We start from the raw sequence: 55,585 nt of genomic DNA on the forward strand, positions 1-55,585 counted from the left end.
CGTAACTTTAGCCGGATCGCCCGGCTGACCAGTTGGCGAAGGTGCATTCGACATGGTAGACATATCGTGACCGGGCATGCCATGCGCCGGTGCGCCATGCCCCCCGCCATGGTTGCCGGCAGCCAATGCGAGGGTCGGAAGGACACTTAAAGCCAAAATAGAAAGGGTCTTTTTCATCATGGGTATACTCCTAGAGTTTGTTTAAGTAGGCAGCCATTTCAAACCGCCCCAAGAAAAGGCAATATCGAAACCGAAAACCCAAACCATCCAAGAAACGGGCTTCCTGCTTCATCGCCCGAGTTAGTCACTTTAATGGCAACAGCATTGAGCAATCAATTGCACTTTAACGAAGTACAACTGCCGATCTACTGACGTGCAAATTACAATTTTGTAATATAGGCACGGCCGTTCTAACCGAGGGCTTATTTGAGTTACTACGAGCACCTCCATGGCGTCTGCCATCTCTGCCACAGGCAACTGTTCCATAACATATTTGTGCCATGCGCACGGTTTAGGCCGTCGGAGCTCAGTCAGGGCGTACAATCCATGTGCTGCTCTTGGGCGAAACTTTGCCACGTTGGTACACCTCCTGAGTAGACGAGACGAATGAACCAATCGAAAACTCCTGAACAGCCTTCTGACGCGCGCGCTGACCCATGGAAACTAGATCTGTAGGGCTTTCCAACACCTTCGTTAGAACGGAAGCTATCGCCTGCGGATCTCGGATTGGCACAATCCAGCCATCATGTCCATTTTCGACGTTCTCTGGTAAACCACCCGCATCACTTACGATTACAGGTATACCCATAGCCATCATTTCTCGGCATGCAAACGAAATAGTCTCTATCTCAGATGACACAACAAACCCGACGTCCAATGCTGCCAAGCATGAACGGACATCATCCAAAAGCCCGGTAAAAACCACACTATTGCGTAGGTTTAATGCCTCGACTCTGGCGCGCTGAGCATCTGATGGAAGAACGCCGGCAATCAAGATGACGATTTGGCTTCGTAGCACAGAAGGAAGAAGAGAGACGGCTTCAACCATATCCAGCCAATTCTTGTACGCCGCGGTTCCCGCATTGCTACCCACAACTAACCGCCCCGCCAAGTGAGTCGGAATCCAGCAGCGTTTCGCAGCCAATCGCTCCTCTCGCGAAGGGGGAACAAACCTGTCTAAGTCAACACCATTACGGATTACGTGCAGACGGCACCCGCTGAAGTATGAATCGACCAACTTTTTCCGCGTATGGTCGCAGACGCAAATGACATGATCCGTAGCAAGCTTTGCACGAGCTAGCGCTCCGACGCTTCGAGATAGGCGGTCACTATGTTGGGAATACACGAGCACTGGACGCCAAGTGCCAGATCCAATCAATGCGAACATACAGGCACGATGATCTGCCGCGCCGTTAACATGAATAATGTCAAATTGCTCACGCCGCAAGAATGCTCTCAGGCACCGAATGCCCAGCAGCGTTTTGAGCAATCCTCCTTTGAATTCGTGCTGCATAGTCCGAACGCCTGGCAGAACCGCAGCTGATTCGAAAAGGCGGCTCCCTCTGGGCGCCGCAATGACGATCTCGTGCTCACTGCCGAGCTCCCGCGCAAGCGAGAGAATGTAAGTAGTGTGTCCTCCGCCGTCACCTCGATGAAAGTTGGTATAGAGAATCTTCATAATGACAGCGGTGCGGTGAAACGAGATATCTTTTTCATATTCGAAATGGTCGCTATCGTTTAGAAATGGCTCAGGACAACACGAGATGTCTACTAGAGTTTGAAATGCTTCTGACCCGGGCTTTGGGATATCCACCTAGCCTTCTTTTGCAGCCACCTGTTTACTTCGACACCTTCGCGCATTCCCGTAGAACTGCAGACTCGTTGTTTATCAACGCCAGAAGACAACCTAAGCTTTGACCGAGCTACGGGTACTTAAGCGAAGCGGCAATCCAGCGTGCTGAGGAGATCAAAGCTTGTTTTCTTTGCGAAGCCACCGCTATGAGGATGGTGGGTTCTTCGCCTACAAGACGCGAATGATAAGCGTACAGACGTGACAAACGTCGAACTCGAGGATTACTTTTTTGCAATGCACATTAGAAGCGCGTCGACCCAGATAGGCAGCTTTGAAGACTGCGAACTTCCGATAGCGCAATAGCCTCCGCTCGCATGAGCATGGACCAATAGCGCCTCAGTTCGTATGCCTTCTTCGTAGGTTCAACGATGTGCAAACCACCCTGCTCTTTGAACGACATAGCAGAACAATCTACATGATCAAGCAAGACCAAAGGAAACGGCGCGGACCAATTTCAATGAACTATGTAGACCCGAACTCCAGCGTTATTTTTACTACCTGAATCTACGCTTGAAGTTGCTATCAACCGTCAACTCAGCTCTGAACGGCGACGTAATCGAGATGATCACGGCCACTGAATTTCAGCGAATTCCGTTCCCTGCCAACTATCATTACCGGAAGATGATTACGAGATTACATCTCCGTCAGGAAGCTCGAAATTCACTGCGCGTTAACGAAACACTGCTGTAATGCCGGCGACTTCCATTCGGAAGTTTGATCAGTTGACCCACAAAAGGTCTTGCAACTGATCAAGGCTAATTTCTGGAGTTTTCATGAAAAAGAGTTTGCTGGTAGCCGCCTTGTTATCCGGTTTTTCAGGTGCGGCGCAAGCCAATACATCCGTAACGCTATATGGTCTTTTGGATGGTGGTGTGGGCTATACAAAATTCAAAAGCGACACAGCCAGCGCATCCAAAACGGGTGGTTGGGATGGCGCTCAGTCGAGCAATCGCTGGGGCTTGCGGGGCAGCGAAGATCTGGGTGATGGCCTGAAGGCCATCTTCACGCTGGAAAACGGTTACAGCCTGATGAACGGTACCCAAGCCCAAGGCGGTCGTCTGTATGGCCGAGAAGCGGTGCTTGGTCTGAAATCCGATGCTTGGGGCACGATCACGCTGGGCCGCCAGGGCAACATCGCCTACCGCTGGCTGGCTGGTGTCGCCACGCCCTTCGGCAACAACTTCAATCAAGCTCGTACCGCCGGCACGTTCAGCGTGGCTGAGGTACGTTACGATAACCAGATTCAGTACCTGACTCCCAGCATTTCTGGCTTCCAGGCTGGTATCGGGTATTCGTTCAATGCGGATGGCGAGCAAGAGTTCAAGCAAGGGGACCATAACGAGCCGAATGTCCGCGCCGTGACTGCGGGTCTACGCTATTTGAATGGTCCCGTGGCTGCGGTTCTGACCTATGACCAGATAAACGACGCTAAGACCGCCACCGGCATCAAGGCCAAATCCTGGAACCTTGCAGGCAGTTATGACTTCGAGGTGGCCGAGGTACATCTGGGCTTCGGCATCACTGATGACGGCTGGTTCGGCACTCCTTCTCAACTGCGCGATTCGGAACTCGGTTTCGGCAGTATCCGCGCTTACAACAACGGCTTCCGTGCTAACTCTTACGGCGTAGGCCTAAGCGCCCCTGTCGGCGCGCGCGGTAAGCTGCTCGCCGGTTGGGGCATGGTCGACCCCCGCAACAGCGGTGCGGCCTACGCTGGCCGAGACCTCGAATCGCAGCACATTTTTGGTCTAGCCTACACCTATAAGCTCTCCGCGCGCACCAATCTTTATGCGCAAGGCGCCTATGGAAAAAATGTCGCCTTCGTTTCGGGTAACAAGACTCAGTCGATTGGCGTCGGCCTGCGTCACAGCTTCTAAGTTGGCATGATGTCCATCAGCGGTGCAGAAACTCCATGCACGCTGATGGGCGATTGTGCGTGCCTCGATAGCCGCTATGGTGTGCTGCTTTTCTTTCCGAAACGACGGCATGGCGGGGAAGAAGCCAGGCGTGATTGAAGTGGGGCTCAGACTGACCGAACGGTTTGGTAGGCTCCCAGCCGCTTTCCTAGTGGCGCTCACATCGACTGTTCCGACACTGCCCATCGGTGAGGTGAACCGCCCCGAGCGTAGTGGGAGACACCGTCAAGGCGAGACTTGCTGCAACAGCGTTCGAAAGGTTCAACTTACCCGAAGAATCGAGCATGATCAATCGTATACATCTAACGAAACCACTTAGACAAAGATCATGGTGCCTCAAGTTGGGTAACAAAAAAGTAATGCACGTGTTCGCAAACTGACCAGGCTGATTTCTTACAATTCAATCAGCGGCTTAACCTTCTTCACGCGCCATTGCACGGCCGCATGCGTTCGTAAATTTTAGGAGTAAACATATGACCAACTTGAAAAAGAACCTTTTCGCAGCAGTGCTGCTGGCGACATCGACGATGGCAGTCAGCGCACAGCCGCATACGTCCGCTGTCAGTGCAAGCGCGGCGGCGTCCTCAAGCATAGATAAGACGCGCGCGGAAGTGCGTGCAGATCTAGCATTGTGGAAGAAAGCGGGGCTCGATCAATTCCGGGTAGACTACGAGCCCTCCATTACCTTTAGCCGCGAATACAGATCTGCCTACGCTGAGTATGTTCGTATGCGTAATGGCCCAGAATATAACGCAGAGGTACAACGGGAGGTACAACGGCAATCGAAACGGTAATTCGATTTGACGAGGCTCTTCTCCATGAAGGAGTAGCAATAGTCACCGCGCATAGCTACACTTGTGCGCGGTATTCTTATCTAACACCTAGGCGGTCATTCCCATGTATGGCGCGGTTAATATCCGAACACGAATGCCAAAACTAATGTAGTGGTCGAGCCACTGTAAACCCCATAGTAACCAATCGATCGACCGTCCTACAAAACGTTTTTCCGCCATGCATTCGAGCTATCGCGGCAACGATCGCTAACCCCAGACCAAAATGATCTTGATCACTAGACACCCGCTCTGCCGGTAACCTGACGAACCGCTCAAAGCACCTTACCAGGTGCTCTTGTGCGACAGGCGTGCCAAGATTACAAACTGCGATCCGCACTTCTTCGCCTGCTGATTCCACGACAATCAGCACGTCGCTGAACGCGTCGGCGTGCCGGATCGCATTTGATAGTAGATTCGACACGGCGCGTTGAAAAAGCGTACGGCTAATCATTGCTGAGGCGTCGCCCACAAGCAGTAATTTCACATCAGCCTCTTCGGCCTGAGCCTCGTGATAATCCATAACCTCCTGGATTGTAATGGCAATACTGTTGGTCTGTTCTGTCTTAATTCTCGTGCCGCCATCGGCCCGTGCGAGGAGCAATATGTCGCTTATGACTCTTTCCATTCTGTGTAGATCTTCTAGATTAGAAGCGAGCATTTCGTTAAGCGAGTGCTCATAGCGTTTCGAACTTAATGCCAGCTCGGTTTCACCAATCAGCGTTGCCAACGGCGTCCTTAGCTCATGGGCCAGATTGGCATTAAATTCCTCCATCTGAGCATAGGCACCTTCGATACGTTCAAGCAACGCGTTGAACTGGACCATCAACGGTAGAATTTCTGCCGGAGCGGCCTTCGTCTCCAGTCGCTCGCCAAGCCGTTCCGGAGACAGTTTCGCGACCTGGCGACTCAATACATCGATCGGAGTCAGCGCCCTGCGAACCAACCACGCGGCACCTAACGATGCGAGTACTGCGCCTAAAATTGCGCCGATAAACAGAGCCAGTGCCAAGCGCTTGAGAAAACGGACGTCGGAAGTGATGTCCATGCTCAGTTGCGCTTGGAGCGGTCCCGTCGATAGTCCATACTCGGGTAGCATAAACGTAAGCTGCCGAAACATGCTTTCCTTGGCGTTTAATGGTCTTTTGCCAAACGTCTGGGTCACACTGCTACTTTGCAGAACCAGCGAGAGCTCTGGATGGCCATGGAAGAAATCCAAGAGCTGATGTTGCAACGATTCGAAGCTATCTTTAGATACATTTTCCGTAGTTAAATGCAGAATCGCCCTCTGCTTTTCCGCCAAAAGCTCGGTCTGACGGGTCGCGAAATTCGAACTAATAACAAGATAGACAGCTGTACAGATCAGTCCTACACTTACCAAGGTCTGTATCGCGAGCCAGCGCGAAAGTCGGCCTCGAATTGAGTTTGAGCAACTCAACATTCGGCATCCCGAGCCTCAATTACATAGCCCATGCCGCGCACGGTGTGTATGAGTTTGTTCTCGAACGGGCCATCCACCTTTGCGCGTAATCGCCGCACGGCCGCTTCAACTACGTTAGTATTATTGTTGAAATTAATATCCCATACCTGTTCCGCTAAAGTCTGCCGAGACAAGACTTGGCCACGCTTTCGCATGAACAACTGGAGCAAAGCGAACTCCTTCACAGTCAAGTTGATCGGCTGCTCGTTCCGATAGACGCGTCGGCGCAGAAGATCCAACTCTAGATCAGCTACGCGAACGATATTCGTGTGGGAGTCAGTCAAGTTTGCAGGATCGTTCCTACGAACCAACGCGAAGATCCGAGCCATGAGCTCGGTCAGCGAGAAGGGCTTGGGAAGGTAATCGTCAGCGCCATCCTCCAGCCCTCTTACCCGGTCTTCAACCCGGTCTCTTGCGCTAAGCATGAGCACTGGCACACGACTCTGCTTGCGCAGCTCGCGTAATAGTTGAAATCCATCCATACCCGGCAACATTACATCCAGAAGGATAAGATCGTATGGGGTTTCCCGTGCGAAATATAGACCTTCCCTGCCATCGCCAGCCACATCAACCACATAGCCATGTTCCGTCAATGCTCGACGTAAGTAGTCCGCAAGCTTTCTTTCATCTTCGACCACAAGAACTTTCATTGCGGGTGTGATTCCTCCATGGGATAAGGGCTGAGCGCACAGTGGCGCGTGAGGCGACACCGCATCTGCTGTCGTAACTAGCAGCTCGTTCCTAACGCACGGTATTCTCGCAACTGTATACGTTACGTTATTCAGCCTGTCATTAGACGAACACAATCATTACAAATTCGTAATCTCGGCCGCATATGTAGTTTGGCGTGTGAACTGCCACTAACAATGGGATGGTCGCTACCATCACATTTTTGACATATTTAGGCCTCGTCGCAATGCGTCACCGTTCAAGTGGTCTATATGAGACTATTTTATGCATGTGAGCGCTCGGAACTGGCAGTCATTTGGTCCACTACTCTTCCTCGCTTCAGCACCTCATACACCAAATACACGGGACGTTGCTTAGTTTCGTAATAAGTCTTGCCGATGTACTCGCCAAGCAGCCCAATTGACAGCAATTGGGCACCACCAAGAAATGTAATCATGGCAATGAGGGAAGGGTAACCTTGCACTGGGTCGCCGAAGACAAGCGTCTTGGCAACAATCCACAGGGCGAAAATAATGCCAAGAAATGCCGTCAGCAGGCCTCCAGCGACGACAAGGCGCAGCGGAGCGGTGGAGAAAGAAGTAATGCCCTGAAAGGCGAGGTTAAACAGGCTGGCGTAGTTCCATTTGGTAGTGCCCGCCACACGCGGCATCCGATCATACTCAATGACTGTCGTGGGCAAGCCTATCCAGGCAAACAAGCCTTTCATGTAGCGATTCCGCTCGTTCAACTGTTGCAGGGCATAGATAGCCTTGCGGCTTAACAAGCGAAAATCGCCGGTATCGGGTGGGATCTCCACATCGCTGACAGCATTGAGCACGCGGTAGAAGTGATGCGCGCTGCGGCGCTTGAACCAGGTTTCGCCTGCTCTTGAGCTGCGGCGCATACAAACGACGTCCGCGCCTTCGTTCCAGGCTTGCATCATTTTGGGGATTAATTCTGGAGGATCCTGCAAGTCGGCATCCATGATGACGACCGCGGCGCCGACGGCATGCGCTAGGCCCGCTGTCAGAGCCGCTTCCTTTCCAAAGTTTCTGCTTAGAAATACAGCCGTGACAGCCGAGTCATCATTGGCCAACCGTCTCATCACAGCGGGCGTACCGTCGCCACTACCATCGTCCACTAAGACCAGTTCATAAGTAACCCGTAGGCCGGTGAGCACAGCGGTCAACCGTTCGTACATAACCGTGATGACCTCCTGCTCGTTGTACAACGGAATCACTACCGACAACTCCGTCATGTCACCCTTATCTAACTCGGGGCTCATTATCTCGACCAACGCGCTCATGGAACACAACCCTTATGTAACGAATGACATTCATCACCGCAATTGCGGCGTTGATGTAGGAAACGAGCCTTGCATGGTTCTCGCCATATAGTTTCAATTCTAATTAAGCAAAACCGTCAGTTCAGTGACGGCTCAATTACTTTTTTGTAATCCATCTGGAACGTAAGCTTGCCGGTCCATTGGCAATGCCTTTGGAGTCTCGGATCGCCAACCCCATGATTCCCTATTCGAGCTGGAATTTACCGTTCTTACTCTAACGCTTTGCACACCACGGTTCAGTTCAAATCGTCCGGCATCCCTGGACTTTGCTGCCAAGTGATAGAATTAGCCGTCCTCTTTGGGGAGTAGCCTACTTTCGACTTGGCGCGAAAGAGTTGCGTCAACATTCTTGGCTCCAAAGCCATGGCGCAAGCGGCCGAAAGGCATGGTGAGACCATAGACTTTTCTAGTGCGCTGCCGAGCCGTACCGGAAAGTCCATGTGTCGCTCGGCTGGAACCACTCCCTCATGAATTTTGTTTCTATGATGATCCTGGCGTTGGCCATGTCTACCGACGCGTTTGCGGCCGCCGTGGGCAAAGGTACTGCCCTTCGCAATCCTCGCCTATCAGAAGCGCTAAGAACCGGAATTATTTTTGGTGTAATCGAGGCCATCACGCCGTTAGTCGGATGGGCTCTAGGTTCCATCGCAGCCGAGTTCGTTGCAGACTGGGATCACTGGATCGCTTTCACCCTCCTATCGATTTTGGGCGTGTTGATGATTCGCACCGGCCTTCGGGCTAAAGAAGCCGAATCCACTCCTGCGATCCGTCACTCGTTTTGGTTACTTGCCGCCACGGGGTTCGCCACCAGCATTGATGCGATGGCCGTGGGCGTCAGCCTAGCCTTTATCGATAACAATATCCTGATAACCGCTGCGGCCATTGGCTTGGCGTCGTTCGTAATGGTGACGCTCGGTGTCATGGTCGGCCGGTTGATCGGCAATGTGGCCGGCAAGTGGGCGGAGATTCTTGGCGGGTTGGCATTAATGGGCGTTGGTACGGTCATTCTGTATGAACACCTCACCATGTAAGAAGCAAATGAACTTGGGCGACGCTAAAGAGGGATACCCCAGCAGATTGCAGCGATCCGCGGCACGATACATGGCCTAATGATTAAGGTGCTGGAAGGCCAGATTCGGGAGCACATCGCTGCGGCGGGTTTGTCAGCGGCAGAACGCGAACAGGGGGTCAACCAGCTGGCTAAGGTGCTGCGATCCTACCTAAAGTAAAGCTCCAGGGTGACTTAACTGAGCGTCTGGCCCTCGACCTCACTGACCCGGCATGACCGAGTCTAAAGAGCGCAAGAACTTCTGGGGCGCCTGAAACCCGATAACCTGAAAGTCGATCTCCGCCCCTTGTCTGTCGAAAAAGATAATGCCTGGCGGGCCAAAGAGCCCAAAACGTTTAAGCAGTGCTTGATCCTCGGCATCGTTCGCGGTCACATCGGCTTTAAGCAACACGACGTCTCTCAGGCGCTTTCTCACCTGGGCATCGGTAAACGTGAAGCGCTCCATCTCCTTGCACGAGATGCACCAGTCTGCCCAGAAATCGAGCATGACATAGCGGCCTTCAGCCCCCTGCAATTGCGACTCAAGGTCGGCAAGGCTCGTGACTTTCTTGAACTGCAGCTCGGTCGAGCCGATATCCTGCATGGCTGCAGCACCTGGACCGCTTAAACTGCGTAGGGGCTGCAGCACATCGCGGCCTCCTGACAGCACGCCGATAAGCAGCGCCAAACCTGAACTGAGCGCAATAACCCCTACCCCTTTGCCCAAACGTACAAAGCCAGCCGAACCGTCTGGTAGCGGGTCCAATGCCTTCAAGTACATCGCAGAAATAATGAGCAAAGCGGCCCATAAGCTCATGTGGACGACAGAAGGTATCACCGGGGAAATCAGGTAGATGGCCACCGCCAGCATCGTGACACCAAAAAAGTGCTGCACTGATTTCATCCACGAGCCGGCCTTAGGCAGAAGCGCACCCGCTGTGGTGCCAAAGATCAGAAGCGGAACACCCATCCCTATGGCCAGCGAGAAAAGCGCCAAGCCACCCAGCACGACATCTCCTGTCTGCCCGATGTAAAGCAGTGCTCCGGCCAGAGGTGCCGCTACGCACGGCCCGACAATGACGGCGGATAGCACACCCATAACGGATACGCTCAAGACCTTGCCGCCGGCAGACCGGTTTGCGGCGCCCGCTAGGCGACTTTGGATGGAAGCGGGTATCTGAAGCTGATAAAAGCCGAACATGGACAGCGCAAGCAACACGAAGATGAGGGCAAAACTGCCCAACACCCACGGGTTTTGCAGGTACGCCGAGAGCATCGTCCCTGCTAATCCCGCGGCCACACCGGCGAGCGCATAAGTTATGGCCATGGCCATCACATAGACCAAAGAAAGTCCGAACGCGTGGCGGCGGCTTAACGAGCGCCCCTGCCCAATAATCATTCCCGACAGGATCGGAATCATGGGCAGCATGCAGGGGGTAAACGCGAGAACCAAGCCAAAACCAAAGAAGGTGGCTATAAGCGCCCACGCATTGTCCTGAGCGAACAGATCTCGTACGAGGCTTTTTTCCGAGACTTGGACCTTGGCAGTGCTTCGCGGGATGCCGCTACTCGCTTGAGCTTGCGCGACGTTAGCACCTTCTGAGGCGGCGCTGGTTTGGGCTGCCTCGACAAGCACTACCGACAGCGTTTTATTTATTGGTGGATAGCAGACTCCGGTCGGATCGTTACAACCCTGATAGGAGGCTTGCAGAATCAGCGGATCGGAAATGGATCCAGACAGCCGATTTAACGTAATTGGGATCTGGACAGATCCGTAATACACCTCGACATGCCCAAAAGTGGGGTCATCCTTAAGCTTACCTTGGGGTAGCGCGACGTTCTTGATCGCTGCGCTGGATGACGCCTGAAGAGCGAACGCAATCCTATCCCGATAAAGATAATAGCCGTCTGCTGCAGTGAGCGTAGCGACCAGCGTATCGGCGTCGCGTGCCCTCACCGAGACTTTGAACGCTTCGTCTGGTGGCAACAGCTCTTGGTCAGAGTTCTCGCCACCAAACCAACTTCGCATGGGGCCTAGAATCCCACTGTCCGAGGAAGCAGAAACCGACTCTGTAATACCGGTGGACTCGGCTGGCATTTCAGAAAATTGTGCGGAGCTAACGCCAGGTAACCACGCCAGTGCCAACACCAGCATGGCTATCAGAAAACGCATAGAGTTCACTTCAATTACTCATCATTCAGAACATTATGATGCCCATGAAAACGAAGGCGAAAATAGCGACCAACCCAATTACAGCTAGCGCCAGGAGAACTATTCGTGTGAGTCTGGTTCCCATGGCCTGCTCCAGTATCAAGGTGCTTTCTTGTGCTCTAGTGCACGTGGGTAGTCCCCAACATTAGCGACTTCCGGCATTGGCGCTTGGGCGGGTTCACTCGTCTTTGATTCGTTATCGCTGTGGCCCGACTGCATGCCTTTCATCATGAAAAACATCATCAACGGACAGATCAAGAAGAATAAGAACGGGCTTGCCGCAGTAATCCACTCACGAGCATCCGGCAACGCTGCATAGGCGACAGCAATCAACACGGCTAGCCCAAGACCGGCCTTGAGCATCGTCTTCATATCACATTTCATTGTTGGCTCCTTATACTTGCGTGGCGGATGAGTTATGCAGAAATCCAGCGACGAGCCTACTGTAATACTTCGCTGCTGTCAGGCAGATTGCGCGGACATTACATCTTCGTCATCTTTGAAAAGGAGCTCGAGGGAGGAAAAAATTTGTTGCTATATGTACAAAGCGGTCGCCCCGTTTCAGCAGCACTAGTGAACAAAAGACAAAGCGTTCCATATATACAGTGGGCGAAAAATCTGCCGGTTGACATTGTCTCTGTGGGAACGTCTACTCTGCTGATAAACGTGATGAGGACCAAGTTAAGCGGACAGCGCTACAGCGTTTGAGCGCCGTCCGGCCATTCTGGCCAGACTAGGCGCTGATCAAAAAGCACATCGTGCATCGGGCGTACTGTACGCCCAGTAGTTCATCTATGCCATCCGCCTACACGCTTCGGCACATTTGCGGCAAGCCTCGGCGCAGCGCTGGCAGTGATCCATTTGGTGCTTGGCGCACTCATCCGCGCAAGCTTGGCAAACATCGGCGCACAGGCGACAAAGGGCTTGGGCAAACTCACTGTCCCTGGCCATATAACTGGCCGCTAGGCGGCAAATTTGCGCGCAGTCCATGTCTAGCTTTATGCAGCGTGCCATCGCTTTGACGTCTTGTTCCCCCAGGCATGAAACAGCGCAGTGGTCGCATTCGGTAGCGCAAGCATAACAAGCGTCGATGCATGATTGAAACCTTTCATGAGGCATATTAATCTCCAAAGAACTTACGGTGTGATTATCAAGTGGCTCCGCTATGCGATGCCACTTGCCTAATCCAGCAACTTCAATGCCTTAAGCGCAATACTCTGCTCTATAATCTCGTTTTCTTCACGCAATCTGTGTTCTACATGCGCCTCGTATTACAATTTTTTAATGCTTGCGTTATGTTGACGTCAGTAGTACCACTGTAGTTCCGTAACACAATCAATACCCCATGGTTGGAGCCTGTGCAGGCATTGCGCGTGCCGAATGGTCCTACACCTTTCTGGAGCACGACCATGCACACATCCCTGAAGATGAGGAACATGAAATGAGCACTGTTGTCCTAGAATCGACGCTGACCTGCCCTGAATGTGGGTATGTCAAAACGGAAACTATGCCAACTAACGCCTGCCAATGGTTCTACGAGTGCGAGCAATGCCGGGCTGTTTTGAAGCCGCAACCCGGCGACTGCTGTGTTTATTGTTCGTACGGTTCCGTACCCTGTCCGCCAGTTCAAGAACACAGCAGACAGAAAGGCTGTTGTAGCTGATCGGAACCTCAAGAGGCGAAACACGGAAGACCACGCAACTACCCAATCGCCCCAAGCGCCGGAAACGTCCTCAGTAACCAAATAGCAAAACGCACCAACTGTCCACTTGCTACCGCAATGCCCATCAGTACCAGAATCGCGCCGGTGGTTATCTGAAGGTAGCGCCCCGTCCGGCGCAGCGAACCTAGCCGACGCATAAACGGCGTCATGAAGTACGCGGAAAGAAGGAACGGTACACCTAGCCCCAGTGCATAGACCCCCAAAAGCAGTACCCCCTGTCCCAAACTCTCGGAAGTGGCACCGAGTATCAAAATACCGCCGAGCACGGGACCAATACACGGCGTCCAACCGAAACCGAACGCCATGCCAAGCACGGTCGCCGACCAAGGCTTACCGCTACCGCTACGCGGCTCGAAGCGGTAGTAACGCTGCATCCATAGCGGGGCACGTATGACGCCCATAATCATCAGGCCGGCGATGACAATAACGCCTCCCGCGGCAATATTCAGTTCATAGCGATACGATAGAAACAAACGCCCAATTGCGGTGATGCTGGCCCCTAAAATCAGAAACACCATGGAGAAGCCAGCAACGAAACACGCACTAAGGCCCAATGCTCGCCAGCGAGCCACACGTGCTTCGATATGAGAGGTACTGGACTGAACCGAATCGCCCGCAATATAGGAGAGGTAACCTGGCACGAGCGGTAAAACACAGGGCGATAGGAAGGAAGCAATACCGGCGAAAAACGCCGTTAATAGCCCAATGACAGTTAATTCAAGCATCGCATCATCCCCAGTTGGTAGTCTGCTTTATTCTTATCTCGCATCACTTTGAGTCCCGAATAGAGGCGTGCAGCAGTGCGCCATCAATTAATGCTTCAACTTGCGGGCCATCCCAGGCAGCGGGCCCCATCGCCCTGCCGATTTCGCGCCCTTCTCGATCAATCAATAGCGTTGTTGGCACGCCCGGCGCACGCAGCGTGTCTGAAACCCTTGTCGTCGGGTCAACGTAATGCTTTAACGTTCGAATACCAAAATCCTGATAGAACGGTTTGATCAAATCAGGATCCCGATCAATCGACAGGGCAACGACTTCAAAGTCTGGACCGCCACGCTTGGCATTTAACCGGTCCAACGATGGCATCTCCTCCCGACACGGGGGGCACCAGGTCGCCCAGACATTAAGCAATATGACACGGCCTTCAAAATCGGCCAAAGTCACGGTCTTGCCCGTCGCATCCCGGAAGGAGAGCAAAGGCAGTTCACGTGGCGTATGCCAGCGCATGAATCGCTGCCCCCCTATGTCCACCGCAACATTAAGTACTCCACCTAGGAGATTTTTCGAGGCATTGTTACGTTGGTACAAAAACAAAACGGTCGCGATGGCGATCACGCTGATTAACGCCACTGCTGCCCAAGCAATTATCTTAAAAGAGTTCTTCATTGTTAACGTTCAGCATCCATCAGTTCTTGGGGGTTACCGTTTCGGCTTGTGCTCGACGAGCTCGCTCTATGCTGTCTGCGACAGCCCGCGCGGCGTCCGAGTCAGGCGGAAGCAGGTCGAATAACTGTTGCCAATAGTCAATCGCTGCCGGATAGTCTTGGCGCTCAAGCGCTGCGGCGCCCGCCAAAGTCAGGGCGAATGGTTCCCGGGGATTGAGCGATAGTGCGCGCTCCAGCAATTGCGTCGGCTCCCCTTTAAAGCCAGCTTGATTGCTTCTGGCGAGTGTTTCGGCAAATTCGGACAACGCCAAAGGATCCGACTGGATGACGGTCGCCGCTTTGGCAAAGGCGGCAGCCGCGTCTTCATATTTTTCAAAATAGCGATATGAGCGCGCCAGCATGAGCCAACCAGGCGCGTCATTAGGATTGCGCGCCAGCCTCGCAGCGAGCGAGTCCACCATCGCCTGCACATCGGCTTGTGTCATAGCGGGAGCACTTTGCGCCGGCGGTGGCGTAATCGCAGCGGGGTTCCCTATCGCCAGATAGGTAAGCGTTGCTGCCACGGGTAAGACGATGGCCAGCGCTATCGCGGCTGACTTGCTGCTCTGGCGCCGTTGCCCGGTATCCTGAGCGGGTGTTGCCTCATCAAGCACACGTCGTTGCAGTTCTTGTTGGGCCGCAGCGTGATCGTGCAAAGACAATATACCGTTAGCGCGATCCTGCTCCAGCTCAGCCAATTGGTCGCGCAGCACCGTCGCATTGACGGCGTGATGCTCGATGCTGCTATTCAGCTTGGGTCCACGCCACAGAGCAAGCCCGAGCCACAAGGTGACACCAGAAGCAAGTAATGAAGCAATCAGGATAAAAATCAAATTCATGGTTATGTTCCGTTGTCCGTGGTTTGCGCTAGCAGCGCCTGCGCCCTCTTGCGCTCATCGTCGCTTAACAATGCGTCAGCCACACTGCTTTTTCGGCGGCGCAATGTTGTCGCCAGAACGAGGAGCCCAAAGGCCAGCAGCAACATGGGGCCAAACCATAGCAACAGCGTGGTGGCTTTTAATGGCGTGCGATAGAGTACGAAATCACCATAACGATCAACCATATAGGCTCTGATCTCGGCATCGCTTTTGCCCACTTGAATCTGTTCGCGTATCTGCTGACGCAAATCCACGGCCAGGTCGGCGCGCGAGGCCGCGATTGATTCGTTCTGGCACACCAGGCAGCGCAGCTCGCCAGCAATATCCAACATGCGCTTTTCCGCCGCGCCGTTATCCGCCCACGATGGCAAGGCGATGACCGCGCACAATAATGTCAGCCACCAACGTTTCATTGCTCAAGCTCCCGTATCAGCGGTAGTATCGTGTCGCGTACAGCACTATCGGTTACTGCACCGATGTGCTTGTAACGAATGAAGCCGTCCTTATCGATAACAAAGGTCTCGGGCACGCCATAAACGCCATAGTCGATGCCCACACGCCCTTGCGTATCGGATACGGACAACACATATCCATTGCCATGGCGTTCCAACCACGAAATGGCTTCCCCGCGTATATCCTTGTAGTTAAGGCCGACAATGGGTACCCCATGTGTTTTAGCCAAAGCCGTAATCACGGGATGCTCTTCAAGGCAGGCATAACACCAGGAGGCCCACACATTCAGCAGCCATACTTTGCCTTTCATGGCTTCTGGTGAAAACGTATCTTCTGGCGACGCCAACTGGGGCAAGGTGAAGCTTGGCGCCGGCTTGTTAATAAAAGGCGAAGGGACTTCGCTGGGCTTCAGGGTCAAACCGAACGCCAGGAAGCCCACCAGTACGATAAAGCCGACCAACGGCCATACAAAGCGGCTCATGCTGTGGTCCCTCCTGCGGCAACCAAGACGGCCTTACGTTCGCGACGCTTCTTAAGTCGATAGCGACGATCACTGATAGCTAACAGCCCACCCAGCGCCATCAAGATGCAACCAATCCAGATCCAATCAACGAATGGTTTGTAGTAAACACGCACGCTCCAGGCGCCGTCGGCGAGGGGCTCACCCAGGGCAACGTACACGTGACGCAATCCGTTGGCGTCAATGGCTGCTTCTGTCATGGGCATTTCCGAGGAGATATAGCTACGTTTTTCGGGATGAAGTAAACGCAAGATCTGACCATCTCGGGACAGCTCGATGTCACCTATTTCTGCAATATAATTAGGTCCCTGTGCTTTATTGACGCCTAGAAACTTCAAGTCATAACCCCCTGTGCTCACCGTGCTGCCAGGCGTCATACGAACGTCCTGTTCAGTTTCATAGCCCATGACGAGCGTCACTCCCGCCACAAACACGGCAATACCTAAATGGGCCAGATGCATGCCTAGCCAGCTACGCGGTTGGGCTCGCAGCCCAGTGCGCGTAGCCCGCATACGGTCAACGATGCCCTTAACCACCGCAGTGGCAATCCACGTGGCCAGTGCCAAGCCCAAAGCCACCAGCGCCGACCAACGCCCCAGCATGAACGGTGCGCCAACACCGACCACAAGCGCCACTACAGCCGGGACATGCAGGTGTTTCATCAGAGCGCTTATCTTGGCCGACTTCCAGTTAGCCACCGGACCTACCGCCATGAGAAGCAGCGCCGGCACCATCAGCGGTATGAAAACGGCATTAAAGTATGGCGGCCCCACGGAAAGTTTGCCTAACCCGAGCGCATCAATGAAAAGCGGATAGAGCGTTCCGAGAATCACGGCACCCGCTGCTACGGCCAACAATACGTTGTTCACCAGCAAGAGGGATTCACGCGATATCAGCTCAAATCGCCCGCCCATGCCCACTTTGGGCGCGCGCAGTGCAAATAAAAACAAGGACGAGCCCACCACCACGGTAAAGAGCATCAAGATGAACACACCTCGGCGCGGATCGGTGGCGAAGGCGTGTACTGACGTCAGCACGCCAGACCGTACAAGAAAAGCCCCCAGTAATGAAAGCGAGAACGTACTGATGGCAAGCAGCACCGTCCAGTTCTTGAAGCTGGCACGCTTTTCAGTCACCGCCAGGGAGTGGATCAACGCTGTACCTACCAGCCAAGGAATAAACGAAGAGTTCTCTACCGGATCCCAGAACCACCAGCCGCCCCAACCCAGTTCGTAATAGGCCCACCAACTGCCCAAGGCGATACCCAGGGTCAGGAACAACCACGCTGCCGTCGCCCAGGGCCGGGACCAACGGGCCCACGTCGAGTCAAGCTGCCCCGCCAGCAGTGCGGCAATGGCAAATGCGAACGCTACAGAAAATCCGACATACCCCATGTACAGCAGGGGCGGATGAAATATCAATCCAATGTCTTGCAGTAGCGGATTCAAGTCCATACCCTCTATGGGCGCAGGTACCAGGCGCTCGAACGGGTTAGAGGTAAGCAGCACAAAGAGCAGGAATCCAGCGGTGACCAGGCCCAACACCCCCAATACACGTGCCACCATGACATCGGGCAGCTGCTTTGAGAACACACTTACTGCATACGCCCAGCCTGTTTGCATCAGTAGCCACAGCAAGAGCGATCCCTCGTGACCACCCCAGACGGCGGCTATACGGTAAAGCAATGGCAGTTGCGAGTTGGAGTTCTGGGCGACGTAAGCCACCGAAAAATCCTTAACAATGAAGGACCAACCCAGCGTCGCGAAGCTGACAATAATTAAAAGAAACTGCACGCGCGCGGCGGGTCGAGCAAAGGCGATCCAGACAGCATTGCCACGCGCCGCGCCAGCGAGGGCTAAACACCCTTGCGCAAGCGCCACGAATAGCGTCAGAATCAGAGAAAAATGACCGAGTTCAGCAATCATGAGCGTTATGGCCTCGCAGTAATCGTGTTCTTGGCGGCCTCATCCAGCGCATGCTGCGCCTCAGGGGGCATATAGTTCTCATCGTGTTTGGCAAGCACCTCTTCCGCCCGGAACAACCCATCGACCCCGAGCTTGCCTTGGGCCACCACCCCTTTGCCTTCACTAAACAGGTCGGGCAATATTCCCGTATAAGTGACCGGTACCATTTTGGCCGTATCGGTCACCACGAATTTGACGGTAAGCCCATCGCTTAGTCGTTGCACGCTGCCGGTTTGCACCATGCCCCCGACGCGAAAGGTCCGCTCCTGCGGGGCTTCACCCGCGCTCACCTGCGTAGGCGTAAAGAAAAACACAAGATTGCTTTGAAAAGCATTCAGCACTAGCGCGGTGGCAATACCCAATGCGGCCAGGCCACCACCTATGAGCGCAAGGCGCTTATGACGTTTTTTCATAGTGATTCCTCTTTCTTCAGGATTAACTGGCGCTTTAGGTGCAATAAAGCCGCCCGGCGACGCTGGCGTAGCAACAGCCATTCGGCGCACAGCACGACCATGGCCACGCCCACTGACCCCCAGACATATTGCCCATAGCCGCCCATGGCAAAAAATTCAGCAGGACTCGTCCAATTCATTGCTTTACCTCCTTCAATTCGTCTAACCATCCGGCATGGTGTTCGCGCTCCAAAATGATGCAGCGCACGCGCATCAGAGCCACCGCCACCGTATACATCCATGACGCCAAGGCCATAATCAGCATGCCGACAAGCATGATCATTGCCATTGAGGGCGCTTGCGTCAGCGAAACAGATGCACCTTGATGCAGTGTGTTCCACCACTGCACCGAGAAATAAATAATGGGGATATTCACCACGCCGACGAGAGCAAGCACGGCACCGGCCTTATCGGCGCGGCGCGGCTCATCCACCGCTGACTGCAGCGCGATAAACGCTATGTACAAAAACAAAAGTATCAATTCGGAAGTCAGGCGCGCATCCCAAACCCACCAGGTTCCCCACATGGGTTTGCCCCACAACGCGCCCGTCCAAAGCGAAAGAAAAGTGAACATGGCGCCGGTAGGAGCCAAGGCCGTAGCCATCATGGCCGCTAAACGACTGTTAAATGCCAGCCCTATCGCGGCCCAGAACGCCATGACCAGATAAATGAACATCGACATCCAGGAGACCGGCACGTGCAGGAAAATAATGCGATAGCCCTCGCCTTGCTGAGCATCGGTGGGCGCCATGAAAAACCCCACATACATGCCTAGGACCGCCAGAATCGCGGCGGCTGACGCAAACCAGGGAATCAGCTTGCCCGCAAGCGGGTAAAACGTTTTGGGCGAGGAATACTTAAACCAATTAATCATGTACTTACTCATTATTCCAAGGCTATCCGTAAGGCCGCAGTGGTGGCCCACGGGGCAAAAAAACCAGTTAAAACCAGCACAGCACCCAGCAACGATAGATGCGCCGTGGCCCCCAGCCCGGCAGTCGCAGCGTCTACCGAACCCGCGCCAAAGATCAGCACCGGCACATACAACGGAAGCACCAATAAGGCGACCAGAGCGCTGCTGCCACGCAGGCCCAGGGTCAAACTCGCCCCAATAGCGCCAATAAAGCTAAGCACAGGCGTACCCAGAGCCAGCGATGCAGCCAGCACCAGTAACGAAGGGGTTGATAAATCGAATTGCAATGCCAGCAGCGGAGCCAGCAACGTCAAGGGGAAACCCGTCAACAACCAATACGCGACCACCTTGCCGAGCACCAGCGTTCCCAACGGAGCGGGCGAAAGAGCCATTTGCTCTAGTGTGCCGTCGGCGTAATCCTGTTCAAACAGCCGGTCAAGCGACAACATGGTCGCCAGCAGTGCTGCCACCCAAAGAATGCCTGGGGCGATCTGCCGCAACATGTCGCGCTCAGAACCAATGCCCAACGGAAACAGGCTGACCACGATGACAAAGAAAAAAAGCGGTGTCAGCACATCGGACTTGCGCCGCATGGCGAGCCTTAAATCTCGATGTATTACCCCTCGAAATACGGATAAGCCAATGGAGTCGCTCATACGCCTACCCGTATAACGTGCGTCGTGCCTGCCAAGGCCAAGTCCTGATGCGTCGTCAAGACTGCAATCCCGCCATTGCTCAGATGCTGGTCAATCACCCGTACAACCCATAGGCTGGCTTGGGTATCCAATGCAGTCAGAGGTTCATCCAACACCCACAAAGCACACCTTTGCAGCAGTAGCCTAGCCAGATTGACACGGCGCTTTTGCCCTTGCGACAAGGCTCGCACCGACAGATGCTCCCTACCCTGCAATCCAGCCTGGCGTAAGGCTTCGTGCACACCGTCCTGGGTAACCGATTCGTCAGCCAACGCCACACTGGAAATTAGGTTTTCCGTGGCACTTAGAGCATCTTTAAGGCCCAAAGGATGGCCACAATAAAGTAGCTCGCGACGGTACTCATCGCCCAGCTGTTTTATCGGACTACCCTGCCAATGAACGGCCCCAGCAGCCGCAGGCGTAAGCCCCACCAGCATGCGCAAAAGACTGGTTTTGCCGCTACCGTTCTCGCCTCGCACCAACAGGCACTCGCCTGCCTTGAGCTGAAAGCTTAGATTATGAAATAGGCGGCGCTCACCGCGCACGCAGTCCAGATTGATGGCTTCAAGCACCGTCGACCTTTGCTCGCAAAAACGTTAATCACCAGGTGATATCGGTATTCTGGCTATGCGCCGATATGCAACGGACCATCCGTTACATGCGGGGCTAAGCGCTACCGTCGCAAGTAGCTGGGCGCACGCTCAAAGTCAATTGAACGCGACGACGCTGAGGACGTAGGTGTGGGGCAGGAGGAAAGTCGAATCAGCGGCGTGCCAGCTTAGGCAACGAAAAGCCACTGGGGCCGCTCAGGCCGCTCAGACAAGGTCGGCAAGCTCAAAGGCACCTCTTGAAACTGAAGGGCCAAACTAGCCGATAAGGAAGGAATGGTTTGATTTGAAGATGAAAGAATCGACGCCGCTGGGGCTTGGCAAGAATGCTCGTATTGGTCCAAAAAACCCGAGGTTGAACCAGTTTGCTCGGACCCGTCGTTTAAATAGACACGCTGCTCTTGAGCTTCGCTATAACAGGGCTCGATGCAAATCTCCCTTTCTGGCTGGCAATATACACTCACAACGCCCCAGGAGGCCTGGAGCGGCAGCATGACCAGCATAAAAATAAGGAGAAATTTCTTCATCGCATGGACGATTGTAGCAAGTGAAAAGCGTGTCTTACAAACGAGGGTATGAAAAGTAGAAACCATGGGTTGCTTATTTTGCAATCGCGATGTTTGTCTCCATAGAAAACGCAAGAGAATCCCCATCCCGAAAGCCTTGGATGATAGCGTGCGTCTCCGCCCTTACTTCGTCCACAAGAGCGAGGCGCTCTGCGGCATCCATAGATGCAAATACTGGCACTGAGGTGGCTGCGCCCAGTATCGAAAACTGAACAAATCTTTCTGGCTCAGGCATGCGAATAGACTGCGATCGTGGAGTGATTTCGATATATTGGAAGCCCGCCTCGCCGAGCAACGTGTATAGCTCATCGGGGTTTGATAATGAAAAAGCAACATCGACATCCGTAATGGGCACATCAAGAAGGCGTGCGGTTTCCGTAAACAACGCCTCATACACAGGATGGCTGTTCAGGGATTGCCAGACACTGATGACTGCGCTACCGCCATCGCGTAACACGCGACGCATTTCGCGACCTGAAGCCGCTCGGTCGGGAAAGAACTGGAGTCCTTGTTGACATAGCACAAGATCAAACGCGTCACCGGGAAGTTCGCGGCGAGTTGCATCACCCTCTTGCCAGAGTATCGAAGCACCAGCCGGTGACGGTTGTGCACGGCCTACTTCCAGCATTACTGAATTGATATCCAGAGCGAGGACCTGACCGCTTATCCCAACCATGGGAGCGACCTGTCGTGCGACACTGCCCGTACCGCAGGCAAGATCCAAAACTCGCTCGCCGGGTTAGCGGCCCGCTGGATTCCCCTTGGTGCCTGCCTACCTTGCTGCGCTTTTGTTGGTTGGAATGCTCGACATAGCCCTGCGGCCCATCGATCCAGACCACTACAGCAAGCCGCTAACCTCTCGCGCGCGTCCCTGGGTAGATGACGATGACGAATATTTTTAAATTAAAGGTGAGTGTTTACGGGATAAAAGTCCAATTAAAGACCCGCTCCAGATGCGCTCTAACCAGGCGACGAAATTGGCCCAAAGCACCCAAAAATGATTTTTCGCTCCCGTTAGCTCTCACCTATAAATTCAAGGAAAATATAATAATCCTTATAAAACAAATACTTGAAGACAAAAAAACACCATTTTTTTACGCGAAAAATCATTCGATTGCGATGCAAAGGTGAGTGTTTACAGGAAAGAAAGGCTATTTTTATGTGCCCAGAACGAGGGATGGGATACGGCTTAGGTGAGTGTTTACAGGATAAAAGCCCAATTAAAGACCCGCTCCAGATGCGCTCTAACCAGGCGACGAAATTGGCCCAAAGCACCCAAAAATGATTTTTCGCTCCCGTGAACCCTCACCTATAAATTCAAGGAAAACAAAATAATCCTTATAAAACAAATACTTGCAGAAAGAAAAGCACCCTTTTTTTACGCGAAAAATCATTCGATTGCGATGCAAAGGTGAGTGTTTACAGGAAAGAAAGGCTATTTTTATGTGCCCAGAACGAGGGATGGGATACGGCTTAGGTGAGTGTTTACAGGATAAAAGCCCAATTAAAGACCCGCTCCAGATGCGCTCTAACCAGGCGACGAAATTGGCCCAAAGCACCCAAAAATGATTTTTCGCTCCCGTGAACCCTCACCTATAAATTCAAGGAAAACAAAATAATCCTTATAAAACAAATACTTGCAGAAAGAAAAGCACCCTTTTTTTACGCGAAAAATCATTCGATTGCGATGCAAAGGTGAGTGTTTACAGGAAAGAAAGGCTATTTTTATGTGCCCAGAACGAGGGATGGGATACGGCTTAGGTGAGTGTTTACAGGATAAAAGCCCAATTAAAGACCCGCTCCAGATGCGCTCTAACCAGGCGACGAAATTGGCCCAAAGCACCCAAAAATGATTTTTCGCTCCCGTGAACCCTCACCTATAAATTCAAGGAAAACAAAATAATCCTTATAAAACAAATACTTGCAGAAAGAAAAGCACCCTTTTTTTACGCGAAAAATCATTCGATTGCGATGCAAAGGTGAGTGTTTACAGGAGAAGAACGCTATTTTTAAGGCAAAAAACCACTAAAAAACGGCCAATTCACACCAAAAATCCCCGCCCAGGGCCAAATAATTCGCTTTGTCTCCTGTAAAGTCTCACCTTTATCTCGCCTTTATTCGAGCTTTATCCCGTAAACACTCACCTATGGTAGTGATATGCGTGAGATTTTTGACTATTTATTTTTCGCGCAAACAATTGTTTTATATAGACTTTTAAACTATTCGTTCGCGCAATAGGTGAGCTTTTACGGGATATGTTGTGCAATGCTTGCTGGGCAGGCCTAATTTGAAGCGCCAAGGCCAGGTGAACGGTAGAAATATCGCCTTTTATCCTGCAAAAGCTCACCTTTAAAAGGGCTCGCCTTTAAGTAATAATTCTCAGGCCGTCTTTAACCTGGCTGGCACTAAAGTCCAGTGAGTTGCAGGTGACCTGGGCAATGGTAAGCGCGGGGCATGGCGGCGCTGCTGGCGATGGAATACCAATAAAGAAAGCCCCAGTATCCAGGTAAAAAACGTTCCCCAATCGGCCCGGGCCCGGCACGATCGTATGCCCCGCATAGACACGCGCCACATCTTGAACTAAAGAGTCGTCCTTTGCCTTGATGCGCTTGCGACCCCATGCCGCCGCTTCAATCACCCGCCGATCACCAGCTTCAACCAGGTATGTAAAGACGTCCCAATTTATAGTGTTGGCCAAGTCGGCATGGACCACGCCAACCCGTCCGATCGGCGACTCGAGCTCAATAGCAAAAGGCATGCTTTGCGCAAGTTCGACCGCCTCTCGCTGCTGTTCGAACGCAAGCTCGAACCACCACTGGCCACCGTTTTCTTTTAAAGTTTTCCAATTTTCTGGACTGCGCGCAGCCGCCAAAAGCATCTCTTCATGATTGCCGCGAACCGCATAAAACCAGGGCTCGCGAAGCAGCCTCAACGCGTCAAAGCTGCGCGGACCACGATCGATCAAGTCGCCCACGCTCAAGAGCGTATCACGCGATGTGTTGAAGTTGATTTGCTCCAAACCTCTCATAAGCAAATCCAAGCATCCATGGACATCACCCACAACAAAGACTCGACCTTTGTCAAAAAGATCAAGGCCAAGTCGCTTGATCGGAGCTTGCGGCTTTACTTCACTCATCATTCAAATCCATCAACTCACCCAGCGCGATGACTCGCTTTGACCATAAAGCATGTCCACAATCGCAGCCTTCATCTCCCTGGCCGACAAGCCGACGAGCCTAGCTTTTTGAGCGTCAGAAAGCGTGATTGCACCCTCAGGCACGCCCCAAGACCGCTCAAGATCACTGACAACACCAGCGATCAGCGTTGGCGCATGCTCTGGCCCAGGCGCCTGAAAAAGGACAGGGCGAAATCGCGTCCTCAAAGGCTCAGAAATGCTCTGAATCGAATTGCAAGTCGCAATGTAAAAACAATGCGACAAATTGCACTCTGCCATCAAGTAAACGTCTTGATAGCGCCTCGCGTTCGCAGGCTCAAGCAAATCGAGCAAAGCGTCTTGCACTGACCCGCCGTTTCCGCCAGCAGTAAAAGTTTTGTCCACCTCATCCAAAATGATGAGCGGGTTCACGACTTTTTCTTGCCTGATCAAATCCACAATTCTGGATGGGCGATTACCTGACCAACCGCGCGAGAACCCTTTCAATAGCTTGTTTTCACTCGTACCCGCTAGATTCATAACCAAGCTCGGAGCACCCAAAAGCTCGGATAATCGCTGCGCGAAGCGAGTCTTGCCAACGCCTGGCGGGCCAACAAGCAAGACCGGCGACATGCCCAAGCGCAAAGCACCATGGCTGCGCCTTACGATCAAATCAGAGAAGACAAGCCGCACTGCCTCAACAGCCCATGGAAACTCTTTTTGAAGCTCGTCCCGCAACTCAAAGAGCTTAGCGACGGGCGGCAAAGAGCAAAAGGGCAAGGGGCTCCTGAGCACCTCATACTGACTTAAAACAGCCTTGTCGTCACGATCGGAAGAAACAGGGATCTCACCTTCAATTACCACCAGCTCCTGGCTAGGGCGCTCAGAAGAGGCAATCGGCTCATCACTCCCAGAAGACTCGCCAACAGATTGAATTTCAACAACAGAAAAATTGCGCTCATCCAAACCTTCAACCCAAGCACAGATCGTTTGCTGCTGCTCAAGCAAGTGGTCGCGCCTCTTGCCGCTGACATACAAATTTTTAACCATGCCATCAATTACCGTGCTCCAAAGCGGGAGAACCCATCTCATGCTCGATTTTCGGTACTTAATGGCCTTACCCAGCGACCAACCAAACTGCAGCTCAGAGGACTTGCCGGCTGGAAAAATGAACGTCAAATAATTCACCAGGCAAGCCAGAGCGCAGCTGTAATCCCTCTCTTTCCAATGCTTAATATCTTCCACAACGCGAACTGAAAGCATAAGCAGGCCCTGGCGCCACTCCTCAACAGCATGCAGCGAAATGCCTTTCATGGCTTTACTTTTAATATCAAAAGCGGCATGAATAATATTAGGTGAAAGAATAGTCGCCACCTCTTCTTTATCTAACCAGCATTTAGCCGCCGCCCACGCACCAACAATCGATCCTTTGTTCCTCGCGAAGCGAAACCAGTCCAACGGCTCACTTAACCAAGGGAGGCTGTTAGATGGGTCAAGCCGCTTTACAAACTCCCCAATCTCAACTGCCGCCACGCCCCGCGCGCGATCGCTCCTATCAGGGTTGGCCACGACGTCCAAAGCTTGCTGAAGCTCTAAAAATTGCCGAGGCACAGGACGGCACAGGTGAACCATCTGTAAAAACTCGTCGCGAAAAAAATCATCAAGAACAGGGTCGACAGCAGGCGCCGCAACTCCCCCTTCGGCCGGCGACGCTTGATCACAAAGCCCTTCCAGGGCCGCCATAAACTCACCCCTGTCCATAACTACTCACTCCCAACGCTCATCACAATCAACGCAGCGGGTTTTTAACCAACCTCCTGCGTCAACCCTAACACCTTGCCGCCCGCATCGTTCACAGACGCCCGCACTTTTTTCACACGCCGCGTCTACCGCCTCGCGGATCTCTTCAAAGGTCTCTTCTCGCGAGCTTTCATGCAAACGCCAATAGAAGCGCATTTCACTAAATTTCTCCTTGATTTGCCTGGCTTCAAATTTTGCTTGCGGATCAGCATTCAAGATTGTCGTCACACGCTCAAACAGTACAGCCAACAAATCTGCCCAACCCTCCCCATGCTCAAATCCAGGCGCCGGGTAGTCACGAAACACGCGTGGGAAGCGCACTGGCAGCGCGTCCAACTTTCCTCGATCACTCACTCTCTTCTCCAATAAAAAAACCCCGCATCACGGCGGGGTTTGAAGTGTCCTAGCAACTAAAACTTAAGCAAACTCAACGCCCGCGCGCATCCAAAACAACTCCGTTATGTAAGTCGTTTGCATGGCGAGAATGGGGGAAGAGGAAGGCTTCATCTGCAAATTATCTCAGGTCGAGCTTACTAAGATCAAGACTAAAGAAAACATTTCAAAACCGCAAGAACCTATAAGAAATTTGGGTAAGCGGATTAAATGGTTGATCTTACCTTTGCATGAGAGTGAGACAGACCGGCATCTCATCGGATTATCTGGTTGATGCTTCACCTACTGCTGGTGCATGTTTCCTTCACTAATTCCAGCAAGAACCCCGCACGCCTCAACTTCCCGGTCATCGTTGCAACTCGCTCTCAGTGAAACGAGTTGTTTCTCAAGCGCTTGCAGAGCGGTTATCTGCGACCGCACATGAGAGATGTGATCATCGAGCAAGGCGTTGACGGCGGTACAAGGCTGATGAGGGTCGTCCTGATAGCTCTGTAGTTCGTGAATCTCAGCCAGTGACAGGCCCAGGATTCTGCAGCGACGGATGAAGGCCAGCCCCTCACCATGCTTCTCGGTATAGACACGGTAACCGTTGTCCTGCCGATCAGGCGGCGGCAACAAGCCCTGCTGTTCATAGAAGCGGATCGTCTGTGTTTCGACCCCTACCAACTGCGCCAACTGACCAATGCGCATCAGCCTCCTCCCCAACGGATTCTTTACTCTATTGACCTTATAGTAGCTTTATAGTTTTAAATGGTACCGCAACATTGTTCAAGTGGAGTCGTATCATGAGCAAATCCTGTGGTGGCGCCTGTGGCGGTGATGCAACGTCCGCAGCGGATACCGATATACAGGCCTCCTCCGAGGCGCCAGGGAGATGGGTCAGTGTTTATGCCGTGCCGAAGATGGACTGTCCATCAGAAGAACGAATGATTCGCCTAGCCCTGAACGGCTTTGAGGAGATTCGGGCGCTGTCCTTCGACTTGTCGAACCGCCGGCTGAAGGTCGTGCATGACGGCGAGGTCGAGCCCGTCACCTCGAAACTGAAGACCTTGGGGCTAGGCGCCTCGCTTCAGGAAACCGTCGCTGCAAATCCGGAGACCATCAAGGCCGCCGAGTTTTCGGCAGCTTCTGCTAAGCAAGAATCCGGGACCCTGCGCTGGTTGCTCGGCATCAATGCACTTCTGTTCGTGGTGGAAATGACTGCCGGTCTGATCGCCCAGTCCACCGGCCTGATTGGAGAATCCCTGGACAATTTTGCCGATGCGGCGGTGTACGGGCTTGCCCTTTATGCGGTTGGACATAGCGTGAAAATGCAGGTACGTGCCGCGCATCTTGCTGGTGTACTGCAACTGATCTTGGCTGTGGGCGTGCTCGTAGAGGTGGTGAGACGCTTTGTATTCGGTAGTGAGCCTGAATCGCTGGTGATGATGGCTATCGCATTCGTCGCATTGATTGCCAATACCAGTTGTCTGCTGCTCATATCCAAACATCGGGAAGGCGGGGCGCACATGAAGGCAAGCTGGATATTCTCGGCCAACGACGTGGTGATCAACCTGGGGGTCATCACCGCCGGCGCCCTGGTCGCGTGGACCGGTTCCAATTATCCGGATCTGATTATCGGCACCATCGCGGGGGGCATTGTACTTAACGGTGCCAGACGCATTTTGGCGTTGAAGGGTTAAATAATGCTCATTATTGGCAAAAAGCTCTCGCCGTATGCCCTATTGTCCATATCGGGCCTGCTGGCAGCGTCTGATCAGGCTGTAAAGTGGCTGGTGCAGCAATCAATGGCCTATGGCGAGTATGTTTCGGTGACCCCGTTCTTTAACTGGGTGCACCTATGGAACACCGGTGCCGCATTCAGTCTTTTTGCGAATGGTGGAGGCTGGCAGCGCTACTTTTTTATCGGAATCGCGGTAGTGGTCTCGATTTTTCTGATCAAGCTGATCCTTGAAAATCGTCATAAAGGAGAAGCCATCGCTTACAGTCTTATCCTCGGTGGCGCCATGGGCAATCTGATTGACCGGGTCTTTCGCGGCTATGTTGTGGATTCCTTTGATTTCTATTGGCGAGACTGGCATTGGCCGGCCTTCAACCTGGCTGATATTGCAATTGTCCTCGGTGCCTTACTTTTCGTTTCCAGCAGCTTGTTGGGTAAAAAAGCAAACACCAATGCCGAGCCGGATGGATCTGACTGACACCTACGCCTATACAACACCATGACCGAACTTCCCGACAACATCCTTCACCTGCCGCAATACCAAGTACTGGGCTGCAAATCAACCGACGACGAAATGCACTTCCAGGTGGACGTGCCCGATCCCATCGCCTGCGAGGAATGCGTCGTGCAGGGTGAGTTCGTACGGTTCGGCAAGCGTGACGTTCCCTATCGTGATCTGCCCATCCACGGCAAGCGGGTCACTCTCTGGGTGGTCCGCCGCCGATACACCTGCCGGGCCTGCAAGACAACATTCAGGCCCCAGCTACCGGAGATGGTGGACGGATTCCGTATGACACTGCGGCTGCATGAGTACGTGGAGAAGGAATCCTTCAACCACCCCTACACCTTTGTGGCGGCACAGACCGGCCTGGATGAGAAGACGGTGCGCGACATCTTCAACGCCCGCGCCGAGTTCCTGGGGCGCTGGCACCGCTTCGAGACGCCCCGCATCCTGGGCATTGACGAGCTATACCTGAACAAGCGCTACCGCTGCATTCTGACCAACATTGAGGAGCGAACCCTGCTCGACCTGCTGGCCACCCGCCGCCAGGACGTGGTGACCAACTACCTGATGAAGCTGAAAGACCGGCAGAAGGTCGAGATCGTCAGCATGGACATGTGGAACCCCTACCGGGCAGCGGTCAAGGCTGTGCTGCCCCAGGCCCGTATCGTGGTCGATAAGTTCCATGTGGTGCGCATGGCCAACGATGCCCTAGAGAGAGTGCGCAAGGGCCTCAGAAAGGAGCTGAAACCGTCCCAGAGCCGGACTCTCAAGGGAGACCGGAAAATCCTGCTGAAACGCGCTCACGAAGTCTCAGACCGGGAGCGCCTCATCATGGAGACCTGGACAGGCGCGTTCCCGCAACTGCTGGCCGCCTACGAGCACAAGGAGCGCTTCTACGGCATCTGGGACGCCACCACACGGCTCCAGGCAGAAGCCGCCCTGGACGAGTGGATAGCCACCATCCCGAAGGGCCAAAAGGAAGTCTGGAGCGATCTGGTCAGGGCAGTGGGAAACTGGCGCGAAGAGACCATGACCTACTTCGAGAAGGACATGCCCGTCACCAACGCTTACACGGAGTCCATCAACCGACTGGCCAAGGACAAGAACCGTGAAGGGCGCGGTTACTCCTTCGAGGTGATGCGGGCACGAATGCTCTACACCACGAAGCACAAGAAGAAGGCACCGACTGCGAAGGTCTCTCCTTTCTACAAGAAAACCATCGGTTACGGACTGCCGGACTTCGCAGAGGAACTCAACTACGGAGTCGATCTATCAACCATCTGAGGGTGGTATCAGATTGATGGGGTGAAGGTGCCCCATCAACCATTAAATCCGTATACCCAAAAAACTCAACGCCCTGTGCAATTTGAAATCACTGAACAAACACGCGAGTCGTTGACAGCATGGATACGCCACGGGGAACTGCGCGCTGATGATTTTATTTTTTCGAGTAGGATTCACGCATCATTGCACCTATCGACGAGGCAATACGCTCGGATAGTCGACGCTTGGGTGACTGCCATCGGTTTGGATCCAACCGCATACGGCACACACACAATGCGAAGGACAAAGGCGTCATTAATTTACCGACACACAAAAAATCTACGGGTAGTTCAATTGCTCCTCGGTCACACCAATCTCGAAAGCACAGTGCGATACCTTGGTATCGAAGTCGATGACGCACTTGAAATGGCAGAGCAAACAGAAGTGTGATTTTTACTTAGACTCCGACAGCGAGCATTCCAAATGTCGCTGTCCGGCCAGAAACGGACATTAGCCTTGCATGCCTGTAGTCGATCTCGAGTTGCAATTATGATGATGTTCTTTTGCGTCGTACTTCAAGTACTTTCAATTAGACACGCTATCCGAGTCTGTGTCGTCGCCGCCATGGTTACGTGCGATATGACAATCACAGACTGGGCGGCAGGTGCAAAATTAAGGCGCAGATCTTCTCCCGAAAACAAAATTAGACCTATCTACTTATGAAATCGAAACCCCGCGCATTTATCGGTTCATCCAAAGAAGGCCTCCGGTACGCTCACGCTCTGCAAGCTGCATTGGACGAAAAAATGGAGGTTACAGTTTGGGATCAAGGCATATTTAACCTTTCCTCATACACCATGGAGGCGCTAATCGAGGAGGCTCATCGCACGGCTTTCGCAATCTTAGTGTTTTCGCCTGATGACGAGGTTGTGATTCGCGGGCGTGAATCAGTTGCTGTCCGCGATAACGTACTTTTTGAGCTCGGACTGTTTATGGGCATTCTCGGGCGAAAGCGTGTCTATGTGGTCGCCCCTTCCGATGTGCCAGACTTTCGCATTCCGTCTGATTTACTTGGACTCACACTGGCGACCTATCACCATCGTAGTGATGGGAATCTCAAAGCTGCGCTTGGCCCTTCGTGCGCAGCCATTCTTGAAGTAGCGTCAAAAGTTATTGCTGCTGATCCTGAGCCCGGTTGCGCGTACATGCACACCGAAGAGAGTTCTCACGTTATCCCCCTTGATAAAAACAGATTCTCGGTGGTATTCCAACCCCCCATGCGCTGTAGCCCAACACTCAGATTTGTTGGAGCCGATGGCGAGTCGCTTAGTTCTTTACTTCTAGATCATTGCTCACGCTATGGCTTCACCGTGACGTTTGCCAATCCAGTAGCTAACGCAAAACTGAAATTTGTTGCAGATGCGCGACCTCCTATACTATAGGTCTAACTTTATGCTCATGAGGAACGACGCGGAGCGCGGCGCCCCTGAGCTGCATTATCGAAGGTCGGCCTCCCTAACTCCCTACTTCCGCTTTGGGTCGTGAGCGGACGGGCGGCTTTCGACCCAATGCCGTCATTCATCTTTGACTTTCCGGCGTCGGTTTTGCAGCGCAAGCACGCGCTGACCATTCGAGCCGGTTAACTAATCTTGTTCTCGAGGCCCGTTCAATGTGGTCCCAAGCTATATATTTTCGCTGTCAGCGAAAAAAATTGACTGACTAGCGAAATTTGTCGTATGATTCTACTCAGCGGTAAACGGAGATTTTTTCTCGCGGTTGTGAGGGCTTCGGCCCTGTGGAGACTTAGGTCTCTGTCCATTCCCGCGTCTGTCGGCTGTCGACGACACTGCACGGGCCAGGGGATAGCCGTTTTCGGCGAGAGGCCGAAAACGGGTGATTTGGTAGGGGGAAAGACGCGATTCGCTCCGTATTTGACAGTCCAAGTTGTATGCGAGAGGCCCTAATTTTGGGGTCACAACTAGGAGTAAATATGTCAAATAAATTACCCGCTGAATTGCGTTCGCCTAGCGCGAAAAAGGAGTGCCGCCTGTTAGGGGTACTGAAGTCTGCGTTTAAGTTTGTCAACTGGTGCGTCATATTATTTGGTTGGGTTGAAAAACTCTGGCAAAAGAGTGAGGCATTCAGGAGCTTGGTCACAGATTTGTTTTCGTAAAGGGCTTACCCCGCCTTTATTACTCATTTTGGGAGATCGTTATGCTTAACGAAGCCCTACGTCTTATACGTGCATACCATGACTTATCGCAAAGCCAGCTATGTTCGGAGCTGGGTGTTTCCAATTCTTATTTGTCTGAAATAGAAGCTGGCAAAAAAACTCCTTCGTTGGAGTTGCTTAATAAGTACAGCGTGAGATTTGACGTCCCCGTGTCATCACTGATGTTTTTCTCTGAGTCGCTAGATAGCGAAAAGGTCACCGATAGACTGCGTCTGCGAGTTGCTCGGAAAGTGGTGTCAATTTTGCAGTGGGTCGAGCAAAAAAAAATCTAAACCTAAAAATTCGTAGAAGATCAGGCTATGGCAAAGCGGGGACTGTATGACATCAATCAGTGCGCGCTCTACAAGCTTGGCTCTAAGGCGAGACTAGCTCAAATCCTTGGCGTGCCAAAAGCTCGGTTGCTGATTTTGGTCCGAAGGTCGGAAAACTACCGCGTTTTCACGTTGCCGCAAGAAATATGCGAGTTTACCGGTAAGGTTCGAAAAGAGCGGCTCGTGCAAGAACCAAAGCCTGAGTTGCGCCGTGTCCACGAGCGCATCCAGAGGCTGCTTTCTCGTATTCGGCCTCCCGAGTATGGGCACGCTGCCGTTAAAGGACGGTCCTATCGCACAAACGCCGAAGCCCACCTTAATGGCCCTCGCATTGCAACTTTTGACGTGAGACGGTTTTATCCTTCGACGTCGCGCTCTGCGGTCAGGAATTTTTTTTCGGAACAATTGTGTTGCGCGCCTGACGTGGCGGATCTACTCGCTCAGCTGTGCTGCTGGCAGAATGTGAAGGAATCGAACTCGTCGAGCGGCTTGCCAACAGGGAGTCCCTTAAGTCCGATTTTGTCCCTCTACGCAAACAGGCCGATGTTTGATGTGCTGAACGATTATGCCGGCCGTCACCAATTGGTTTTTACTTGTTACGTTGATGATCTGACATTTTCGGGGGAAATGCTTCCTGCGGGCATATCTAAGTTTGTCGAAAAAATCGTGACCGCTGGCGGCCACACTCTCGCGACCGAAAAAACACGTCTCTTCCGACGCAATCAGGTCAAACATGTGACCGGCGTTGTTCTCTCGAATAGTCAAGTAAAAGTTCCGCATGCCCGATTCCTAAAGGCTCGAGCAATTGCCTCCGCGATTACTGCTCATGAGACCGCAGACGCGCGGTATCGGCTGTTGCTGCAAAGAAAGCTGGCGGGCCTGCTCGGCGAGGCCGCTTTCTTGGATAGTCGATTTGCGGGATGGGCTAATCGCGCATATGCAGATCTGCGAGCTGTGCAGGCCGAGGTCCACATGGCGGAGTCGTTGCATGTCGAGAGTTAATAGGAACACGCGTTTGAAGGCGTTCAGAAAATTCCGCTGTAAGACTGCAAATCCTCGGCATTTCCTGGGCATCTGATATTTCGCCTGTGCTGCGGGTCTGAACGTCCGCTTCTGGCCGATTGTGGCCACAAACAGGAAGCCACCCTGATCCGAAGCGGATCGTAGTTGCACTCTGCTCGGAGTGCGCCTTACGAAAGAAATTGAAGCTTCGCTTACACCGTGACGCTTAGTGACCCCGTCAAGCGTGCCTGAATCGACGTCATGCGTGTCCACACACTCGCTTAAGCTCTGCTGCACAAAGTCAATCCTCGGGGCCATCGATTCGATGGTCGCCCAGAACGATGGATACTCGCCAATATGCTCTTGCAGCATGCGCACGGCGCGCTCACGCGCCTCGGGAAAAACTTGTTCTGAATCGGCCATGACTCTGCACACCTTTTAAAGTTTGTCTGCACTTCCAAAGCGCGGGCGAATGAGTAAATGTTATGACTAGGTACGCAGTAATCAAGATCGAAAAAATGATTCATTTAGGGCCTTATTAATCTGTTGCCAACCTCAATAAACATATGAAATTTTCTATATCAAAATAGAAGTAAATAATTCAATTATTTATATAAATCAATTACTTGCATTTTTTCATGGTTGTGACAACATTAAAAAACGAAACCTTTAAAGGAAAAATGCAATGACAAATCAAACCCAAACACAACCCGCCGCAACAGAAAAAACACGCAAGCGCTTGACTCCAGCCGAGCGCATGCAGAAAGCCCGCGACGCCTTGCGTAAAGCGGCGAGTGACCAGCGCCGATTTGATACGCGCGGCAAAGTCGTACTGGGCGGCTTCACGATGGGCATAGCTCGCAGCAATTCCAGCTTTGCCCAACAGCTACTGCAGGCGCTCAACACAGCAAAACTGCGCGAGCAGGATAAAGAGGCGCTTGCCGACTTTCGTAAAGAGTTGATGCTGATTTGCAGCGGTCATGCAAAAGCACAGCAAAACCAAAATGTGGGTTAAGCCAAAAGGGCTCCCGGCCAAGATGAAGTCTGTCACTGAGGGCGCACTTAGCACTCGAATTCTCGAGTGCACGTTTGCCAGCGCTGCGCCTGGACCGCAACGAACGCGCTTCGCGGTTCGGGCTTTGCCCCCAGCCGCTGGCGCGGCCGGGTCCCCCCTTTTGGTTTTGCATAGGTTTTTGGAATGAGCGATAAGGCCCGCGCAGCGATTCAGCGCATACAGCAAATGCAAGACGAAAACCGTCGCCGCAAAGCGGCAAAGGCTGCCGCGCGCCTAATGGACAAACAGACCCGAGAGGGCAGCAGCAAAAAGAGCAAAAGCACAAAAGTGCGCACCCCGCGCGCGCCGCGCGCGCCAAAAAGCGCCAGCCAGTACCATTTCAATCAGAAATACAGCAACCGGGCGGGCAAAAACCGCGCGCCAAAATCGTGCACCGACAAGCTTAAATATGACTTTGGGCTTGACGAAAAAGGCGACGAGCGCGTCGCGTTCATCTACATCAGCGCGCCCGACAAGATCCCTGCCGCCGCACTCGACTTGCTAGCCGTCGCCCGCGAAGCGGAGCGCACCGCCGGCCGCCAGGCTAACTCGCGGCAAATGGCCCATCTAACCGGGTCCCTACCGGAGAACCTGAGTAACGAGGCGCGCGCCGAAATTGTCAGAACCCTTTGCGACCACCTACGCGCGCAACGCGATGACGTCCCCATCTTTGCCGCCATGCACGCACCGGACAAAGATGAAAAAAACTGGCACTTTCACATTAGCCACCCCTTGCGCCACATTCACCCAACCGAAGACGGCGGCTTCATCATGGGCGAGCGAATCATGTTTGAGCAGCGCGCAGCAGTGCGCAAAGCCGCAGGTCTTGAGCCGACGAACCATAGCGAACTACGCGACTGGCGCGAGCACGTTGCCAACGTGATTACTGATGCAGTCGCAAAAGAAACGGGCGACCTGCAGACCGCCGAGCGTTGGCGATGGGGTCACTTGACGCTTGAGCGGCAAGTTGAAAAAGCCGCCGAACGAGGCGATGTAGAGTTTGTCGCAGATAGCGTGCTGCGGGACGCAACCATCAAAGAAGGGCTTAACAACAGCCCGTGGCGCAAAACGCCGCCACGCGACTTTACCCGCTCTGATGCCCAATCACACAACGCACAAGCGACAAGCAAAGAAAAGACCGTGCCAGCACCGAAATTGCTAACACAAGCAGCGGTTAACGCCATACTTGAGCGAGCAAAGGCCCAGGGCATCACCACCGACCCCGAGCAGTTGCGGCTGTTCGCCCGAGATTGCGGCGTAACCATCACCTGGGCAAAGAGCGAAAGCAGCTCAAAGGCGCAGGGCGTGAGCTATGCGTTGGCTGGTGGCCCAAAATTTGCAGGCAAAAACGTTGGAATGTCCCTCAAGAGACTTCAAGACCTCATGGGCTGGGACGAGCCCCCCGCGTACTCGCGCGTTCACAAAAAGGCTGACGTTCAAAAATACGAGGAAGCCAAAGCCGCAGGCCGCATCAAGCCCGACGACGCATTAACGGCCGGTGCGACGGCGGCGATGGCGCGAGCAAACAACCTCGTCAAGCAAGCCAAAGAGGTGGCGGCAAGGCAAGCCACAAAGCACCAAACCCCAGCAAAGACCCAACCTCCACCCCCTAAACTCCAGGGGGAATTGCGCGCGAGCGCGGCGACAGTCAAGGAGAAAGAAGTGAAGCCGGCCGACCTTTTAAAAGAACTGCAAGACATCACCGACGAGCAAAACCAGCCTCGGCAGCAAGCTGCCGCACTCACCCAAAAGAACAACTTCCCCCACCCCCCTACCCCCCGCCCTGCGGGGGGAAAACGCAGGCTTTTAGACATCGGCCTAACAGCAAAACTAAAGCCAGCGCCAGCGCCCACAGTACCAAGCTGGGTAGAGGAAGAAAAAGAGAGAATGAAAAAAGAGCAAGCGCAGCGACTGGACGAAAAGTACAGCAAGCTTAAAAAGCTTTACCAAACCGCACCCAAACAAAGCTTTGAGCACAACAAAGCAAGGGAGGACTTAACCAACCTTTTGTATGATCACCCCCACCTTAAGACAAGGTATTTCGAGCAACTTAAAAAGGAGGCGCAGGAACGCGCAAGACCAGCGCCAGAGCCGACCCCAGTAGAGCACCCACGCCCAAGCGACGGACGTCACCAAAAACTCAAAAACCAAAGCCGGCGCCAGAGGCAACGCATGGGCTAATAAACTAACGCGCCCCAACAGACGGGCTGAGCAGAAAACATACTTTGTTCTTTCTCATACCAAATAAACGTGTACGCACTCATTTTTAAAACAACCAGATGAGACAAAACATGAGACAAAACATGAGACAATTTTTGTTATGTTTGTTGTTTTTTTTGATGTTTCTTGACGCCTAACTTATTGATTTATTTTAATGTTCTGTATAAACTGGATAGGCTTTTTTGACTCATAATCCGTTGGTGCCGAGTTCGACTCTCGGGGGGCCCACCAATAAAAACAAGCACTTAGACTAATAAAAAGGTCTAGGTGTTTTTTTTTAAAGCTTATGGCTCTACCCCATTAGCGGGGGATACGCATTCACTAGACACGGTTAATCACACCGTTCCAACCGCACTAGACCAAGCTCACCGTTAGATCAGGCTCAGGAACTAGGGCATCATCTTTTCGGCCCGTTTTCATTTCAGACTTTTCATCACCCGTGGCCCTGTGAGCCAGCGGGCAAGTTCAGATTCGCCTATTCCGTTCACAGGTTTCATGTAGTGTGCCGATGCACTAAACTGCCGAATCGTAGCCGTTAAATCAAAAGGAGCGTCTGGCAGATGCCTACGTGTTGGATTATTGCCGGCCCCAACGGAGCGGGGAAAACGACCTTTGCGTTGGACTACCTACCGCAGGTAGCCGAGTGCGCGCGTTTTGTTAACGCCGATCTTATCGCTGCGGGATTATCGCCTCTCGCGCGGCTGGCGAGTAGAACTGCTATATTTAGCGCTTCCTAGCATGGAAATGTCCAAACTGCGCGTCGCTGAACGCGTTACGCATGGTGGCCACAATATTCCAACCGCAGACCTTGAACGTCGCTTTGCTCGAAGTCTGAACAACCTTTTTAATACATTCAGTGCCCAGGTTGATTATTGTCGATGTTTCATGAACGATGATGCCACACCGGAACTTGTGTTCGAACAACAGGCTGACGTACGCTCTATTACACATGCCCAGCATTACCATCATCTATTGAAGGAGTCTTTGTCATGACCAACCCAACGACGTTACGCTCCCCGGAGACACAAGCCATACTCAATGCTTTACAGACTGCAGTCACAAAGTGCCTGGATAAAAAGAAAAAACTTGGGCAGTACGCCGTCATCTGGCAAGACGGTCGCCCAGTGAAAATCGGTGGTGACGCGGAAGCCCATGAATCTGCGCCCGGAGCCTCTACACCTCGCTAATATGACTCGTTCAAATCGGCGCCTCTTGCCCTTTGCGGTCAATCAGGCTCAATAGCTTGAGTAGCGGTTCGCTTACCTTCCTGTGTACCCAACGCCCCACTTATGCCACCCGTCGCATCCTTGCGCTGCTCGATAAAGAGCCCAATCAGCAGGCGAGACTCGATCTGGCTATATCGCTCAGATAACGCTAAGGCACTGACGGGCACCTGGTAAAACTCGATTCAGCTTGTTTGCTTCGCAAGCAAAAAATCAACCCGCCACGTGCGGGTTTTTTTATGCTAAAAATACTGTATATTTAAACAGTTAATTGCAAGGCTGAACCATGTACACCATTACCCTTCAAGACCCACCTTCAGATATCCCAGAACGCACCCTTAACGACGCCCAGAACAGATTTCAGAAAACGCTTGAACGCGCTTTGGGTGGCCCGGAAAATGTTATTGCAGCATACCGCGCTTGGCAAACAGCTGAAGAAACATCCGAGACCGAAATGTCAGACGAAGATATTGCAATGGCCAAGAAATGGCTGGTTGCCGCATCGCGCGCAAGAAACGATGGCCTACGAGATCTGGGCGAGACAGAGGCTTGGTTTGAGGTCAAGCTAGTACGCTAACCCCTTAGCCGCTTACATACCGGCAAAGCCTTACTCATTAGTTGCAGGCAAATTTTGAATTTCCGGTACTCAGGCCTCGTCATCATCAAGATGAAACACGTGAAGTATCCTGTGCATGATCGGGGCCATCACCAGACCTAAAACAGCAACAAACACAACACTGATGTACGCACTGTAAAGGGCGAGAAAAATCTTGCCCTGCACGGTGGCGGGCAACATAGTCGGCCCTATGCCACTTGCGATCATCGCCATGTTCAGCGCCGCATCATGCCAATGCACGCCGTCCTCGAACCACATGTAGCCCAGCATGCTGCACAGCAGCGATACCAGTATGAAAGCAAGCGCCAAAAGCAGATGCTTGAGCATCCGAATTGCAAACTGGCGCTTGCTAATCACCTGCTCAACGCGCGACTCATACACCCTCAATTCCCCTTGCAAATGTTTGGCGCCATCCTACAACAATTGCAGACCGTAGAAATCAAAGCAGATAACAATTAGATATTCCCAAAAAGGGAATGTATAATTAAAACCAATATGGGAACATAAAAATACGCAATGCAACTGATCGGCCTCTTGAAGCTAGACCAATTCAAGCGCAAGCATGCGGATTCCCGCGGTCCGCTCGACGCTTGGCGTGCAGAAGTCGAGCAGGCTAGATGGAGTGGACCTCAGGACGTGAAGAATAGATATCCTAGCGCCAGTTTTTTGACCGATAACCAGGTGATCTTCAATATCAAAGGCAACGCTTTCCGTTTATTGATCAAGGCGAAATATCAGAACGGCATCGTATTGATTGAATGGGTGGGCACACATGCCGAGTACGACAAAAAGAAGTTCTAGGTATCGGTGTGCAGTGCCGCACGTTTGCAGAAGGAGTTGGCAATGAAACAGATTCGAGTAATTAAGACGCAGCGTGACTACGACGATGCCATTGCTCGCCTGTCGGCACTAATGGATGAAGAGATTAAAATCGGTTCCAACAAGGAGAATGAACTGGAGCTGCTCGCTCTGGTGATTGAATCGTACGAACGCTCCAAGGTAGACCCGGTTTCTCCAGACCCCATCGAAGCCATTCTCTTCCGTATGGACCAAATGGGGCTAAGCAAGAAGGATTTGATCCCCTACTTTGGGTCACTGCCCAAAGTGTCTGAAGTGCTTGCCCGCAAGCGCCCACTGAGCTTGTCGATGATGCGCAAGATTCACAAGAACCTTGGCATTCCGGCAGAAATTTTGCTGGGCGACTCTAAAGACGACATTGATTTAGGCCAAGCTCCGCAGTACGACTTCAGTAAATTCCCCTGGCAAGAGATGCTTGAGCGCGGCTACCTGCAGGACATTGTTGACACGGCTCGTCACGCAAAAGAGCGCGGCGAAGAACTGATGCGGGACTTTATGTGTGACGTTTTGTCTGGAACGCATCGCCCGGCCCTGCTGCGCGCACCGCTCCACCAAAGCGGGTCGCGAGTGATGGACGAACATGCACTGCTGGTATGGCGTGTTGCCGTCTTGAAGAAAGCACGAAAACAAAAGCACTCACTGAAAACCCAATACAAGGCTGAGTCGATTACTGCCGAATGGTTGCGCGACCTGGCGAAACTCTCCCGGTTCGACCAAGGCCCTCGCCTCGCAGTCGAGTACCTGGCCGATATCGGGATTATCCTGGTGATTGAAGAGCACTTTAAAAGAACCTACCTAGATGGCGCGGCCATGCTCGATGAGGGCACCCCTGTTGTTGCGTTAACGTTGCGCCATGACCGCATCGACAACTTCTGGTTTGCGTTGCTCCATGAACTGGTCCACGTGCAAAAGCACCTGAACGCCGATCATCTGTTTATTGCCGACAACCTGGATGACAAGACCCGGGCCAGCCAGGAAGAAAACGAAGCTGATGCCTGCGCCCAAGAAGCCCTGATCCCCGCCGCCGAATGGGCTGCTGCTCCGGTAAGCAGTAACCCAACGGTCGGCAATGCCATGGACTTGGCCAACAAGCTAAGGGTTCATCCGGCGATAGTTGCCGGACGAGTGCGTCACGAAACCAAAAACTGGCGCCTTTTGAAAAGCATGGCCGGCGAAGTTCGACATCTTTTTGCAGACCAATTGAAGAGGGTTGTACAGACCGCGTAATCAACGACGAGCGCTAAAGAAATGCGGCCAAGTTCGCCATAGATCAGCCCCATCACAAAGTGACTTATAACGAGGCCTCATATAAAAGTTCGCAGCAGTGCGCGCACCACTATAACCCGCAGCATCCCTGAATTTCGGCCTTAATCGGCAATTTGCCAACACCCTGTTTTTGCTACGCTGACGGGCTAACCACATAGTTAACACCGGAGCCCGTGCACCATGAATATGCCGCCAGAAGACGTCAACCAGCAAATTGCCGACCACTACGACCGGTCGCAATACACGTCTAATGCGTTTTACTACGCATCGCCTGCGCACATTCGTGCATCGGCATTTTTATATGGCGTTGACACCGTCCCGGTAGAAAAGGCGCGCGTACTTGAATTAGGTTGCGCTTCAGGCGGCAATCTGTTGCCGTTTGCCCTGGCCTACCCCGAGGCACAAGTCGTCGGCGTAGACCTGTCATCGGCACAAATTACGCAAGGCCAACGCGTTATTAACGAGCTAAACGTTAATAACCTGACGTTGCACGCCATGAGCCTGACCGGCATCACAAAAGACTTCGGCCAGTTTGACTACATCATTGCGCACGGCGTTTTCAGTTGGGTGCCGCACGATGTACAGCAAGCCATAATGCGCCTCTGCAAAGAAAACATGTCACCCAAAGGCGTGGCTTACATCAGCTACAACACCTACCCGGGCTGGAAGGCAGGCGACATTGTACGCGACGCCATGATGCTGAACAGCTTTGGCGCCGATAACGACGAAGACAAACTGTCGCGGGCCAAAGCCATGCTGACTTTGCTGTCTGACGGCCTGGCGGTCTCTAACCCGCTAGCCCCCTCGCTACGCGGCGCGGTCAACCAGCTGCGGCGGTTTTCAGACTACTACATTACCCACGAATACCTCGAAACGTTCAATACACCCTGCTATTTCGTCGAGTTCGTTAACGTAGCCGACCAAAATGGCTTGGCCTACGTGGGAGATGCCGAACCGCAAAGCGAGCTGTCGGCCAGCTTTGGACAAAACGTACAGCTCACGCACAGCATGATAGCGCTGGGCCAGCCCAAAGCCCTGCGTCAACAGTATCTTGACTTTGCAGTGGGCCGAAACTTCCGAAAAAGCCTGCTGACCGCACCCGAAAACGCGCAGAATGTCGCCAGCGACCCCAACCTGGACCAACTTCAGGCCCTGCGCTGGGCCGGCTTTTTTCAAAACGCCAACAACGACAACACGCCCGCCGGCGCACAGGCCTACACCAACCAGGCCGGCCGTAACGTCACCACCAAAGATACGGTGGTCGTTGCTTTGATCAGTACCTTGTCAGAGGCTTGGCCACGGTCGCTGTCATTCGATGATCTTTGCAATGCAGAAGCCATTAAAGCCGCGGCACAGGCTGATACGGCTGCCGCGCTGCTCAAAGCACTGCAAACCATGTTCAAGCTAGGCATGCTGCGTTATTGCCTGGAACCTGGCCCCTACGACCAACCGACTACGTCGGCCAGCCTGACCCCCGGCTTTGCCAAACTGACTGCCCTGCTCCAAGACAATAGCGACCTTCCGCTGGGCCGCTTCAATCTGTGGCACAGCGTCATCAACCCGACGCTCAACGAACCCGAGCTATTTGTACTGACGCAAATGGAAAAAGGCGGCACAGAAAACCAATGGGCCAGCGCCCTGCGCGACGCCTGGACGGGGGGCAAGGTCAATGATGTTAATGGTCAAACGCTGAAAGGTCAGCGCAACCTCGATGCCAAGGCCTTGCTGCTTGTATCGCGCCTAAAAGACCTGCTACGCCGCCAAGGCGTCTGGCTGTCAAAAAGCTAATTGTTTTAAAGCCGCAACAGAGTGCGGCGCCAGGAAAGCGATTGCGTGGCCCCAGCGAGGCCACCCGTCGTCCGAACATCGCCCGGAGCAGGCCAAGACTAATGCTTACTGCTCAAAAACACCTTGCAAGGTTTCAGCGCTCAAAACGTTAAGGGCCCAGCGTTGCAACGTGCTGGTGTTGGCTTGGTGGATTCGGTCAGACGCCCAATCCGGTAGCCGGCCGAACTTCTGCTGCAAAAGGGTTTGCAGCACGTCGGCAGCGCCCTTAGCTGAACCTTCGTCAAGCCACCCCTGCTTGCGCTCGTCGATATGGCGCTGCAAATAGTAGCGCTCGATATTGCTGATGAATGTCATGGCTTGCGGTTCCTCGATTTGCGTGGTCAAGATGTCATGAAAGCGTCTTCCATGACTTGGGGCAGTATCAGCAAGGAATCGATGATGCGCAACAGGTTGATACGCCGCCCAACGTAATAACCCCAATATTTCAATAGCTTAGCCAATTCCAGCTTGCTCACCAAGCGGGATTCGGCTGATGCCTGAGTAGCCCGACAGGCCAGTTGCGCCAGGATGACGACTGCAAACGGGTTTGCCGGGGCAATGCGGTGTAACTCGTCGGCCTGTGCCGCCCATTTAGCCAGGTTAATCACTGGAAATGTAAACAGCAATTCGTTGCTGCCCACGGCAGCACGGTAGCTTTCGGTGTCGGCGACATCGGTCCTGTCGAGCAAAATAGCGCAAGAAAAGTGGTCTACATGCCGTACGCCACGCTTGTTGATTTTACGCAGGCTCTGCAGCTCTTTGTCCAGCAGTACCGGCGCCGCATGCCAGTCGACCTGGGCGTGTACGTCGGGCCAGAACAATTCGACGCAGTCGGGTTGCCACCGCGTCAGTGCATCCTTCCAGATGCCGTCAAAATCCGGGTTAGTTGCCGCGTCGGTCATGGCATTCCATAAAGCTGCAGCAACAACAGTTGCGGAATGCTGACTCTATCGGCTTGGGGCCGAGCGCGGTATTCGCAAATTTACGCGTGATGAAACTAGCCGTGGGTGCGTTGTGCTTAAGGGTGATGGATGCGCGTAGGAGGTAAGCGCTGTCGGCAACATGTGGGTTTGCTTTTACCGGCCATACCCACCGCACTCACCTGAAACCTCACACACCACACAAACGCAAAAACGGGGCCGAAGCCCCGTTTTTATACTGCTTACAGCAAAACCAACTTAGATTAACGCAGGAGCGACAGAACGCCCTGAGGAATCTGGTTAGCCTGAGCCAGAACCGAAGTACCAGCCTGCTGCAGAATCTGCGCACGAGTCATGTTCGCAACTTCAACCGAGTAGTCGGCATCTTGAATACGCGACTGAGCGGCTGCCAAGTTGTTCGATGTTGTTTGCAGATTGGTGATTGCCGATTCGAAACGGTTCTGAATAGCACCGAGGTCTGAACGCAGCGCGTCCACCTGAGCCAACGCAGTGTCAAGCACGTCAAGCGGGTTCTCTGTTCGGTCACCCTGGCTTGTTGCTTCGGTAGTCACGTCGCCAGTTGACGAAATATAAGCAATTGCGCCTTTTTGGTTACCGCTATCAACAATTACTGAGCCCTCGGCATCGATCTTATAATCAACTGTGGAGGTAGCGTTAGTTGTGAAGGTACCATTAGCGTCAACATATTGAGTTGTGGACTTACCGTCAGCACCTAACGTTACAGAGCCTGTAACCACGCTACCACCAGCAGCGCCATAACTTACCGTCGTTGAACCACCGGTATTATCAGCAACCAATGACTGCAACTCTGCGGAACTCATCGACAAGCCTGCTACGGTCATTACGACCTCGTCTGCACCGGCATCGGCTGTTGTAGTCGTGTAGGTAACACCATCTACTGTCAACTCTGCATCCTGAGTAACTGCTGCAAAACCCAACAATTCGTCCAGGTCAGTGATTTCTGTAGCTGCAGGATCGGTAGGCGCTGAAGTCAACACCCCGTTGTCGTTGTATAACGCGTCGCCGTTGGCGGCTTTCACCGTACCGTTCGCACCAACTTTGAATGACACATCGGTCTTGGCACCAGCCCCAATAGCATCCTTGAGATCAGCAATTACGCCAGCCAAATCCGTACTGCTTGTAGCGTCAAAAGTTTGATCGTAAGTGAACGATCCTTTATCGGCATCAAAGGTGTATGTAGTAGTAACCGTACCATCGTTGACTGCTACGGTATCTTGGTCACCCAAACGCGAGAATGCACTGACTTGATCCACTGCGTCGTTGGTGCGGGTATTGGTATATACACCGCCTGCCTCGGCCCATTCGGCGGGGAGGTCGTCAACCAGAGCGTCCAGGTCCGCTTTGGTAGCTTTCGTGTTGGCGATCTCGGCTTTACTGTCGACGTTAAAACCGTTCAAACCCAGTGTTTGAGCGTTAATCTCCGCGAGATTAATGGTAATTGTTTGACCATCATTTGCACCGACTTGAATTGTCAGCTCTTCATCTGAAGCCAACACTTTAACGCCGTTGAACTCAGTTTCGCTGGAGATACGGTTGATTTCTTGCAGACGCTGACCGATTTCGTTCTGAATCGAAGTCAAGTCTTCGCCGCTGTTTGTTCCGTTCGAAGCCTGAACAGTCAAAACACGGATACGCTGCAGGTTGTCGTTGATCTGGTTCAACGCGCCTTCAGTTGTTTGAGCGGCAGAGATACCGTCGTTTGCGTTACGAGCAGCTTGGTTCAGACCGTTGATCTGAGCGCCCATACGGTTGGCAATAGCTTGGCCGGCGGCGTCGTCTTTAGCGCTGTTAATACGCAGACCGGACGACAGACGCTCAATGGCTGTGCCCAGAGCCGATTGCGACTTCTGCAGGTTGTTTTGGGCAACCAGTGACAGATAGTTGGTGTTGATTACTGACATGAGTAACTCCTGGTAGTGTAATTGGCGAGAGATTCGCCCGGTTGCCAAGAAGATTAGAGCTTGATACTGCGTGCCGCTGTTGCGGTATTAAGCTGAAACCAACCCTAAAGTCTTCCTGTTCATAGGCATTAACGACGGGTGGGAAATGAACTTTAGGGTGTGCGCTTAAAAATTTTTGTTTTTAGTGACCGGGCGGGTCAGGGGCGAACCGGGGCGCGCGGCTTTTTTGTGGCGGCAAATGCTGCACTGGCATGACGTATGTGCCCGCAGGTAATGCACAGCCAGCTAACTAATACCCTGGCACCCCGTAGCAGGCTATTTCTATCCCGCGTACATTTGCGAATACCCCGAGTTGAGCGACATCTATAAAATCAAGTCACGTCGACAGCCCAATTTAATAGCAAAAATAAGATAAAATGTCGCCTTGGCATGTAACTTTATTACCTGCAGCGGAAGCCGAACTACTACGCATTCCCAACGACATGCAAGCACGGTTCGTTCATATCTGCGAGCTACTGGAATCATTTGGTCCACATAACGTCGGGTTACATCATATCCGCCACTTAAAGGACAAACTATGGGAAATACGCATTACCGGTCGAGATGGCATTGCGCGGGCAATATATGTGGCAAGCGGCGAAAAAACACTCACCATACTGCATGTGTTTATCAAGAAAACACAAAAGACACCACAAAAAAACATGGCCATCGCTCGGAAACGATTGCAGAGCCTTCATCATGGCTGACTTAAGCACATTAAAAAACCGGCTGCTCTCGAACCGACAAACAAGGGCAGAGTACGATGCCCAGGCCCCCGAGTTCGCGATTGCTCGCGAGCTCATCGCTGCGCGTGTCCGGGCCGGCCTGACGCAAACTGAGATCGCGCAGCGTATGAGCACAACCCAATCAACAATCGCCAGACTAGAAAGCGGCCGAAGCCTCCCCTCATTGCGCACGCTTGCACGCTACGCCGAGGCCACCGGGTCTCGCACGGTAATCAAACTTGTGGCGCCTTGAGGCGCAGCCCGCTCGGATCTTTGAGCTGAGCTAACTGCCCAAGCCGATGCGGGGTGTGGTACCGAGCGGGCTTTGAGCGTGCTGGCGGCCGGGCCTTGGACGTGGGTGCAAGGGCGCGGCTGTTCGAGCGAAGCGCTTTCGACCAGCTGGGGGCTGGTCGATCTCGCGAGTTCCGCGCCCGCCACGGCCAAGGTTCGGACGCCGGGCAGCCCCGCAGGGGCCGCGCGATGCCCGCCCGGTACCACACCCCGCATCGGCATGCGCTAACATCACCCCAGACCAATACAAATACCCCCCCCATGCAAGAATCCGATTACCGCAAGCTCATTGACGAACTGCAAACTGTCATCCGCAACACCCTAAAACTGCTCGACGCCTTCGAAGACTCCGGCATGAACGAGCACATGATCGACGACTACGAGCGGTTGCACAGCATATTGAACACCGCCATCGCCGACCAGCGCCGCTACCACGCCGAACTTCTCGACATGCTCAAGCAAAACAACCCAACCCCACCCAAGTAATATTGCGACTACCCCGCGACAGGCCTTAGCCCTAAAGTAAGACATCCGCGCAACAGCATCAGCTCACCCAAAAGCACAACACCGCGCGCCTTGCTGTTTGACACCCAAGGGGTTACACTTCGCATGATTAAAACTTTTGCGCACAAGGGCCTGGAAAAGTTTTACCAAACCCGACTATGAACACAATGCACAACCCACCCCACCCCGGTGAGCTGCTACACGATCTATGGCTTGAACCCATGGGGCTTTCGATCACTGCGGCAGCCAAACACCTACATGTGTCGCGCAAAACATTGTCCGAAATCGTCAACGGCAAAGCTGCAATTTCATCCGAAATGGCCGTGCGCCTTGAGTTGGCATTCGGCAAAAGCGCAGCCAGCTGGCTGGCCCATCAAGCCGAATACGACTTGTGGCAACTAAAATCGAAACGCCAAGACCTCGACATTACCCGGCTTGCACCGGTGGCAGCCTAAAGCACTACGCGCCACTGCGGCGCAGTTAAGCACAACCCACCCCCCGCCGGGTAAACTCCCCCCTTACCCGCAACACAACGCCACACACCCCAAAACTCAATGTCAGACATCCTGTTCCCATTTATCGGTGGCATCGGCCTGTTTCTTATCGGCATGATGCTGTTGTCCGAAGGCCTTGTCTCGTTTGCCGGCCCCGCACTGCGCAGCGCCCTCATTCGCTTTACCGGCACCCCCTTCAAAGCCTTCCTCTCGGGAACCCTCACCACCGCACTGGTTCAATCATCCAGCGCCACTACCGTCACCATTATCGGGTTTGTCAGTGCCGGGCTCATCACCTTTACCCAGGCCGTCGGCTTCGTCATCGGTACCAGCCTGGGCAACACCGCCACCGGCTGGATCGTCGCCGTCATTGGCCTGAAAATCAAATTTGGCTTTTACACCCTGCCCCTTATCGGCATCGGCGCGCTGCTTAAACTGCTGGGCCGCGGCCGTATACGCGACTTGGGCGTCGCCCTGGCGGGTTTCGGCATGCTTTTCCTGGGCCTTACCACCCTGCAAGACAGCATGAGCGAGCTTTCTTCATTGGTCGACTTCGCCTCGTTACCCGCCGGCGGTTTCTGGGCGCACGTCATCGTCATGCTGTTCGGCCTTATTCTTACCATCATCCTGCAGTCATCGTCAGCCGCCATCGCCACCACCCTTACCGCGCTGTACACCCAAACCATCAACTTCGAACAAGCCGGCGCGCTGGTCATCGGCGCGTCTATTGGCACCACGGTTACCGGCATCCTGGTTACCATTGGTGCCACTGTTGCCGCCAAACGCACCGCCGTCGCCAACATCCTCTTCAACCTAGTTGCCGGCATCATCGCCATCATCCTGTTCCCAGGCCTGCTTGCCGTCACCAAGTTTTTAAGCCAGAACGTCGAGATTGAACCCGGCACCATCGGCCTGGTCATGTTCCACACCCTGTTCATTAGCCTGGGCGTCGTTCTGTTCATGCCGTTTACCACGCGCTTCGCCAAGTTTGTAGAACGCCTGCTGCCCGAAAAAGAAGAAGAGATTGCCGGCAACCTCGACAACAGTACCCTGGGGGTTCCCGAAGTTGCATTAGAAGCGTCGCAGCGCGCGCTGGAAAAAATCGCAACCCTCCTGTTTTCATCGTACGAAGACGCCTGCAAACAGCCCGGTACAGCCATCGACGTCACACTGCTCGATCACACACGGGTTGCGCTTGACCGGGCTTACGACTTCATCAGCCGTGTGCCCCTTGAAAGCGACCAAGACAAACTGGCAGGGCAACGCATTGCGCAATTGCATGCGGCCGACCATCTCATCCGCTTTCGACAGCGCCTGTTCGAGCTGACCACGCAACCTATTGACTTTGCCGGCCCCGACTACCAGTGGGCGCTTAACCACAACCTGCGCATGCTGGAACTGGCCCTTGCCAGCACGCAGCGCGAAGCCACCCAAGACACCATCGAAGAAATCGGCCGTGAGGCGGGCACCCTGGAAGGCCTGTCGCGTCAGTTGCGGCACGACATCCTTCAAGGTAATGGGCGCAACCATACCGCTGCGGCCCAGTTGCTGCACACCACCGACGCCATCCGCTGGCTTGAGCGCAGCGGACACCATATATGGCGCGTGTGCCACTACCTGACCGAAAGCCGGGTCAACGGGCATCCGGTTGCCGAACCGGTTATTGAAGAGCGTCAAGCCGCCGAGATGCAAGACCATGCAAGCGCTGAACCCGCGGCAGACGAACAACAACCGGCGTCCGAGCCCACTGCAAACAACAACGACGCGCCGCCCCTTTCGCCCGAAAGCGGCGAGGCCCCACCCAAAACTGAAACACCGCAACGTTAAACTCTGCCGCGCAACCGTCGTTAACCCGGTAAGTACATTTATTTAAAAGCCGCGCATGAATCCGTCTACCCTTATCGGCATCGTCGCCAGCATTCTGTTGCTGGGGGTCGTGTTGTTCTTCTCGGCCGACGACCCGAGCCTGTTCATCGACCTGCCCGGCCTGGGCGTTGTGCTTATTGGTACGCTGGCCGCTACGTTCATCAGTTACCCGCTGCGCGAAGTCGTTCGCATCTTCGGTCTGATCGGCACCGTCATGCGCAACGAACGCCTATACACCCAAGACGACATCGAAGAACTGGTCGCTATCTCCAAACTATGGATGTCCGGCAATATCCGCCAAGTAGAACAGGCCCTGGAAAAAGTCCATAACCCGTTCCTGAAAACCGGCGTTCAACTTATTATTGACCATACGCCTGAAGAAGACATCATCAAGCTCATGCACTGGCGCATCTCGCGCCTGCGCGCAAAAGAACACGCCGAAGCGCAATTGTTTCGTACCATGGCGGCCTTTGCCCCGGCCTTCGGCATGATCGGCACGCTCATCGGCCTGGTCAACCTCATGTTCATGATTGGCGACGGCGACATGGCGTCTATCGGCCAGCAAATGTCGCTGGCGCTCATGACAACCTTCTATGGCATTTTGCTTGCCAACCTGATTTTCAAGCCCGTCGCCGTCAAGCTCGAGCGCCGCACCGAACAGCGCGTAGCGCTGATGAACATGGTCATGCAGGGCATATCCATGATGAGCCAGAAACGTCGACCTGCCTTCATGCGCGAAACGCTGAATACCTTCATGGCCGAGTACGACGACGAACTGAACGATGACGAAAGCCGTCGTCTGTTCGGCGAGCACAACAAAGCCGCCGACAAGGCTGAAGACAACCAGCCGGTAAGCCAGGCGGGGTCGTAATGCCGCCGCGCAGCACCAGCAACCTTACCCTGGAAGAAATCGCAAAACTGCGGCGACGCGAGTTTCAGCGCCAGCAGGCGGCAGGGTCTTACGGCGTAGCCAACGGTCCGCCCACCGCCGAGCCCGGCTCATACATGTCTACCGGTGCTTCGCCTTATGGCCCCAGGGCAGGCCTGTCGCCAAACTTACGCGCCCCGGCAACGGCCGGCGCCATGGCGGCCGCACAAGCAGCACAAACGGCACCTGCCGTCGCCAACCCCCAGCGCTTCGACAAATGGTACTTTGAACCACAGTCTGAAGAAGAAACAGACAGCTGGTTGATCACTTACCTGGACACCATCACCCTATTGCTGGTGTTCATGCTGGTCATGCTTATGCTGGCCGGCAAGGGTGAAGGCGTTAATGTCCGCGAAGGCATCATGCCGGGCAACTTGGGCATTTTTGCGCGTGAACGCAGCACGCCAGCGCCAGACATCGCGGCATCGACAGCGGGTAAAGCGCCCGTCACGCAAGCCGGCGGCTCAAGCCCCCTACCACTGCAACCCTCGGCCGACGACGGCACTCGCCCCGACCCACTTCAAGGCCTGAACCTGGGCAATTTGGGTAGCGACATTGATGTCGTCATCAACGAAAAATCCGTCAGCTTCCGTATCAATAGTGAAATTTTGTTCAGTTCCGGCCAAGCCGAGCTCAGCCGAGACGGCCTGGCCGTTTTGCAGCGCCTGATCAAAGTGCTTAAAGAGAGCCCTCACAAGGTCACCATCGAGGGCCACACCGACGCGATTCCGATACGCAGCGCCCGTTTTCCGTCAAACTGGGAGCTGTCCAGCGCCCGGGCCGGCAGCGTGGTGCGCTACTTCGAGGCCAACGGTATTGTCAGCACGCGGTTGCGCGCCATCGGCTATGCCGACACCAAGCCCCTGGCCACCAACGATACTCCCGAAAACCGGGCGCTTAACCGTCGCGTTGAGCTGCTGATGGAAACAGTCGAAGAATGAGGACTGGCTGCGCGGCCTGCACAAATTGGCCAGCAGGCCTGCGCAGCTAAGGGGTGTCTGGGGTTGCAGATTTTCCGTGCTGACCTTGCAAGCTCGGGCCGACCGAATACCAAACGCTCAACTCCGACCTGACAAATGCCGGAGGCGTTTGCGGCCCATGACCCACCAGGGTGTGCGTTAAGTAAAACGTCTGATTAGCCGGCAAGCCGTTAAAGGCCTGGGTTGAGGTATGGCTGCCAAACAGTACGACGCAACGGCCAGCGCCCGGCGCTGTACACAGCACACTGCCCAGTTGCCCTAACGTACGCGTTTGGCGCTGCACCCGAACCGACGTAATGACAGCCTGCGGGTGCACAGGCTGGGGCGCGGAAAAGGTTTGCGTTACCGACAACCCTTTTTGGTTAATGGCCGGGCTCACGGCTTCTTGCGACCAGACCTGATCACCCTGCGCAGTCACATTGCCTGCCGCCACGGCAAGCATAAACCCAGTCAGCCACGCGGCAAAAATACGCCGCGAGCCTACGTCATGACCATCAGGCATCGGTATACATCGGCTTATTGTCGGCCAGGCGCAACCAGCCCTTAACAATGCGGTAAATAAACCAGACAACCACGCCGGCCAACACCAAGTACCCGACAAGCACAAACGTGAGCAAAAAGCCCACGACACACCACAAAATGCCATACCAGAACGTACGAATTTGCCACCTGAAGTGCGACTCGAGCCAGGTGCCCTTGGTGTCGGACAGCTTGACGTAATTAATGATGATGGCTACCAGACTGGTAATGCCCACAAAAAAAGACAGTGCCTGCAACGCATAAATGACCGTGGTGATCGTTTTAAGTGACGCAACCTTTTCAGGGTTACTGCCGTTACCGGGCTGCAAAGTGTTGCCGGGGTTCGTGAAATCTACAGTCATTGAAGCTTCCTAAAGGTTTGCGTTTGCGACGGGTTTTGCGATTGTTACGGCTAACCTACCCGTTTGACCGTTGACGCCCGGGTACCGTAGGCCTATGCTGGCCGTCAGGGTGTAAATACCTGAGCCCTATTGTAAACAGCAATAGCGGTGGTTTTTCAGTGATCGCAACACCTTGCAATACCAGCAAACGGAGTGCACATATGAAAACAAGACCTTTACCCGAGCTTCCTGCGGGCACCACAGCCTTGCATCAGAAGCTACAAACTCAAGAAGCGCTCTTTCTTGAGAACGAAAGACGCAACCCCGAATCTCCCTATTACCATGGCGACGCCGACCCAGCCCGACAGCGACGGCGTTTTTTATTGGGCAGTGTTGCCGCGCTGGGCGCAGCCGCGCTGGCCAAAACAGGGGCAGCCCAGGCCAAGGCTCCCCCCGGCGCCATCGAACGCACCGTCTTTCCCGACCCGACCAAAGCGCAAGGCGTGGGCGTTGGCGTAGACGATGGCGGCTATGGCTTCCGGTCGCAGTTTGAAACCGAAGTGCGCTGGCGCTTCGGTACCAAAACTACCGAATCCTCCTGGAGCATGACGCCGCTTGAAAAGAGTCAGGGCATCATCACCCCCTCGGGCCTGCACTACGAAAGGCACCACGGCGGTATCGCCACCATCGACCCCACCAAACACATGCTGTATGTCCACGGCATGGTCGACGAGGCCAAGAAATTCAACATGCAAGACATCCGGCGCTTCCCGTTTATGTCGCGCATCTGCTTTCTTGAATGCTCCGGCAATGGCCTGACCGAGTGGATCAAGCCCACACTCAAAACGGTTCAGGGCACTCACGGGCTGACGTCCACGTCCGAATGGACCGGAGTTCCGCTGTCGACCTTGCTTAACGAAGTCGGCGTCAAGTCTGGTGCCAAGTGGCTGCTGGCCGAAGGCGGCGATGCCGCCGTCATGACACGCAGTATCCCGCTTGAAAAGGCCATGGCCGACTGCTTCCTGGCCTACGGCCAGAATGGCGAAGCCATACGCCCGGAGCAAGGCTACCCGTTGCGGCTGGTTGTTCCTGGCTACGAGGGCAATATGTGCATCAAATGGCTACGGCGTATCGAAATATCCGACACCCCGTTCATGACGCGTGAAGAGACCTCAAAATACACCGACCTGATGCCCGATGGCAGTGCGCTGCAATTCTCGTTTGTCATGGAGGCCAAATCGGTCATCACCTACCCTTCCGGCGAAATGCTGCTTCAACGCCCGGGGTTCTACGAAATCACAGGCCTGGCGTGGTCGGGCAAAGGCCTGGTCAAAAAAGTCGAGGTCTCGGTTGATGGCGGCAAGACCTGGCGCGAGGCCAAACTGCACGGGCCTATTTTGCCCATGTGTCACACGCGCTTTTCCATCCCCTGGGAATGGGACGGTAAAGAAGCCATTTTGCAAAGCCGCTGCACCGACGAAACCGGCTACGTACAACCCACCATCAAAGACCTGGTTGCCCAGCGCGGCACCAACGGGCCGCTGGCGTCCATTTACCATCTGAACGGCATCCAGAGCTGGAAAGTCGCCGCTACGGGGGAGGTGTCAAATGTCCATCACTACTAAATATGTACTGGGTGGGGTCGGCGGCATCGCGCTGGCACTTGGCCTTGCCGGTGGCGCCATGGCCGACAATCACGGCAAGAAGTTTGGCTTTGGCCACACGGCTACCCCCGAAGAGCTCTCGCAGTTTGTCTCGCCGCTGCACGACGGGCGTGGCTTGCCCAAAGGGTCGGGTACCGTCATGCAAGGCGAAAAGGTGTACACCCAGCACTGCCTGGCCTGTCACGGCGCGAACCTTGAGGGCGGGATTGGCGACCGTCTGACCGGGGGGCGCGGCACCCTGGTCAATAACGACCCCACCAAAGCGCCCGTTAAAACCGTCGAAAGCTACTGGCCCTACGCCACTACCCTGTTCGACTATATCAAACGGTCAATGCCCTTTACCCAACCGGGCAGTTTAAGCAACGACGACGTCTACGCGGTATCGGCCTACATTTTGCACAAGGCCAATATTGTCGATGCCAACGCCGAACTGAACCAAAACAACTTGGCCAAGGTCGACATGCCCAACAAAAACGGCTTCAAACCTGCGGGGCGTTAACAACACCCTTGCAAATGGGCGGCGAACGGGCTTGTGATGGGCCGATGAACCATGGCACTATGGTCATCATCTTGTTACAAGCCCAAAGTCGTTATGGCCAAACTCAATACATCAGCCTCACCCTCGGCCAAACACGCCGACACACAACAACCCTCGTTTTTTAGTGCCAGCCACAACTGGCTTCGTGCCGGTCTGTGCAGAAGCCAGCTTGCCGCCTGTTGTATTGCACTGCTGGTAGCTGCAGCCCTACCGGGCCAGACAAGCGCCCAGGCCACTGCGCCAAACGTAGCCCGCGCGCAAGTCGACCTAACGACGACACCGGTGTCAAACACCCAAAGCGCCGTACCGGCCCCCAGTGCATCGTTAACCATCAGCGCCGACCCCGTCTGGTTTACCGCCGACGGCCGGCCGCACCCACAAGTGGCCGAGGCGCTGCAGGTATTGGCTGCAGCCGATACCCAAGGGCTTAACCCTCAAGCCTACGAAGCAACCACGCTTATCGAGCAATTTGCGCGCCTGGCCCAGCCCGATGCACCGCTGGCCACGCCGCAGCAACGCACCGACCTGAATGCCCGGCTAAACCAGAACCTGGTGCAATATTTAAGCGACCTGCGCGACGGCCGGGTCGACCCGCACCAGGTACACCAAAAATTCGACATCCCCCCAAAACCCGCTTTTGATGCCAGGCAGTACTTGTTTAGTGCCTTGCAAAACAACGCGGTGGCCAAAGCGTTGCACGACGCGCGCCCGCGCGTACCCATGTACGATGCCGTCGTCAAGGCCATGGCCCAGTATCGCCAGTTGGAAAGTAACCCGGCCTGGGCCAGCCCACTGCCGGCGCTGCCAGCGCGCAAACTCGAAGTCGGCCAGCCTTGGGCC

General features: G+C 53.8%; 59 protein-coding genes, 2 pseudogenes and 1 riboswitch (2 of these 62 running past the window's edge). Of the genes and pseudogenes, 30 read left to right on the plus strand and 31 right to left on the minus strand.

What is annotated here, in order from left to right:
• Together CHR62_RS13110 and CHR62_RS13115 are read right to left on the minus strand one after the other, a co-directional pair.
• Positions 1-177, minus strand: partial view of a plastocyanin/azurin family copper-binding protein gene (locus CHR62_RS13110; RefSeq protein ID WP_123661312.1) — the 5' portion only. 333 nt of this gene lie to the left of the window's left edge; only the first 177 of its 510 coding nucleotides appear in the window; it begins with the start codon at positions 175-177; the stop codon falls past the left edge of the window.
• A gap of 349 nt (positions 178-526) precedes the next feature.
• A complete protein-coding gene (locus CHR62_RS13115) occupies positions 527-1,678 on the minus strand; it encodes a glycosyltransferase (RefSeq protein ID WP_123661219.1) in 1,152 nt (383 codons plus the stop codon).
• 947 nt (positions 1,679-2,625) lie between these two features.
• On the opposite strand from CHR62_RS13115, the gene CHR62_RS13120 reads away from it, so the two are divergent.
• Both CHR62_RS13120 and CHR62_RS13125 read left to right on the plus strand, forming a co-directional pair.
• Positions 2,626-3,729 (plus strand): porin, encoded by a 1,104-nt coding sequence (locus tag CHR62_RS13120; RefSeq protein WP_123661220.1) that lies wholly within the window; start codon positions 2,626-2,628, stop codon positions 3,727-3,729.
• Between the two features lie 512 nt (positions 3,730-4,241).
• The gene (locus tag CHR62_RS13125) at positions 4,242-4,562 is read left to right on the plus strand and encodes a DUF4148 domain-containing protein (RefSeq protein ID WP_123661221.1); all 321 of its coding nucleotides are present in this window, start codon (positions 4,242-4,244) and stop codon (positions 4,560-4,562) included.
• Positions 4,563-4,704: 142 nt separating this feature from the next.
• Here the strand turns inward: CHR62_RS13125 and CHR62_RS13130 are convergent, their stop codons facing one another.
• The 3 genes from CHR62_RS13130 to CHR62_RS13140 all read right to left on the minus strand — a co-directional run bounded on the left by CHR62_RS13130 (position 4,705) and on the right by CHR62_RS13140 (position 8,053).
• Positions 4,705-6,039, minus strand: coding sequence for a heavy metal sensor histidine kinase (locus CHR62_RS13130; RefSeq protein ID WP_123661222.1), 1,335 nt, complete (start codon positions 6,037-6,039; stop codon positions 4,705-4,707).
• Entirely contained in the window at positions 6,033-6,728 is a 696-nt protein-coding gene (locus tag CHR62_RS13135; RefSeq protein ID WP_123661223.1) for a heavy metal response regulator transcription factor, read from the minus strand. Before CHR62_RS13135 ends, CHR62_RS13130 begins: the two co-directional genes overlap by 7 nt.
• A 302-nt stretch (positions 6,729-7,030) precedes the next feature.
• On the minus strand, positions 7,031-8,053 hold the full coding sequence (locus CHR62_RS13140) for a glycosyltransferase family 2 protein (protein ID WP_123661224.1): 1,023 nt from the start codon (positions 8,051-8,053) through the stop codon (positions 7,031-7,033).
• A gap of 327 nt (positions 8,054-8,380) precedes the next feature.
• Positions 8,381-8,508: riboswitch (yybP-ykoY riboswitch) on the plus strand.
• A 51-nt stretch (positions 8,509-8,559) separates the two neighbouring features.
• Here CHR62_RS13140 and mntP point away from each other — a divergent pair.
• Positions 8,560-9,123, plus strand: a complete 564-nt coding sequence (gene mntP / locus CHR62_RS13145; protein WP_123661225.1) for a manganese efflux pump MntP — start codon at positions 8,560-8,562, stop codon at positions 9,121-9,123.
• A gap of 45 nt (positions 9,124-9,168) precedes the next feature.
• A complete protein-coding gene (locus CHR62_RS16005) occupies positions 9,169-9,321 on the plus strand; it encodes a metal-sensing transcriptional repressor (protein ID WP_370318065.1) in 153 nt (50 codons plus the stop codon).
• Between the two features lie 39 nt (positions 9,322-9,360).
• Here CHR62_RS16005 and dsbD read toward each other — a convergent pair whose 3' ends face one another.
• The 3 genes from dsbD to CHR62_RS13165 all read right to left on the minus strand — a co-directional run bounded on the left by dsbD (position 9,361) and on the right by CHR62_RS13165 (position 12,471).
• Entirely contained in the window at positions 9,361-11,313 is a 1,953-nt protein-coding gene (gene dsbD, locus CHR62_RS13155; protein WP_123661226.1) for a protein-disulfide reductase DsbD, read from the minus strand.
• A 138-nt stretch (positions 11,314-11,451) separates the two neighbouring features.
• Entirely contained in the window at positions 11,452-11,736 is a 285-nt protein-coding gene (locus tag CHR62_RS13160) for a DUF2933 domain-containing protein (protein WP_185780636.1), read from the minus strand.
• 408 nt (positions 11,737-12,144) lie between these two features.
• On the minus strand, positions 12,145-12,471 hold the full coding sequence (locus CHR62_RS13165) for a four-helix bundle copper-binding protein (protein WP_123661227.1): 327 nt from the start codon (positions 12,469-12,471) through the stop codon (positions 12,145-12,147).
• A 322-nt stretch (positions 12,472-12,793) separates the two neighbouring features.
• On the opposite strand from CHR62_RS13165, the gene CHR62_RS15865 reads away from it, so the two are divergent.
• On the plus strand, positions 12,794-13,015 hold the full coding sequence (locus tag CHR62_RS15865; RefSeq protein ID WP_123661228.1) for a GDCCVxC domain-containing (seleno)protein: 222 nt from the start codon (positions 12,794-12,796) through the stop codon (positions 13,013-13,015).
• Positions 13,016-13,053: 38 nt separating this feature from the next.
• On the opposite strand, the gene CHR62_RS13175 is transcribed toward CHR62_RS15865, so the two are convergent.
• From CHR62_RS13175 to cadR, 17 genes and pseudogenes are all read right to left on the minus strand, one after another.
• Positions 13,054-13,800, minus strand: coding sequence for a cytochrome c biogenesis CcdA family protein (locus CHR62_RS13175; RefSeq protein WP_123661229.1), 747 nt, complete (start codon positions 13,798-13,800; stop codon positions 13,054-13,056).
• Between the two features lie 43 nt (positions 13,801-13,843).
• Positions 13,844-14,461 carry a TlpA disulfide reductase family protein gene (locus CHR62_RS13180; RefSeq protein ID WP_199722949.1) on the minus strand — a complete coding sequence of 206 codons (618 nt, stop codon included), beginning with the start codon at positions 14,459-14,461 and terminating at the stop codon, positions 13,844-13,846.
• A 19-nt stretch (positions 14,462-14,480) separates the two neighbouring features.
• Positions 14,481-15,338, minus strand: coding sequence for a c-type cytochrome biogenesis protein CcmI (gene ccmI / locus CHR62_RS13185; protein ID WP_123661230.1), 858 nt, complete (start codon positions 15,336-15,338; stop codon positions 14,481-14,483).
• Positions 15,339-15,340: 2 nt separating this feature from the next.
• On the minus strand, positions 15,341-15,790 hold the full coding sequence (locus CHR62_RS13190; RefSeq protein ID WP_011633190.1) for a cytochrome c-type biogenesis protein: 450 nt from the start codon (positions 15,788-15,790) through the stop codon (positions 15,341-15,343).
• Positions 15,787-16,311, minus strand: coding sequence for a DsbE family thiol:disulfide interchange protein (locus CHR62_RS13195; RefSeq protein WP_011633191.1), 525 nt, complete (start codon positions 16,309-16,311; stop codon positions 15,787-15,789). The genes CHR62_RS13190 and CHR62_RS13195 overlap by 4 nt, the downstream gene beginning before the upstream one ends.
• Complete coding sequence (locus CHR62_RS13200) at positions 16,308-18,275, minus strand: heme lyase CcmF/NrfE family subunit (RefSeq protein WP_123661231.1); 1,968 nt, start codon at positions 18,273-18,275, stop codon at positions 16,308-16,310. The genes CHR62_RS13195 and CHR62_RS13200 overlap by 4 nt, the downstream gene beginning before the upstream one ends.
• Before the next feature lie 5 nt (positions 18,276-18,280).
• Complete coding sequence (gene ccmE, locus CHR62_RS13205; RefSeq protein ID WP_123661232.1) at positions 18,281-18,727, minus strand: cytochrome c maturation protein CcmE; 447 nt, start codon at positions 18,725-18,727, stop codon at positions 18,281-18,283.
• Positions 18,724-18,906 (minus strand): heme exporter protein CcmD, encoded by a 183-nt coding sequence (gene ccmD / locus CHR62_RS13210; protein ID WP_123661233.1) that lies wholly within the window; start codon positions 18,904-18,906, stop codon positions 18,724-18,726. Before ccmD ends, ccmE begins: the two co-directional genes overlap by 4 nt.
• Positions 18,903-19,640 carry a heme ABC transporter permease CcmC gene (ccmC, locus tag CHR62_RS13215; RefSeq protein ID WP_123661234.1) on the minus strand — a complete coding sequence of 246 codons (738 nt, stop codon included), beginning with the start codon at positions 19,638-19,640 and terminating at the stop codon, positions 18,903-18,905. The genes ccmD and ccmC overlap by 4 nt, the downstream gene beginning before the upstream one ends.
• An 11-nt stretch (positions 19,641-19,651) precedes the next feature.
• Positions 19,652-20,335, minus strand: a complete 684-nt coding sequence (gene ccmB, locus CHR62_RS13220) for a heme exporter protein CcmB (RefSeq protein WP_123661235.1) — start codon at positions 20,333-20,335, stop codon at positions 19,652-19,654.
• On the minus strand, positions 20,332-20,946 hold the full coding sequence (gene ccmA, locus CHR62_RS13225; RefSeq protein ID WP_123661236.1) for a cytochrome c biogenesis heme-transporting ATPase CcmA: 615 nt from the start codon (positions 20,944-20,946) through the stop codon (positions 20,332-20,334). Before ccmA ends, ccmB begins: the two co-directional genes overlap by 4 nt.
• Before the next feature lie 206 nt (positions 20,947-21,152).
• Positions 21,153-21,575 carry a hypothetical protein gene (locus CHR62_RS13230; RefSeq protein ID WP_123661237.1) on the minus strand — a complete coding sequence of 141 codons (423 nt, stop codon included), beginning with the start codon at positions 21,573-21,575 and terminating at the stop codon, positions 21,153-21,155.
• Between the two features lie 7 nt (positions 21,576-21,582).
• Positions 21,583-22,275, minus strand: a pseudogene (locus CHR62_RS13235) (class I SAM-dependent methyltransferase); the annotation flags it as partial.
• Between the two features lie 1,638 nt (positions 22,276-23,913).
• On the minus strand, positions 23,914-24,684 hold the full coding sequence (locus CHR62_RS13240; RefSeq protein ID WP_158609131.1) for a metallophosphoesterase: 771 nt from the start codon (positions 24,682-24,684) through the stop codon (positions 23,914-23,916).
• 12 nt (positions 24,685-24,696) lie between these two features.
• Positions 24,697-26,445 carry an AAA family ATPase gene (locus tag CHR62_RS13245; protein WP_158609132.1) on the minus strand — a complete coding sequence of 583 codons (1,749 nt, stop codon included), beginning with the start codon at positions 26,443-26,445 and terminating at the stop codon, positions 24,697-24,699.
• Positions 26,446-26,469: 24 nt separating this feature from the next.
• A complete protein-coding gene (locus CHR62_RS13250) occupies positions 26,470-26,856 on the minus strand; it encodes a hypothetical protein (RefSeq protein ID WP_123661241.1) in 387 nt (128 codons plus the stop codon).
• A gap of 321 nt (positions 26,857-27,177) precedes the next feature.
• Positions 27,178-27,585: a Cd(II)/Pb(II)-responsive transcriptional regulator gene (gene cadR / locus CHR62_RS13260; RefSeq protein WP_004364961.1), complete on the minus strand. Its 408-nt coding sequence runs from the start codon at positions 27,583-27,585 to the stop codon at positions 27,178-27,180.
• Positions 27,586-27,680: 95 nt separating this feature from the next.
• On the opposite strand from cadR, the gene CHR62_RS13265 reads away from it, so the two are divergent.
• From CHR62_RS13265 to CHR62_RS13325, 12 genes and pseudogenes are all read left to right on the plus strand, one after another.
• Positions 27,681-28,577: a cation transporter gene (locus CHR62_RS13265; RefSeq protein ID WP_004574643.1), complete on the plus strand. Its 897-nt coding sequence runs from the start codon at positions 27,681-27,683 to the stop codon at positions 28,575-28,577.
• A 3-nt stretch (positions 28,578-28,580) separates the two neighbouring features.
• Positions 28,581-29,093 carry a signal peptidase II gene (lspA, locus tag CHR62_RS13270; protein WP_004863699.1) on the plus strand — a complete coding sequence of 171 codons (513 nt, stop codon included), beginning with the start codon at positions 28,581-28,583 and terminating at the stop codon, positions 29,091-29,093.
• 21 nt (positions 29,094-29,114) lie between these two features.
• Positions 29,115-30,404, plus strand: coding sequence for an ISL3-like element ISPpu12 family transposase (locus CHR62_RS13275; protein WP_123661243.1), 1,290 nt, complete (start codon positions 29,115-29,117; stop codon positions 30,402-30,404).
• A gap of 57 nt (positions 30,405-30,461) precedes the next feature.
• Positions 30,462-30,833 (plus strand): annotated as a pseudogene (locus CHR62_RS13285) (tyrosine-type recombinase/integrase); the annotation flags it as partial.
• Positions 30,834-31,102: 269 nt separating this feature from the next.
• Positions 31,103-31,825: a TIR domain-containing protein gene (locus CHR62_RS13290; protein ID WP_123661244.1), complete on the plus strand. Its 723-nt coding sequence runs from the start codon at positions 31,103-31,105 to the stop codon at positions 31,823-31,825.
• Between the two features lie 772 nt (positions 31,826-32,597).
• The gene (locus CHR62_RS13295; RefSeq protein WP_123661245.1) at positions 32,598-32,888 is read left to right on the plus strand and encodes a helix-turn-helix transcriptional regulator; all 291 of its coding nucleotides are present in this window, start codon (positions 32,598-32,600) and stop codon (positions 32,886-32,888) included.
• A 27-nt stretch (positions 32,889-32,915) separates the two neighbouring features.
• Positions 32,916-33,929 (plus strand): reverse transcriptase family protein, encoded by a 1,014-nt coding sequence (locus tag CHR62_RS13300; protein ID WP_123661246.1) that lies wholly within the window; start codon positions 32,916-32,918, stop codon positions 33,927-33,929.
• A gap of 685 nt (positions 33,930-34,614) precedes the next feature.
• A complete protein-coding gene (locus CHR62_RS13305; protein ID WP_123661247.1) occupies positions 34,615-34,944 on the plus strand; it encodes a hypothetical protein in 330 nt (109 codons plus the stop codon).
• Between the two features lie 183 nt (positions 34,945-35,127).
• A complete protein-coding gene (locus tag CHR62_RS13310; RefSeq protein ID WP_123661248.1) occupies positions 35,128-37,164 on the plus strand; it encodes a hypothetical protein in 2,037 nt (678 codons plus the stop codon).
• A 777-nt stretch (positions 37,165-37,941) separates the two neighbouring features.
• Positions 37,942-38,196: a hypothetical protein gene (locus CHR62_RS16010; RefSeq protein WP_199722950.1), complete on the plus strand. Its 255-nt coding sequence runs from the start codon at positions 37,942-37,944 to the stop codon at positions 38,194-38,196.
• Complete coding sequence (locus tag CHR62_RS13320; protein ID WP_123661249.1) at positions 38,193-38,390, plus strand: hypothetical protein; 198 nt, start codon at positions 38,193-38,195, stop codon at positions 38,388-38,390. The genes CHR62_RS16010 and CHR62_RS13320 overlap by 4 nt, the downstream gene beginning before the upstream one ends.
• 322 nt (positions 38,391-38,712) lie before the next feature.
• Positions 38,713-39,003 carry a hypothetical protein gene (locus CHR62_RS13325; protein WP_123661250.1) on the plus strand — a complete coding sequence of 97 codons (291 nt, stop codon included), beginning with the start codon at positions 38,713-38,715 and terminating at the stop codon, positions 39,001-39,003.
• A 69-nt stretch (positions 39,004-39,072) separates the two neighbouring features.
• On the opposite strand, the gene CHR62_RS13330 is transcribed toward CHR62_RS13325, so the two are convergent.
• The gene (locus tag CHR62_RS13330) at positions 39,073-39,423 is read right to left on the minus strand and encodes a hypothetical protein (protein WP_123661251.1); all 351 of its coding nucleotides are present in this window, start codon (positions 39,421-39,423) and stop codon (positions 39,073-39,075) included.
• A gap of 135 nt (positions 39,424-39,558) precedes the next feature.
• Here CHR62_RS13330 and CHR62_RS13335 point away from each other — a divergent pair, with 135 nt between their 5' ends.
• The 3 genes from CHR62_RS13335 (at position 39,559) to CHR62_RS13345 (ending at position 42,954) form a co-directional block, all read left to right on the plus strand.
• A complete protein-coding gene (locus CHR62_RS13335) occupies positions 39,559-39,843 on the plus strand; it encodes a type II toxin-antitoxin system HigB family toxin (RefSeq protein WP_123661252.1) in 285 nt (94 codons plus the stop codon).
• A gap of 42 nt (positions 39,844-39,885) precedes the next feature.
• Complete coding sequence (locus CHR62_RS13340; protein ID WP_123661253.1) at positions 39,886-41,127, plus strand: ImmA/IrrE family metallo-endopeptidase; 1,242 nt, start codon at positions 39,886-39,888, stop codon at positions 41,125-41,127.
• A gap of 219 nt (positions 41,128-41,346) precedes the next feature.
• Entirely contained in the window at positions 41,347-42,954 is a 1,608-nt protein-coding gene (locus CHR62_RS13345) for a methyltransferase regulatory domain-containing protein (RefSeq protein ID WP_123661254.1), read from the plus strand.
• A 105-nt stretch (positions 42,955-43,059) separates the two neighbouring features.
• Here the strand turns inward: CHR62_RS13345 and CHR62_RS13350 are convergent, their stop codons facing one another.
• The 3 genes from CHR62_RS13350 to CHR62_RS13360 all read right to left on the minus strand — a co-directional run bounded on the left by CHR62_RS13350 (position 43,060) and on the right by CHR62_RS13360 (position 45,856).
• Positions 43,060-43,308: a hypothetical protein gene (locus tag CHR62_RS13350; protein WP_123661255.1), complete on the minus strand. Its 249-nt coding sequence runs from the start codon at positions 43,306-43,308 to the stop codon at positions 43,060-43,062.
• Positions 43,309-43,334: 26 nt separating this feature from the next.
• A complete protein-coding gene (locus CHR62_RS13355) occupies positions 43,335-43,895 on the minus strand; it encodes a hypothetical protein (protein ID WP_123661256.1) in 561 nt (186 codons plus the stop codon).
• A 281-nt stretch (positions 43,896-44,176) separates the two neighbouring features.
• On the minus strand, positions 44,177-45,856 hold the full coding sequence (locus CHR62_RS13360; protein ID WP_123661257.1) for a flagellin: 1,680 nt from the start codon (positions 45,854-45,856) through the stop codon (positions 44,177-44,179).
• Positions 45,857-46,272: 416 nt separating this feature from the next.
• Between CHR62_RS13360 and CHR62_RS13365 the strand changes: the two genes are divergently transcribed.
• From CHR62_RS13365 to CHR62_RS13395, 7 genes are all read left to right on the plus strand, one after another.
• Entirely contained in the window at positions 46,273-46,602 is a 330-nt protein-coding gene (locus CHR62_RS13365) for a type II toxin-antitoxin system RelE/ParE family toxin (RefSeq protein ID WP_123661258.1), read from the plus strand.
• Positions 46,595-46,873 (plus strand): helix-turn-helix transcriptional regulator, encoded by a 279-nt coding sequence (locus CHR62_RS13370; protein WP_123661259.1) that lies wholly within the window; start codon positions 46,595-46,597, stop codon positions 46,871-46,873. Before CHR62_RS13365 ends, CHR62_RS13370 begins: the two co-directional genes overlap by 8 nt.
• A 299-nt stretch (positions 46,874-47,172) precedes the next feature.
• Positions 47,173-47,397: a hypothetical protein gene (locus CHR62_RS13375; protein WP_093970317.1), complete on the plus strand. Its 225-nt coding sequence runs from the start codon at positions 47,173-47,175 to the stop codon at positions 47,395-47,397.
• Between the two features lie 176 nt (positions 47,398-47,573).
• Positions 47,574-47,870: a HigA family addiction module antitoxin gene (locus CHR62_RS13380; RefSeq protein WP_173862517.1), complete on the plus strand. Its 297-nt coding sequence runs from the start codon at positions 47,574-47,576 to the stop codon at positions 47,868-47,870.
• A gap of 99 nt (positions 47,871-47,969) precedes the next feature.
• The gene (locus CHR62_RS13385) at positions 47,970-49,736 is read left to right on the plus strand and encodes a Na/Pi cotransporter family protein (RefSeq protein WP_123661260.1); all 1,767 of its coding nucleotides are present in this window, start codon (positions 47,970-47,972) and stop codon (positions 49,734-49,736) included.
• Positions 49,737-49,791: 55 nt separating this feature from the next.
• Positions 49,792-50,646 carry a motility protein A gene (locus CHR62_RS13390; protein WP_093970319.1) on the plus strand — a complete coding sequence of 285 codons (855 nt, stop codon included), beginning with the start codon at positions 49,792-49,794 and terminating at the stop codon, positions 50,644-50,646.
• Positions 50,646-51,644 carry an OmpA family protein gene (locus CHR62_RS13395; protein WP_199722951.1) on the plus strand — a complete coding sequence of 333 codons (999 nt, stop codon included), beginning with the start codon at positions 50,646-50,648 and terminating at the stop codon, positions 51,642-51,644. Before CHR62_RS13390 ends, CHR62_RS13395 begins: the two co-directional genes overlap by 1 nt.
• 46 nt (positions 51,645-51,690) lie before the next feature.
• On the opposite strand, the gene CHR62_RS13400 is transcribed toward CHR62_RS13395, so the two are convergent.
• Together CHR62_RS13400 and CHR62_RS13405 are read right to left on the minus strand one after the other, a co-directional pair.
• Positions 51,691-52,185 (minus strand): flagellar protein FlhE, encoded by a 495-nt coding sequence (locus CHR62_RS13400; protein ID WP_123661261.1) that lies wholly within the window; start codon positions 52,183-52,185, stop codon positions 51,691-51,693.
• On the minus strand, positions 52,178-52,564 hold the full coding sequence (locus tag CHR62_RS13405; RefSeq protein ID WP_093970321.1) for a hypothetical protein: 387 nt from the start codon (positions 52,562-52,564) through the stop codon (positions 52,178-52,180). The genes CHR62_RS13400 and CHR62_RS13405 overlap by 8 nt, the downstream gene beginning before the upstream one ends.
• A 200-nt stretch (positions 52,565-52,764) precedes the next feature.
• On the opposite strand from CHR62_RS13405, the gene soxC reads away from it, so the two are divergent.
• The 3 genes from soxC to CHR62_RS13420 form a co-directional block, all read left to right on the plus strand.
• A complete protein-coding gene (gene soxC, locus CHR62_RS13410; RefSeq protein WP_123661262.1) occupies positions 52,765-54,168 on the plus strand; it encodes a sulfite dehydrogenase in 1,404 nt (467 codons plus the stop codon).
• On the plus strand, positions 54,152-54,706 hold the full coding sequence (locus CHR62_RS13415; RefSeq protein ID WP_123661263.1) for a c-type cytochrome: 555 nt from the start codon (positions 54,152-54,154) through the stop codon (positions 54,704-54,706). The genes soxC and CHR62_RS13415 overlap by 17 nt, the downstream gene beginning before the upstream one ends.
• Positions 54,707-54,799: 93 nt before the next feature.
• A protein-coding gene (locus CHR62_RS13420) for a murein L,D-transpeptidase (RefSeq protein WP_123661264.1) crosses the window boundary here: on the plus strand, positions 54,800-55,585 show its 5' portion. 1,047 nt of this gene lie beyond the right edge of the window; only the first 786 of its 1,833 coding nucleotides appear in the window; the start codon lies at positions 54,800-54,802; the stop codon falls past the right edge of the window.

This window comes from Pusillimonas sp. NJUB218 (assembly GCF_003788685.1).
Classification (GTDB): Bacteria; Pseudomonadota; Gammaproteobacteria; order Burkholderiales; family Burkholderiaceae_B; genus Neopusillimonas.

What these genes read in the sequence shown, in the direction of transcription:
- CHR62_RS13360 (WP_123661257.1), bottom strand. Translation starts at nt 45,856, where the DNA reads ATGTCAGTAATCAACACCAACTATCTGTCACTGGTTGCCCAAAACAAC.
- CHR62_RS13390 (WP_093970319.1), top strand. Translation starts at nt 49,792, where the DNA reads ATGAATCCGTCTACCCTTATCGGCATCGTCGCCAGCATTCTGTTGCTG.
- ccmE (WP_123661232.1), bottom strand. Translation starts at nt 18,727, where the DNA reads ATGAAAAAACGTCATAAGCGCCTTGCGCTCATAGGTGGTGGCCTGGCC.
- CHR62_RS13240 (WP_158609131.1), bottom strand. Translation starts at nt 24,684, where the DNA reads ATGAGTGAAGTAAAGCCGCAAGCTCCGATCAAGCGACTTGGCCTTGAT.
- CHR62_RS13405 (WP_093970321.1), bottom strand. Translation starts at nt 52,564, where the DNA reads ATGACTGTAGATTTCACGAACCCCGGCAACACTTTGCAGCCCGGTAAC.
- CHR62_RS13230 (WP_123661237.1), bottom strand. Translation starts at nt 21,575, where the DNA reads ATGGTTTCTACTTTTCATACCCTCGTTTGTAAGACACGCTTTTCACTT.
- CHR62_RS13190 (WP_011633190.1), bottom strand. Translation starts at nt 15,790, where the DNA reads ATGAAACGTTGGTGGCTGACATTATTGTGCGCGGTCATCGCCTTGCCA.
- lspA (WP_004863699.1), top strand. Translation starts at nt 28,581, where the DNA reads ATGCTCATTATTGGCAAAAAGCTCTCGCCGTATGCCCTATTGTCCATA.
- CHR62_RS13335 (WP_123661252.1), top strand. Translation starts at nt 39,559, where the DNA reads ATGCAACTGATCGGCCTCTTGAAGCTAGACCAATTCAAGCGCAAGCAT.
- CHR62_RS13305 (WP_123661247.1), top strand. Translation starts at nt 34,615, where the DNA reads ATGACAAATCAAACCCAAACACAACCCGCCGCAACAGAAAAAACACGC.
- CHR62_RS13120 (WP_123661220.1), top strand. Translation starts at nt 2,626, where the DNA reads ATGAAAAAGAGTTTGCTGGTAGCCGCCTTGTTATCCGGTTTTTCAGGT.
- CHR62_RS13125 (WP_123661221.1), top strand. Translation starts at nt 4,242, where the DNA reads ATGACCAACTTGAAAAAGAACCTTTTCGCAGCAGTGCTGCTGGCGACA.
- CHR62_RS13415 (WP_123661263.1), top strand. Translation starts at nt 54,152, where the DNA reads ATGTCCATCACTACTAAATATGTACTGGGTGGGGTCGGCGGCATCGCG.
- CHR62_RS13375 (WP_093970317.1), top strand. Translation starts at nt 47,173, where the DNA reads ATGCAAGAATCCGATTACCGCAAGCTCATTGACGAACTGCAAACTGTC.
- mntP (WP_123661225.1), top strand. Translation starts at nt 8,560, where the DNA reads ATGAATTTTGTTTCTATGATGATCCTGGCGTTGGCCATGTCTACCGAC.
- ccmD (WP_123661233.1), bottom strand. Translation starts at nt 18,906, where the DNA reads ATGAATTGGACGAGTCCTGCTGAATTTTTTGCCATGGGCGGCTATGGG.
- CHR62_RS13180 (WP_199722949.1), bottom strand. Translation starts at nt 14,461, where the DNA reads ATGAAGAACTCTTTTAAGATAATTGCTTGGGCAGCAGTGGCGTTAATC.
- CHR62_RS13165 (WP_123661227.1), bottom strand. Translation starts at nt 12,471, where the DNA reads ATGCCTCATGAAAGGTTTCAATCATGCATCGACGCTTGTTATGCTTGC.
- cadR (WP_004364961.1), bottom strand. Translation starts at nt 27,585, where the DNA reads ATGCGCATTGGTCAGTTGGCGCAGTTGGTAGGGGTCGAAACACAGACG.
- ccmB (WP_123661235.1), bottom strand. Translation starts at nt 20,335, where the DNA reads ATGAGCGACTCCATTGGCTTATCCGTATTTCGAGGGGTAATACATCGA.
- CHR62_RS13370 (WP_123661259.1), top strand. Translation starts at nt 46,595, where the DNA reads ATGGCTGACTTAAGCACATTAAAAAACCGGCTGCTCTCGAACCGACAA.
- CHR62_RS13395 (WP_199722951.1), top strand. Translation starts at nt 50,646, where the DNA reads ATGCCGCCGCGCAGCACCAGCAACCTTACCCTGGAAGAAATCGCAAAA.
- CHR62_RS13195 (WP_011633191.1), bottom strand. Translation starts at nt 16,311, where the DNA reads ATGAGCCGCTTTGTATGGCCGTTGGTCGGCTTTATCGTACTGGTGGGC.
- CHR62_RS13160 (WP_185780636.1), bottom strand. Translation starts at nt 11,736, where the DNA reads ATGAAATGTGATATGAAGACGATGCTCAAGGCCGGTCTTGGGCTAGCC.
- CHR62_RS13275 (WP_123661243.1), top strand. Translation starts at nt 29,115, where the DNA reads ATGACCGAACTTCCCGACAACATCCTTCACCTGCCGCAATACCAAGTA.
- ccmI (WP_123661230.1), bottom strand. Translation starts at nt 15,338, where the DNA reads ATGAATTTGATTTTTATCCTGATTGCTTCATTACTTGCTTCTGGTGTC.
- CHR62_RS13135 (WP_123661223.1), bottom strand. Translation starts at nt 6,728, where the DNA reads ATGAAAGTTCTTGTGGTCGAAGATGAAAGAAAGCTTGCGGACTACTTA.
- soxC (WP_123661262.1), top strand. Translation starts at nt 52,765, where the DNA reads ATGAAAACAAGACCTTTACCCGAGCTTCCTGCGGGCACCACAGCCTTG.
- CHR62_RS13380 (WP_173862517.1), top strand. Translation starts at nt 47,574, where the DNA reads ATGAACACAATGCACAACCCACCCCACCCCGGTGAGCTGCTACACGAT.
- CHR62_RS13345 (WP_123661254.1), top strand. Translation starts at nt 41,347, where the DNA reads ATGAATATGCCGCCAGAAGACGTCAACCAGCAAATTGCCGACCACTAC.
- ccmC (WP_123661234.1), bottom strand. Translation starts at nt 19,640, where the DNA reads ATGATTAATTGGTTTAAGTATTCCTCGCCCAAAACGTTTTACCCGCTT.
- CHR62_RS13320 (WP_123661249.1), top strand. Translation starts at nt 38,193, where the DNA reads ATGACCAACCCAACGACGTTACGCTCCCCGGAGACACAAGCCATACTC.
- CHR62_RS13310 (WP_123661248.1), top strand. Translation starts at nt 35,128, where the DNA reads ATGAGCGATAAGGCCCGCGCAGCGATTCAGCGCATACAGCAAATGCAA.
- CHR62_RS13140 (WP_123661224.1), bottom strand. Translation starts at nt 8,053, where the DNA reads ATGAGCGCGTTGGTCGAGATAATGAGCCCCGAGTTAGATAAGGGTGAC.
- CHR62_RS13400 (WP_123661261.1), bottom strand. Translation starts at nt 52,185, where the DNA reads ATGCCTGATGGTCATGACGTAGGCTCGCGGCGTATTTTTGCCGCGTGG.
- CHR62_RS13175 (WP_123661229.1), bottom strand. Translation starts at nt 13,800, where the DNA reads ATGCTTGAATTAACTGTCATTGGGCTATTAACGGCGTTTTTCGCCGGT.
- CHR62_RS13245 (WP_158609132.1), bottom strand. Translation starts at nt 26,445, where the DNA reads ATGGCGGCCCTGGAAGGGCTTTGTGATCAAGCGTCGCCGGCCGAAGGG.
- CHR62_RS13130 (WP_123661222.1), bottom strand. Translation starts at nt 6,039, where the DNA reads ATGTTGAGTTGCTCAAACTCAATTCGAGGCCGACTTTCGCGCTGGCTC.
- CHR62_RS13325 (WP_123661250.1), top strand. Translation starts at nt 38,713, where the DNA reads ATGTACACCATTACCCTTCAAGACCCACCTTCAGATATCCCAGAACGC.
- CHR62_RS13200 (WP_123661231.1), bottom strand. Translation starts at nt 18,275, where the DNA reads ATGATTGCTGAACTCGGTCATTTTTCTCTGATTCTGACGCTATTCGTG.
- dsbD (WP_123661226.1), bottom strand. Translation starts at nt 11,313, where the DNA reads ATGCGTTTTCTGATAGCCATGCTGGTGTTGGCACTGGCGTGGTTACCT.
- CHR62_RS13295 (WP_123661245.1), top strand. Translation starts at nt 32,598, where the DNA reads ATGCTTAACGAAGCCCTACGTCTTATACGTGCATACCATGACTTATCG.
- CHR62_RS15865 (WP_123661228.1), top strand. Translation starts at nt 12,794, where the DNA reads ATGAGCACTGTTGTCCTAGAATCGACGCTGACCTGCCCTGAATGTGGG.
- CHR62_RS13350 (WP_123661255.1), bottom strand. Translation starts at nt 43,308, where the DNA reads ATGACATTCATCAGCAATATCGAGCGCTACTATTTGCAGCGCCATATC.
- CHR62_RS13365 (WP_123661258.1), top strand. Translation starts at nt 46,273, where the DNA reads ATGTCGCCTTGGCATGTAACTTTATTACCTGCAGCGGAAGCCGAACTA.
- CHR62_RS13340 (WP_123661253.1), top strand. Translation starts at nt 39,886, where the DNA reads ATGAAACAGATTCGAGTAATTAAGACGCAGCGTGACTACGACGATGCC.
- CHR62_RS16010 (WP_199722950.1), top strand. Translation starts at nt 37,942, where the DNA reads ATGGAAATGTCCAAACTGCGCGTCGCTGAACGCGTTACGCATGGTGGC.
- CHR62_RS13290 (WP_123661244.1), top strand. Translation starts at nt 31,103, where the DNA reads ATGAAATCGAAACCCCGCGCATTTATCGGTTCATCCAAAGAAGGCCTC.
- CHR62_RS13355 (WP_123661256.1), bottom strand. Translation starts at nt 43,895, where the DNA reads ATGACCGACGCGGCAACTAACCCGGATTTTGACGGCATCTGGAAGGAT.
- CHR62_RS13265 (WP_004574643.1), top strand. Translation starts at nt 27,681, where the DNA reads ATGAGCAAATCCTGTGGTGGCGCCTGTGGCGGTGATGCAACGTCCGCA.
- CHR62_RS13115 (WP_123661219.1), bottom strand. Translation starts at nt 1,678, where the DNA reads ATGAAGATTCTCTATACCAACTTTCATCGAGGTGACGGCGGAGGACAC.
- CHR62_RS13300 (WP_123661246.1), top strand. Translation starts at nt 32,916, where the DNA reads ATGGCAAAGCGGGGACTGTATGACATCAATCAGTGCGCGCTCTACAAG.
- CHR62_RS13385 (WP_123661260.1), top strand. Translation starts at nt 47,970, where the DNA reads ATGTCAGACATCCTGTTCCCATTTATCGGTGGCATCGGCCTGTTTCTT.